The following is a 57,192-nucleotide window of genomic DNA, read 5'->3' as shown; positions in this document are numbered from 1 at the left end:
ACCGACCCGACCTCGACGGCGCTGTACCGGGTCACCGCCGGAGCGGACCCGGAGCTGCTCTCGCCCGCCGACGGCCTGCACAGCGGGGTCGCCGCAGGCGGCACCCTGGTGCGGCTCTCGCAGGACCTGACCTCCGCGCCGCACGCCGTGGTCGTCACCGCGGACGGGGAGCACCCGGTCCTCGGGCACGCCACGGACCCCGGCCTCGACCCTGACGCCACGTTGCACACCTTCGGCGACCGCGAGCTGCGCACCGCGGTGTTCCTGCCGTCCGGGCACGTCCCCGGCACCCCGCTGCCGGTTCTGCTCGACCCCTACGGCGGCCCGCACGCCCAGCGCGTCGTGCAGGCCCGCAACGCCCACCTGACCAGCCGCTGGTTCGCCGAGCAGGGGTTCGCCGTGCTCGTCGTCGACGGCAGCGGGTCGCCCGGGCGCGGGCCCGCGTTCGAGCGGGAGATCCACGGCGACCTCGCAGGCCCGGTGCTCGACGACCAGGTCGCCGCCCTGCAGGCCGCCGCCCGCGAGTACCCCGACCTGGACCTGACCCGGGTCGGCATCCGCGGCTGGTCGTTCGGCGGGTATCTGGCCGCGCTCGCGGTGCTGCGCCGCCCGGACGTGTTCCACGCCGGGATCGCCGGTGCCCCGGTCACCGACTGGGCGCTCTACGACACCCACTACACCGAGCGTTACCTGGGCCTTCCCGGCAGCGCGCCCTACACCCGCTCCTCGATCGTCGACGACGCCGCGCTGCCGCCGTCCGACGAGCGCCCGGTCCGGCCGCTGATGGTCGTGCACGGCCTCGCCGACGACAACGTCGTCGCCGCGCACACCCTGCGGCTGTCCTCGGCGCTGCTCGCCGCGGGCCGCCCGCACCGCGTCCTGCCGCTGTCCGGGGTCACGCACATGACCCCGCAGGAGGTCGTCGCGGAGAACCTGCTGCGGCTGCAGGTGGACTTCCTGCGGGAGTCCCTCGGCGTCTGACCCACTTGCGGCCGGCCACCGCGTGTGGCTCCCTGGTCACCGAGCGACGGCCCGCCGATGCCGGTGGGCCGTGACGGCGACGGAGCCGTGGGAGCCCCATGACGACACGCGACGGCGGGACGGCCGCTCCGGCCCGCCTGTGGATCTGCGAGCCCTGCGGTTTCGTGTACGACCCCGAGGAGGGCGACCCGGACGGCGGGATCGAGCCGGGCACCCCCTTCGAGGACATCCCGGACGACTGGATGTGCCCCATCTGCGGGGCCACCAAGTCCGACTTCCGCGAACTCGAGCCGGGTGAGGCGTTCCCGGGCGTGTGAGGACGGTGCGGTCCCATGGCCATGATCGGCAACTTCGAGCACTTCGTGACCCTCGCCGAGTCCCTGCAGTGGGACGAGACGGAGATCGACTTCTCCGCGGACCGGGCGGCGTGGCCGTCGCTGACCACGGCCGAGCACGAACGGATCCTCGGTCTGGTCGCCGGGTTCTGCGTCGCCGAGACCGCGGTCGCGACCCAGCTGGTCCCGTACCGGGAGGCGGCACCGGAGCCGTCGATGGAGGCCGCGTTCCGCGCCCAGGCCCGCGACGAGGCCCGGCACGCCCGGTTCTTCGAGCGCGTCGCCGCGGACGTGGCCGAGGTGCCCGGCGACACCACCGCCGAGCGGCTCGACGTGCTGCGCGAGCGCGTCCGCCCCGAGCTCGTCGAGCTGTTCGAGGAGCAGCTGCCCGACACCGCGCGGCGGCTGGCCGAGGACAGTTCCGGGCTGACCGCGGCCGTCGGGCTCTATCACATGATCATCGAGGGGGTCGTGCTGCTCGCGGGCCAGCACGCCATGCTCGACGCGCTGGAGAGCGCCTCGGTCGCGCTGCCCGGGCTGCGCAAGGGCATGGAGCTGGTGCTGCGCGACGAGCGCTGGCACATCGGGTTCGGCTCGCGGATCGTGCAGACCTCCGAGGTCGGCCAGGAGACCGCCGCGGAGCTGGTCGAGCAGGGCGAGAGCGCCGCGAAGATCTGGGGCGACCTGATCACCGCCGAGGCGATCGAGACCGCCGTGCGGCAGCACCGGCGCCGGCTCAAGGCGTCGGGCATCAAGTTCTGGTGACGCAAACTGACATCTGAACAGTCCGTCATACGTATTTCCCGACCGTCCGAAAAGCACGGACGGGACGCGCGCGGGTTTCGACGCACTGTCGAACACCCGGACGCATCCCATGCCTCTGACCTGCGGATCGATGCAACCCGACCTGCAACTCCGCCGTTCGGAGCATTTCGTGATCATGTGTCAAAAATGACCATGTTCCGCACCTTGACGCTGTGTTCACCGTGGTGTGAAAGTGATCACGTCTCCGCCGACAATCGTGCTCGGGAGGAATGTCAATGACGACGACCGAAGGGGATCGCGCGGCCGAACTGAACGCCGCCGGCCTGGACGGCCAGAACCGCACCGCCCTCGGGCGGCTGCTCAACACCGGAAGCATCGGCTACGCCGAGGAGGGCTCGGACGGCGTGCTGCGCGCCACCGTCCGGATCCCGGAGGACGAGCTCCGCTACGACCCCTCGATCCTGATCCTCCCGCACGGCGGCGCCATCGAGCTCACGCTGATCAACGACGACAAGAACACGCACTGCGCGGTGCTCCCGAGCAACGGCGACCCCAAGTTCATCTGGCTGGTCAACCACGCCAAGGGCACGGCCACCCTCGACCTCGACGGTCCCGGCACCTACTACTACGGCTCCGCCAGCGGCAACGACGAGGGCCGCGGCCTGACCGGCGCCATCGTCATCGGCGGCGAGGTACCCGACTCCGCGAAGCTCGACCGTCCACCGCAGCCGCGTCCGTGAGGAGCACCCGATGACCGACTACGTCGACGCGGGCGAGGCGATCCCGCACGCGCAGCTCAGCAACGTCAAGGGCGTCGCGCCCGCCACCACGAACGTCGACTACGACCGCATCCGGGCGGCGTCGTCGGAGCCGGAGAACTGGCTCACCTACTACGGCACCTACGACGGGCAGCGCTACAGCACCCTCGACCAGATCACCACCGACAACGTCCGGCGGCTCAGCCCCGCGTGGGTGTTCCAGGCCGGCGCGGTCGGGATGCAGTCCGGCGCGTCGACCTACTCGTTCGAGGCGTCGCCGATCGTCGTCGAGGGCGTCATGTACGTCTCCGGCCCGGACGGGCGCGCCTGGGCGATCGACGCGCGCACCGGCGAGGAGCTGTGGCGCTACAAGCACGCCTCGCCCTACGACGTCTCACTGTGCTGCGGCAACGTCAACCGGGGCCTCGCTGTCGGGCACGGCAAGGTCTACATGTACACGCTCAACGCGCACCTGATCGCGCTCGACGCGACGACCGGGGAGAAGGTGTGGGACGTCGTCAACGGCGACGTCCGCGCCGGGGAGAGCGGCTCGGTCGCCCCGCTGATCGTCAAGGACATGGTCATCTGCGGCAGCGCGGGCGGCGAGTTCGGCGTCCGCGGGCACCTCGACGCGTTCGACGCGCACTCCGGGGAGCGCCGCTGGCGCTGCTACACCGTCCCCAAGCCCGGCGAGCCCGGCTCGGAGACCTGGCCGGACGACGGCGAGGCCTGGCAGCGCGGCGGCGCGAACTGCTGGGTGACGCCGACCTACGACCCCGAGCTGGAGCTGCTCTACCAGGGCACCGGCAACCCGGCCCCGGACTTCGACGGTGCGGTGCGCCCGGGCGACAACCTCTACACCGACTCCACGATCGCGGTGGACGTGAACACCGGCGAGATCCGGTGGCACTACCAGTTCACCCCGCACGACCTGTGGGACTACGACTCCACGATGGAGAACATCCTGTTCGACGCGCCGGACGGGCGGAAGCTGCTCGCCCACGCGGACAAGAACGGCTACTTCTTCGTGCTCGACCGCACCGACGGCGCGCTGGTGCGCGTGTTCCCGTTCGTCGACCGGATCACCTGGGGCGAGATCTCCCCCGAGGGCAAGGTGACACCGAAGATCTATCCCGACGAGGAGGGCGTCCCCGTCCACTTCTGGCCCGGCCCGGCCGGCGGCAAGGAGTGGACGCACATGTCCTACAACCCGCAGACGGGACTGATCTACATCCCGGTGCAGGAGGTCGGGGCGACCGCGACCCGGCGGCGCCGCGAGTTCAAGGAGTCGATCCCGTACTGGGGTGCCGGCGTCGCGGTGGACATCGAGGACTTCTACGGCTTCGTCTCCGCCGTCGACCCGCTCACCGGCGAGGAGAAGTGGCGCTGGCGCAACGAGTACCCGATGTGCGCGTCGAACGTGACGACCGCGGGCGGCCTGGTCTTCCAGGGCACCCCGACCGGCGAGTTCGTCGCCCTCGACGCCTCCACCGGCGAGAAGCTGTGGTCGTTCCAGTGCGGATCCGGGCACCACTCGAGCCCGACCGTGTTCAGCGTCGACGGCCGCCAGTACATCGCCGTCCCGACCGGCTGGGGCGGCTGGATCGAGGGGTTCCTGCCCGGACTGCTCGGCGCCGCCGCCGGTGACGCGCTGTTCTGCTTCGCCCTGCCCGAGGACTGACCTGCCCCAGCACCGACAGGACCGACCGGCCGGTACCGCGACCGGGAAGGAGGTGATGGCCCGTGGAGACCACTCCGCAGTGGGAGGCGCCCGAGTTCGAGGAGATCGGCTGCGCGCCCGAGGTGACGATGTACATCGCACGCAGCGACGACTGAAAACCGGCGACGACTGAAAACCGGCGACGACTGAAAACCGGCACGAGCGGACGGGGCCGGGGACACGACGAGGTGTCCCCGGCCCCGCCGTCGGAAAGCCGTCGGAGAGCCGTCGGAAAGGGGGTGGCGGATGCGGGTACGAGTGCTGGGGTCCGCCGCGGGCGGCGGGTTCCCGCAGTGGAACTGCGGTTGCCCGGGCTGCCGGGCGGTACGCGACGGGAGCATGCCCGCCTCGCCGCGTACCCAGTCGTCGATCGCGGTGAGCCCGGACGGGGTCCGGTGGTGGCTGGTCAACGCCTCCCCCGACGTCCGCACCCAGCTCGCCGACACCCCTGCACTGCACCCTGCAGGAGACCGCAGAACCCCGATCGAGGGTGTGCTGCTCACCGACGCCGAGATCGACCACACCCTCGGGCTGGTGCTGCTGCGCGAGGGCGGCGGGGTCCACCTGCACGCCACCGCCACCACCGAACGCACCCTGCGCGACGGGACCGGGCTGCTCGACACGCTGGAACGGTTCTGCCCGGTGACCTGGACCGAGGTCGTCCCCGGGGAGTCCCGAGACCTGGGCGGACTGACCTACCGGGCGTTCGACGTGCCCACCGCCAAGCACGACCGGTTCGGGACCGGCGGCGACACCGGCCGCGTCGTCGGGTACCGGTTCACCGGCACCGGCACCGGCCGGAACACCGTGTACCTGCCCGGGGTGCAGGAGCTCACCCCCGCCGTGCTCGACGAGATCACCGGCGCCGACCTGTTGCTCGTCGACGGCACCACCTGGCACGACGACGAGCTGATCCGGCTCGGGCTCGCCGCGAAGACCGCCCGCGACATGGGGCACCTGCACGTCGGCGGCCCCGGCGGCAGCCTCGACGTCCTCACCCGGCTCGGGCTGCCACGGATCGTCTACGTCCACATCAACAACACCAACCCGATCCTGCTCGACGACTCCCCCGAGCGCGCCGAGGTCGAGGCGGCCGGCGTCGTCGTCGGCACCGACGGACTGGACCTGGAGGTCTGAGCGCATGACCGCCCTCGACGACCGCACCGGCGCCCCGCCCGACGAGCTGGTCGCCCGGCTGCGCGCGCACGCCCGGCAGTACCACTCCCAGCACCCGTTCCACCTGCGGATGAACCAGGGCGCGCTGACACCCGGCGAGATCCGCGGCTGGGTGGCGAACCGGTTCGCCTACCAGGAGGCGATCCCGGTCAAGGACGCCGCGATCCTGTCGAACTGCCCGGACGTCGCGGTCCGGCGACGCTGGATCCGCCGCATCCTGGACCACGACGGCACCGCCGCCGACGGGCCCACCTCCGGTGGGATCGAGGCGTGGCTGCGGCTGGGCGAGGCGTGCGGGCTGAGCCGCGCGGAGATCCTCGACCACCGCCACGTCCGGCCCGGGGTCCGGTTCGCCGTCGACGCCTACGTGACCTTCGCCCGGACCCGGCCGTGGGTGGAGGCCGTCGCGTCGTCGCTGACCGAGCTGTTCGCCCCGGACCTGATGGCCGAGCGGCTCGCCGCGTTCGAGCGCTACTACACCTGGATCGACCCGGACGGCCTGCAGTACTTCCGGAACCGGCTGGTCCAGGCCCCGCGCGACTCCGAGCACGCCCTGGAGATCGTCACCGCGCACTGCCGCACCCCCGAACAGCAGGACGCCGCCGAGGCCGCGCTGACCTTCAAGTGCGACGTGCTCTGGGCGATCCTGGACGCCACCGAGCACGCCCACCCGATCGACCCGGCCGACACTGCCCACCCCGCCGACGCTGCCCACGCGGACGACCGTGCGCACCCGTGAGGCCGTCGGCACCACCCGCCCCCGGCTCGGGCCACACGTGCGGATGCGGCCGGACCGGGCGTCCGGCGGGTGGGTGCTGCTGGGACCGGAGACCGTCGTCGTGCTGAACCGGACCGGGCACGCCGTGCTGGAGCGCTGCGACGGCGAGCGCACCGTCGACGACGTCGTCGCCGAGCTGGTCGCCCTGCACGGCGCCGACCCGGCGACCGTCGACGAGCAGGTCCGCGGCTACCTGACCCGGCTCGCCGCCCGGAACCTGGTGGCGCTCACATGAGCGCTCCCCGCCCGTTCGGGCTGCTCGCCGAGCTGACCTACCGCTGCCCGCTGGCGTGCGCGTACTGCTCGAACCCGATCGAGCTGGCCCGCTACGACGACGAGCTGGCCACCGCCGACTGGCAGCGGGTGTTCGCCGAGGCCGCGGACCTCGGCGTGCTGCAGTGCCACCTGTCCGGTGGCGAGCCGCTGCTCCGCCGCGACCTGCCCGAGCTGATCCGCACCGCCAGCGGGCTGGGGATGTACACCAACCTGGTGACCAGCGCGATCGGGCTGTCCCGGCCACGAGCGCTGGCGCTGCGTGCAGCCGGGCTGGACCACGTGCAGGTCAGCGTGCAGGCCGACGAGCCCGGCACGTCGGACCGGATCGCCGGGGTGCGCTCGTTCGAGCGGAAGATCGAGGCCTGCCGGCTGGTCCGCGAGCTCGGCTGGCCGCTGACGGTCAACGTCGTGCTGCACCGGCAGAACATCGACCGGATCGCCGAGATCGTCGCGCTCGTCGAGGAGCTGGCGGCCGACCGCGTCGAGCTGGCGAACACCCAGTACTACGGCTGGGCCTGGCGCAACCGGCAGGCGCTGCTGCCCTCGCGGGCGCAGCTCGACCACGCCGAGACCGTCGTCGCCGCGGCCCGGGAGCGGCTGGCGGGGCGGATGGAGATCGTGCACGTGCTGCCGGACTACTACGGCCGCTACCCGAAGCCGTGCATGGGCGGGTGGGCGCAGCGCCAGCTCACCGTCGCCCCCGACGGGCACGCCCTGCCCTGCCCGGCCGCGCAGACCCTGCCGCTGCCGCCGGCATCGGTGCGGGACGCCCCGCTGGACGAGATCTGGACGACGTCGCCGCTGTTCACCGCCTACCGCGGCACGGACTGGATGCAGGACCCGTGCCGCAGCTGCGAGCGCCGCGAGCTCGACCACGGCGGCTGCCGCTGCCAGGCGTTCCAGCTGACCGGGGACCCGGCCGCCACCGACCCGGTCTGCCACCTGTCCCCCGAGCACGGCCTCGTCGAGACCGCGGTGGCCGAGGCGAACCGGACCGGGGCGAACCGGCCGGTGGAGCTCGAGCTCGTGCCCCGGCCGCACCGGTAGCAGCCGGCCCGGTCGAGTTGCGCCGCGCTCAGTCGGAGTCGGCTGGCACGACCCCGAACACGGTGAAGCTCACGATCCAGTAGACGACGTAGGCGCCCAGCAGCACGGCGCCGTGCCAACGCCGCAGCCGCCCGGTCCACAACGCATACGTCGAGAACGCGATCATCACGACGAGTGCGGGCAGATGCCAGACGAACACGTCGGGCGTCACCTCGATGTCGCCGCCGGCGAGCACGATGATCCCGAGCTTGGCGGTCACCGAGAACACCACCGACCCGATGACGTTCCCGATCCCGATCAGCGGCGCCCCGCGCCGGGCCGGTTCCACGGTGAGGAAGATGTCCTCCAGCGTCAGCACCAGGGTGGCGATCGTCGCGCCGAACACCGTCCCGGACAGCTCGTAGTTCTCCAGGATCCCCTCGGTGCCCTCGGTCATCACCCAGGCACCCACCACCAGCCCCACCAGCGACAGCACGGCGAGCCCGAGCAGCGCCCATCCGGGCAGGTGCTGCTTCGAGGTGATCGTCATGTCCGCGGTGCGCGACGGGTCGCCGGACGCCGTGCCCCCGCCGCCCGCGTGCTGCAGGACCTCCTCGTCGCGGAACATCGCGACCGAGCGGCTGCGCTCGCGCACCGCGACGTAGGCCACGAACGCGACGAACAGCGCCACCAGCGCGATCGCCACCCCGGTCTCGATCTCCCCGACGAGCGCCAGGCCGACCAGCACCAGCGGCGAGAGCGCGAACAGCACCAGGTAGTCGCGCGGGACCTGCACCCGGCACGGCACCAGCAGCGCCGCCAGCGCCAGTACGACGCCGACCATCGAGATGACCGTGCCGAACACCACGCCGAGCGCGACGTCGTCGAGCCCCTCCAGGTTGAGCGCAACCCCGAACACGAGGTCGTCGAACTCGATCCCGGTGAAGATCACCGCGAGCAGGAACACCGAGATCGCGAGCCCCCGGGCGGCCCCGACCAGGTAGGTGATCAGCTTCTCGGCGCTGTAGATCAGCAGCGCGGCCCCCGCCGCGAAGATGAGGATCGACATCATCGGCGATCGGCGCCCTTCCCGCCGCGGCCGTCCGCGACGCCAGGAGATGTCACCCGTTCGTGGTCGTGACGCGACCGATCATCGCAAAGACGTGACCGTCACCACAGAGTTGATTTCCGGGCGCACGCGGCGCACCATGCCGAACCCCCGCACGGGATCCCGGCCGGCTCTGGCAGGGTCGGCCCCGACAGCCGACCGCGTCGGACCACCGGACACCGGAGCACCACCGTGACCGCACCGCAGAAGCCCACCGTCGAGATCGTCGACGGCCCGCTTCCCACCGACCTCGTCGTCGAGGACCTGATCGTCGGCGACGGCCCCGAGGCCAAGCCGGGCGACACCGTCGCCGTCAACTACGTCGGCGTCTCGCAGTCCACCGGGCGCGAGTTCGACAACTCCTACGACCGCGGCCAGCCGCTGCAGTTCGGCCTCGGTGCCGGACAGGTCATCTCCGGCTGGGACAACGGCGTCGCCGGGATGAAGGTCGGCGGCCGCCGCCGGCTCGTCATCCCGCCGCACCTGGGCTACGGCGCCCGCGGTGCCGGCGGCGTCATCGCGCCGAACGAGACCCTGGTGTTCGTCTGCGACCTGGTCGGCGTGAACTGACCTCGCTGGTCCTGATCTCCGACACCCACTTCCCGGCCCGGGGCGCCGCCTACTCCGGCGGTCTCCCCGGGCCGGTGTGGGACGCGGTCGACGCCGCCGACGTCGTCGTGCACGCCGGGGACTGGTGCACCGCCGACCTGCTCGACCGGGTCGAGGCCCGGTCGGCGCGGCTGCTGGCCTGCTGGGGCAACAACGACGGCGACGACCTGCGGGCCCGGCTGCCCGAGACCGCCCGGGCCACGATCGGCGGCGTCCGCGTCGCGGTCACCCACGAGACCGGGCCGAAGCAGGGCCGGGAGGCCCGCGCGCGGCGCGCCCACCCGGACACCGACCTGCTGATCTTCGGGCACTCGCACATCCCGTGGGACACCACGGACGACGGGCTGCGGCTGCTCAACCCCGGGTCGCCGACCGACCGCCGCCGGATGCCGACCTGCACCTTCATGACGCTGACGCTGCACGACGGCCGGATCGGCGACGTCGAGCTGCACCACCTGTAGCGGCGTCGCGGCCCGTAGCGGGGTCGGAGCGGTCAGTCCGCCTTCGGGGCGGCGACGCGGTGGTCGGCCTTCTCGTCCTCGGCGACGATCCGCGCGGCCTCGGCCTTGGTGCGGGCCAGCGGCGGCGCGCTGATCCCGCCGCCGTGCTCGGCCAGCTCCGGCTTCATCCGGACCGCGACCAGGCTGATGACCGTGGTCAGCGTGAGGATCCCGATGATGACCGCCAGCGACAGCCCGGTCCCGACCTCCGGGACCGGCACCGGCTGCCCGTCGTTGAGGAACGGCAGCTCGTTCTCGTGCAGCGCGTGCAGCGCCAGCTTGACGCCGATGAACGCCAGCAGGACGGCCAGGCCGTAGGACAGGAAGACGAGCTTGTCGAGCAGGCCGCCGAGCAGGAAGTAGAGCTGGCGCAGCCCCATCAGGGCGAACGCGTTCGCGGTGAACACCAGGTACGGGTGCTGGGTCAGGCCGAAGATCGCCGGGATCGAGTCCAGCGCGAACATGACGTCGGTGACGCCGATCGCGACCATCACGACGAGCATCGGGGTCAGCCAGCGCTTGCCGGCGATCTTCACGGTGGTCTTCGCGCCGTGGTAGTCGTCGGTCACCGGGAAGGCCTTGCGCAGCAGCTTCAGCGCGCGGCCCTCCTCCCACTCCTCGCCCTCGCCGGAGGAGGCCTGGCGCACCAGCGACACCGCGGTGTAGATCAGGAACGCGGCGAACAGGAAGAACACCCAGGTGAAGTGTTCGAGCACCGCGGCGCCGGCCGCGATGAAGACGCTCCGCATGATCAGCGCGATCACGACGCCGACCAGCAGCACCTTGTGCTGGTGGACCACCGGCACCTTGAACGACGACATGATGATCAGGAAGACGAACAGGTTGTCGACCGACAACGAGTACTCGGTGAGATAGCCGGCGACGAACTCACCGGCCGGCGTCGGGCCGGCGAAGAACCACAGCCCGACGGCGAACGCGGCGGCCAGCGCCACGTAGAACACGACCCAGCGGGTCACCTCGCCGAGGGTGACGGCGTGCGGCTTGTGGTCGTTCAGGAACAGATCCGCGCCGACGATGACGACGAATCCGGCGATCGTGAGCAACCAGACCCAGAAGGGCACGTTCACGGGGGTCCTCCAACCCAGGGCAGCGTTCACTGGCCCCGGGTCTCTCCCACCACTCCGCCCGGAACGGGCGTGGACGTGGCCGATGGTGCCGGGTCCGGCCGGGGACCGGGCCGATGCCCGTCCGCCGCCGCCACCGTGTTGACGACACCACCGCGAGCGGGATACTCCCCCAGCGGTACGCGAGCAGTGTGGACCCACGGACCGTTACGTGGCGAGCCCGCGTGACCGACGGCACCCGATCGGTCCCTTTCCTGCTCGTCCGTCCGTCGTAGCCCGATCGGGGCCCGGCCCGCGGATCAACGGTGATCCACTCCGGCCACGGGCGGCGGCGACCGGACCTGCGTAGCGTCGATCTCGTGCCCGTGCGCTCCCGGATCCGGACCGTCCCCCTGCTGGTGACGGCGGTCGTACTCGGCCTGCTCCCCGGAGCCGGGGTCGCCGCCGCGGACACCGGGTCCGACGGCGGCACGGTGCGGGTCGAGCAGGAGCAGGTCGCCGTCCCGGCGGCGCCCGGATCGCGCGAGCGCGTCGACCTGGACACGGCCCTCTACGTCCCGGCGGGCGCGACGGCGGCGTCCCCGGCACCCGCGGTGCTCGTCGCACACGGGTTCGGGGCGACGAAGGCGAGCGTCGACTCCGACGCACGCGAGCTCGCCGGGCGCGGCTACGTCGTGCAGACCTGGACCGCGCGCGGCTTCGGCGCCAGCGGCGGCGTGATCGGGCTCGACGACCCCGACCGCGAGGTCGCCGACGCGTCCCGGCTGCTCGACCGGCTCGCCACCCGCCCCGAGGTGCAGCGTGACGGACCGGGCGACCCGCGGGTCGGCGTCACCGGCGGGTCCTACGGCGGTGGGCTGTCCCTGCTGCTCGCCGGGTACGACCGCCGGGTCGACGCGATCGCCCCGGTGATCGCCTGGAACGACCTCGGCCAGGCGCTGTTCCCGAACGCGTCGGCCCCCGGGCCGGTGCCCGCCGACACACCGGCCCGCGGTGCCGCGTCCGGGGACGGAGTGTTCAAGAGCGGCTGGGCCGGGGTGTTCTTCGGCTCCGGCGGCCGGGTCACCGGCACCCCCGGCGGCGGTTTCGCCGGCGGGGGCGGCGGTCCCCGGCCCGGGTCACCGACCTGCGGCCGGTTCGACCCGCGGATCTGCGCCGCCTACGCCGACACGGCCACCACCGGCCGCGTCTCCCCCGAGCTCGCCGAGCTGCTGCGGCGGTCGTCGCCGTCGACGGTGACCGGCCGGATCACCGCGCCCACCCTGCTCGTACAGGGCGAGCAGGACACCCTGTTCGGCCTCGACCAGGCCGACGCCAACGCCCGCCAGATCGCCGCGCACGGCACCCCGGTGTCGGTGCTGTGGTTCGCAGGCGGGCACGACGGCGGCTCCCCCGACGACCGCGTCCGGGCCCGGATCGGCGACTGGTTCGACCAGCACCTGCGCGGGCTCCCGGCCGGAGACGGCCGCAGCGGCGCGCTCGCCGGGGCCGCGTTCTCCTACGAGGTGCGCTCCGGGGTGCGCACGCGCGGGGACACCCCGACCGGGCGCACGGTCGTCGCCGACGGATACCCGGGGCTGCCCGGCGCCCCCGAGCGCAGCACGCCGACGACGGGAGTCGCGCTGGGCGGGGCCCCGCAGCCGGTCGTGCACCCGCCGGGCGGGAACCCGGCGACGATCACCTCGCTGCCCGGCCTCGGGTCCGCACTCGGGTCCCTGGGTTCGCTGGGCTCGATCGGCGGGACGTCCGCCCCCGGCCAGACGGCGCGGTTCGTGTCCGATCCGCTGCCCGATGCGCTGCAGGTCGCGGGCTCACCGCGGGTCCGGATCGCGGTGTCACGGGTGCCCGGCCAGCCCGCACCCGCCGAGGCCGTGCTGTTCGGGTCGGTCACCGCACTCACCCCGGACGGGCGCAGCACCCTGCTCGGCAACGCCGTCGCCCCCGTCCGGGTGCCGGTGCCCGCCACCGGCGGCGCGGAGGTGACGGTCACGCTGCCCGGCGTCGTCGCGCCCGTCCCGGCCGGCAGCCGGCTCGCCGTGGGGTTCGCGACGACCGACCAGGGCTACGCGTCCGGTAACGGGGCCGCGGTGTGGCGGGTCGGGCTCGCAGGCGGCCGGGACACCGGTGGCGAGGTGACGGTGCCGCAGGTGCCCGGCAGCGACAGCTCGACGTCGTCGGTGCCGGTGTGGCCGCTGCTCGGGATCGCCGGGGTGCTCGCCGCCGCGCTGGTCGCGTGGCTGGTGGCGGCGGTGCTGCGCCGGCGGCGGACCGCGGCCGACGAGGCGCCCGGGCCGCTTCCGCAGCACGGTGACCCCCGCCCCGGTGGCACACCCGCAGCGGGCGGCGGTGCCGCAGCGGACGCGCCGCCGCTGGAGGTCGTGGGCCTCGCCAAGACCTACCGCAACGGCTTCCGGGCCGTCTCCGACGTGTCGTTCACCGTGCCGCGCGGCGCCGTGCTCGGGCTCCTCGGCCCGAACGGCGCCGGCAAGACCACTGTGCTGCGGATGCTGCTCGGGCTGATCGCGCCCACCGGTGGCGAGATGCGGGCGTTCGGCCGCCCGATCCGGCCCGGGGCTCCGGTGCTCTCCCGGATCGGCGCGTTCGTCGAGGGGCCGGGGTTCCTGCCGCACCTGTCCGGCGCGGACAACCTGCGGCTGTACTGGGAGGCCACCGGACGGCCCAGCGCGGACGCCCGGATGAACGAGGCGCTGGACATCGCCGGGCTCGGCGACTCGGTGCACCGCCGGGTCGGGACGTACTCCCAGGGCATGCGGCAGCGGCTGGCGATCGCCCAGGCGATGCTCGGCCTGCCGGAGCTGCTGATCCTCGACGAGCCGACCAACGGGCTCGACCCGCCGCAGATCCACGCGATGCGCGAGCTGCTGCGCCGCTATGCCTCCGGCGGGCGCACGGTGCTGGTGTCCTCGCACCTGCTGGCCGAAGTGGAGCAGACCTGCACCGACGTCGTCGTGGTGCACCGGGGGACGGTCGTCGCCGACGGCACCGTCGCCGAGCTGACCGCGGCAGGGGGCGGCTCGTCGTTCACCGTCGACGCGACCGGGCGGGCCTCGGACGTGCTGGCCGGGCTGGACGGGGTCACCGACGTCGTCACCGGGGACGAGCCGGGCGTCGTGCACGCCCACCTCGACGGGACGCCGCGGGAGACCGTCGTCGCCGCGCTGGTGCGGGCCGGGGTCGGGGTGAGCGCCGCCGGGCCACGCGGCCGGCTGGAGGACGCGTTCCTGCAGCTCGTCGGGCCGGAGGGACGGGACCTGTCGGCGGGGCCGCCGGAGTCGAACGGCGCCGTACCGGCGCAGGAGGGCACCCGATGAACCCGGCCGACGACGACACCGCCCGCCGGCTGTCCACCCGGCGGGGCCACATCGGGGCGCTCGGCACCGGCACCCCGCCGGAGCAGGTGAGCGGCGCCCGCACGCTGCCGCTGCGCACCGAGCTGGTCCGCCAGCTGCGCCGGCGACGCACCCAGGTGTCGTTCGCGCTGGTCGCGGCGCTGCCGTTGATCCTCGTGGCAGCGTTCTCGATCGGCGACGACGACGGCCCCGGCTCCGGCCCGAACCTGGTCGACCTCGCCTCGGACGGCGCCGCGAACTTCGCGGTGTTCGCGCTGTTCGCGTCGGCGAGCTTCCTGCTGGTCGTGCTGGTGGCGCTGTTCTTCGGCGACACGATCGCCTCCGAGGCGTCGTGGTCGTCGCTGCGCTATCTACTGGCGATCCCGGTGCCGCGGGCGCGGCTGTTGCGGCAGAAGGCGATCGTCGCGGCGCTGCTCACCGGAGCGGCGATCCTGCTGCTACCGGTGGTGTCGCTGCTGGTCGGCGCGCTCGCCTACGGCACCGGGGACCTCGTATCGCCGCTGGGCGAGTCGCTGCCGTTCGCGACGGCGGTCGGGCGGGTCCTGCTCGCCGCCGTCTACGTCGCGGTCCAGCTGACCTGGGTGGCGGGCCTGGCGCTGCTGCTGTCGGTGAGCACCGACGCCCCGCTCGGCGCGGTCGGCGGCGCGGTGATGGTGTCGATCGTCTCGCAGATCATCGACCAGATCGACGCGCTCGGTGACCTGCGGAACTTCCTGCCCACCCACTACGGCGACGCCTGGTCCGCGCTGCTGGCCACCGACGTCGACTGGTCCGACATGACCTACGGCGCCTTCGCCGCGGTCTGCTGGGCCGTCGGGTTCACCGCGCTCGCGGCCTGGCGGTTCACCCGCAAGGACATCACCAGCTGAGCCGGGCCGGTCAGACCATCACGACGCCGCCGTCGATCATGACCGACTGGCCGGTCATGTAGTCAGAGTCCGGGCCGGCGAGGTAGGAGACGAAGGCGGCGACGTCCTCGGCGGTCTGCACCCGACCCAGCGGGATGCCCGCGGCGTACTGCTTCAGGGTCTCGCCCTTCGCCGCGCCGCTGCGCTCCCCCATCTGCGCGTCGATGAGATCCCACATATCGGTGCCGACGATGCCGGGGCAGTAGGCGTTCACGGTGATCCGGTGCGGGGCGAGCTCCTTCGCCGCCGCCTGGGTGAGTGCCCGCACCGCGAACTTGGTCGCCGAGTAGTGGCCGAGCAGGTCGAAGCCCGCGTGCCCGGCGATCGAGGCAGCGTTGACGATCTTGCCGCCGGTCCCGCGGTCGATCATGGTCCGGGCGGCGGACTGCAGGCAGTACACGACGCCGAACACGTTGACGTCGAAGATCTTCCGCAGGTCATCGGGCGTGACCTCCAGCAGCGGCTTGACCTGGGCGATCCCGGCATTGGCGACCATGACGTCCAGACCGCCGAGGTCGTCCACGACCCGGCGGCACAGCTCGGTGACGGCTTCGGGGTCGGTGACATCGGCGTCGTAGGCCCGGGCCGTCCCGCCCGCGGCGGTGATCTCGTTCGCGACCGCCGCGACATCATCGGTGTTCACGTCGTCGACGGCTACCGCATGCCCGTCGCGCGCCAGCCGCAGTGCGATGCCGCGCCCGATTCCTCGTCCTGCACCCGTGACCACCGCGACACCCATGTCGGCTCCCTCGACGCCGTCCGGCGCGCAGCCATCCGGGATCCGGAACCGGCCGCGCTGCCGCCGGGGCCCTGTGCCCCGGACCGCGAGTGGAGCACCGCAGACGTGACCGCGGCCACCGTTGCAGCGCGGTTGCAGGTGGCGAGGGGGACGTCAGTGCTGCCGGAACATGATCCAACAGCTCCCACGTGCCCCTCACCGTGCGGTGGGAGGGCGTTCCTCCGGTGCGGGGCCCCGGTCAGCGGCGTAGCGCCGCCACCCCCGGCGCCGACGACGCCCGCACCAGCCGGCTCTCCCGCACCCCGCGCAGGTCCAGCTCCACCTCCGGCGCGATCCGGTACGGCCGGGCCAGCAGCAGCCCGCCGAGGCCGCGGCGCAGCCGGGACATCTCGGCGCGGACGGTGACCAGGTGGGCGCGGTCCCCGTAGAGCCCCTGCGACAGCGCCGCGGCGTCCAGGCCGGTGGCACCGGCACGGGCCAGCAGCACCAGCACCTCGGCGTGCCGGGTCGACAGCGGGTGCTCCCACCGGCTCGTCCCCTCCACGACGGCGCGCGGCGGACGCCCGTCGAGGTCCAGGCTCAGCCGCATCCGGGCGGCTCCGCGGGCCGGGCGCAGCAGCCAGCCACCGGGCACCGGCTCGGGCAGGCAGGGGCCGAGCCCGCGCACCGCGACCACCCGGTCGGCGACGGGTGCGGCGACCCGGTCGATGCCGGACAGGCCGGCCGCGGCGGCGACCCAGCCCTGGTCGTCGACGACCAGCCCCGGCCCGGACGAGCGCGCGAGCAGCGGCGCGCCGATGGTGCGCAGCACGTCCAGCCGTGCCTCGTGGGTGCGCCACAGGCCGGCCTCGGCGAGCCGGACCGCGGTGCCGACCAGTGCGACCGTCGTCGGGTGCACGGTCTCGGCGGGCCCGGACAGGTCGACGACGCCGAGGAGCTCCCCGGTGCGCGGGTCGTGCACCGGGCAGGCGGTACAGGTCCAGACGTGGTGGCTGCGGACGAAGTGCTCGGCGGAGAAGATCTGCACCGGGCCGTCCTCGGCGAGCGCGGTGCCGATCGCGTTCGTCCCCACCGACGACTCGGACCAGTCGGCGCCCTCGGTGAACCCGAGCGCGTCGGCGCGGTGCCGGACGGCGGTGGAGCCCTCCCGCCACAGCAGGACGCCGTCGGCGTCGGTGACGACCATGACGTGCCGGGCGTCCTCGGCGACCGAGGTCAGCGCGGAGCGCAGCTCGGGCAGCACCCCGGCCAGCGCGGAGCCGGTGCGGCGCCGTTCGACCTGGCCGGCGTCGAGCGGGCCGGGCGGGTGGACGTCGTCGGGGTTCACCCCCTGGGCGCGGACCCGGTCCCAGGAGCGGGCGACCAGTCCGCGGGCCTGCGCGGGCGCGGGGTCGCCGGAGAGCGCGGCGTCGTGGACGCGCGCGAGCATGCGGGCGTAGCGGCCCAGGTCGGTACCGGGCCGGACCGCGCAGATGCCGTCGGGCTGTCGGACGTCGATGTCCCCCACCTCCTCGACCCAGGCTAGGTCCGGGGTGTGGCGTGCGCCATGCCCACGGCCGCGGGGGCAGTCGATCAGACGATCGGCCGCGCGGCGCCGGTACGGCGGGCGTGACCGGGCCGGACCGCGACGGAGCCCGGCTCGGTCAGGCCGCCGTTCCGGGCCGGGAGGCGACGCAGGCCGCGGTGGCGTCAGGCGGACGGACGCGCCGTCTCCCCGGACGGCACGCGCAGCGCCTCCGGCGGCGCGGCCTCCGGACCGCCGGGACGACCGGGACCGCGGGTGACGAACCAGCAGCCCAGCGCCAGGGTCAGCGAGCACGGCAGCACATAGCTGGCCGCGAGCAGCTGCTCCCCCGGCGTCCACGCCATGACCACGCCCCACTGGTTCGGCATCCAGCGGAACGGCGCGAGGAAGAAGATGAACCCGAGCACGGCGCCGACGGTCAGCCACTGCCAGGAACGGTAGCGGGCGGCGTGCACACCGATCCCGCACAGCGCCGGGATGATCCACACCCAGTGGTGCGACCACGCCGTCGGCGTCGCGGCGAGGATGACGGCGGCGGTCGCCGACATCGCCAGCACCGGCTCGCTGCGCCGGATCACCGGCACGGCCAGGGCCAGCAGGATCGCGACGAGCACCAGCCAGGTCACCGACAGCCACGGCTCCGGGATGTCCATCCGGGCCAGCGACGCCTTGACCGTCTCGTTGGAGAAGAACGTCGAGCCGCTCACCCCGGCCGCGGGGCCGCCGACGAACCAGTACCGGTACGACGAGTCGAAGTCGACCAGGAACCCGATACCGGTGGCGACCGCACCGGTCACGACCGAGACGGCCGCCGAGCGCCGGTCCCGGCGCAGCAGGAAGAACAGCACGAACCCGCCGGGGGTCAGCTTGATCGCCGCGGCGATGCCGAGCAGCATGCCGCGCGGCCAGTAGGTGCGCGGCGCGAGCAGATCGACCAGCACCAGCGCCATCAGCACCATGTTGATCTGCCCGAACGCCATCGTCTGCGCCGCGGGCTCGATCAGCAGGGTCGCGGCCAGGGCGGGGACCAGCACGATCCCGGCGCCGCGCCAACCGCCGGCGGGCCACGCGACCCGCACCGACAGCGCGATACACACGGCCAGGGACAGCACGGTCGCGGCGAACTGCAGGCCGAACGCGATGCCGTAGGGCACGGTGGCCAGCGGAATCATCGTGATCGCCGCGAACACCGGGTAGATGAACGGCATCCCGGGCGGCCCGTACTGCGGGGTCGGCAGCGGGCCGTACATGTCCCCGCCCGCCAGCCACACCTGCACGCCGATCCGGTAGACGTCCAGGTCGAGGGCGTAGCCGTGCATCCGGTAGAACGACCAGAACCCCGAGATCAGCAGCAGCGGCACCGTCACCCACAGCGTGCGGCGGGCGGTCAGTGCCGACCGCACCCGCAGGACGTGGCCGTCGGCGACGGCGCGCGGTCCCGGGTCGGTGGTCGGACGGGTGACGGTCACGCGGGCTCCTCCGCTGGACGCCGCCGGGGACGCGGCAGGCCTGTCGTGACCGACGGGCCGGTGGGCGGGATCGAGCGACCACGGTAGCGGTCGGCCCCGCCCCTCCCGATCAGGACCCTCACCTCGCCACACCGCCCGCACCGCCGCCCCGGTGCGCGCCCGGCACCGGAGCCCCGTCGGGTGTCACTGCACCCCGGCCGCGTCCATACCGCGCAGCTCCTTCTTCAGATCGGAGATCTCGTCGCGCAGCCGCGCGGCCAGCTCGAACTGCAGGTCACGGGCGGCGGCGAGCATCTGGTCGTTCATCTGCTGGATGAGGTCGGCCAGCTCCGCACGCGGCATGCCCTTCGTGTCCTTGGCCGCCACCCCGGCACTGCCCGACGACGACCGCCCGGCCTCCCCCGCGGCGCGCTTGCCCCGCGAGGCGTTGCGGCCCGAGCCCTCGACCGGGACCGACTCGGTGTCCTCGGCCTCCCGGTAGACCTGGTCGAGGATGTCGGCGATCCGCTTGCGCAGCGGCTGTGGGTCGATGCCGTGCTCGGTGTTGTAGGCGATCTGCTTGGCCCGGCGCCGGTCGGTCTCGTCGATCGCGTACCGCATCGACTCGGTGATCGTGTCCGCGTACATGTGCACCTGGCCGGACACGTTGCGCGCCGCGCGCCCGATCGTCTGGATCAGCGAGGTCCCCGACCGCAGGAAGCCCTCCTTGTCCGCGTCGAGGATCGCGACCAGCGACACCTCGGGCAGGTCGAGGCCCTCGCGGAGCAGGTTGATACCGACCAGCACGTCGTACTCGCCGGAGCGGAGCTGGCGCAGCAGCTCCACCCGGCGCAGCGTGTCGACCTCGGAGTGCAGGTACCGGACCTTGATGCCCAGCTCGAGCAGGTAGTCGGTGAGGTCCTCGGCCATCTTCTTGGTCAGCGTGGTGACCAGGACCCGCTCGTCGCGCTCGGTGCGGTCGCGGATCTCGGCGACCAGGTCGTCGATCTGGCCCTTCGTCGGCTTCACGACGACCTCGGGGTCGACCAGGCCGGTCGGGCGGATGACCTGCTCGACGAACTCGCCGCCGGTGCGGTTGAGCTCGTAGGGCCCCGGGGTCGCGGACAGGTACACCGTCTGCCCGATCCGGTCGGCGAACTCCTCCCAGGTCAGCGGCCGGTTGTCCACCGCCGACGGCAGCCGGAACCCGTACTCGACGAGGTTGCGCTTGCGGGACATGTCGCCCTCGTACATGCCGCCGATCTGCGGCACCGTCACGTGCGACTCGTCGATGACCAGCAGGAAGTCGTCCGGGAAGTAGTCGATCAGCGTGGCCGGGGCGGTGCCGCCGGCACGCCCGTCGATGTGGCGCGAGTAGTTCTCGATGCCCGAGCAGAACCCGACCTGGCGGATCATCTCGATGTCGTACTGGGTGCGCATCCGCAGCCGCTGGGCCTCCAGCAGCTTGCCCTGGTTCTCCAGCTGTTCGAGGCGCTGCTCCAGCTCGGCCTCGATGTCGCGCACCGCGCGCTCCATCCGCTCCGGGCCCGCGACGTAGTGCGTCGCCGGGAAGATCCGGATCTCGTCGACCTGTTCCACCTCGTCGCCGGTGAGCGGGTTGAGGTGGTAGAGCGCCTCGATCTCGTCGCCGAAGAACTCGATCCGCAGCGCCAGCTCCTGGTACGCGGGGATGATCTCGACGGTGTCCCCGCGGACCCGGAACGTGCCACGGGTGAAGGACATGTCGTTGCGCGTGTACTGCACGTCGACCAGCAGGCGCAGCAGCCGGTCGCGGTCGATCTCCTCACCGACCTTCAGCGGCACCGACCGGTCCAGATACGACTGCGGCGTGCCCAGGCCGTAGATGCAGGACACCGAGGCGACCACGACGACGTCGCGCCGGGACAGCAGGTTCATCGTCGCCGAGTGCCGCAGCCGCTCGACGTCGTCGTTGATCGAGCTGTCCTTCTCGATGTAGGTGTCGGTCTGCGCGATGTAGGCCTCGGGCTGGTAGTAGTCGTAGTAGGAGACGAAGTACTCGACCGCGTTGTGCGGCAGCATCTCCCGCAGCTCGTTGGCCAGCTGGGCGGCGAGGGTCTTGTTCGGCGCCATCACCAGCGTCGGCCGCTGCTGCTGCTCGATCAGCCACGCCGTGGTCGCCGACTTGCCGGTACCGGTGGCGCCCATCAGCACGATGTCCTGCTCGCCGTTGCGCAGCCGCGAGTCCAGCTCCGCGATCGCGGTCGGCTGGTCACCGGCCGGTACGTGCTCGCTGACGACCTCGAAGCGCTTCTCGCTGCGCTCGACCTCGCCGACCGGACGGTGCTCGGAGTGCGCGAGCGGCGTGTCCGTCGGCGTGGTGCCGGCATCGGGGTGCGCGCGCTGATCCGCCGCGGAACCCGGGACCTCGGTCGCGAAAGCCATGCCCCCACAGTACGAGCACCCACCGACAGTTTCCCGCGGGCGCGTCCCTGCGCAGGGGGTGCACAGGCCCGCCGCGGCCCGGCACGATGCCCGCGTGCACCCTCCCAAGATCCAGGTCTTCGACCCCGCCGCGGGCGTGCAGGTCGACACGAAGGGCACCGAGCGGCCGGTCGAGACGCTGCGCGTGCAGGACTGGGGCCTCTACCTGTCCCGGCCGGTGATCGCCCGGCCGAACGCCTGGTGGATCGAGCTGTGGGTGGTGCCCGACCTGGGGGTCTGCCTGTCGGACTGGCGGTGGCGGCCCGGGCACGAGCGCGACCAGGACATGTACGTCGACGTCGCCGAGATCGTCCGCGACGGCGACCGGCTGCGGATGACCGACCTCTACCTGGACCTGGTGGTGCGGCGCGGGCGCGGCACCGAGGTGATCGACGTCGACGAGTACGTGGCCGCGGTCGCCCAGGGGCTGCTGGAGCCGCGCCTGGCCGAGTACGCCCTGACGGTCTCGCACGCGGCGCTGGCCGGGCTGACCGCGCACGACCACGACCCGGTGGCCTGGATGGCCGCGCACGGCGTCGACCTGGGGCCGCGGGCCGAGCCGGTCCCGCCGGACGACCTGCACGTGCCCGGCTGAGCACCGGGCCCGCGCGGCAGGCGCCGATCCGAGCGGGTCAGCGCGCGGTGTTCGACTCCCCGCCGGTCGACGGGGTGTCCGAGGGCGTCTCCGGCTCCGCCGAGCCGGTCGGCGAGGACGAGTGGCTGCTCGCCGGGGTCGTCGACTGCGTCGGTGGCTGTTCCGACGGCTGGGGGTCCTCGTTGCCCTCCCCGTCACCGGGCGGCGTCGTGGTCGCCGGCGGCTCCTCGCTCGACGGGGGGCCGGACGACGACGGCGGGTCGGTCGGCTGCGACGGCTCGGTCGGCTGCGACGGCTCCGACGGGTGCGTCGTGTGCGTCGGGTCGGTGGAGCCCTCGCCGTCGCCGTTGTGCCCCCCGGGGGCGCCGCCGGCCGGGGGCGGCGCGGACGGCGTCGGGCGGACCGGCGAGCCGGGCGCCGCGACCGGCTGGGGGGCCGGAGCGGGACCGGCCGCGGGGATCGGCGCAGGGGCGCCGGTGTCCGGCGAGGCCGGGCCCCCGGTGCCGGTCGTGCCGGTGTCCCGGGCGGCCGGGGACCCGGCGCCGGTCGTGCCGGTCGGGTCCGCGGTCCCGGTCGTCGTGCCGGGCGTCCCGGTGCCGGTGGCGGTCCCGCCCGTGGTGGTCGCCGGGGCCGCACCGGCGGAACCGGTGTCGATCCGCTGCGGGGCCTGCGGCTGCGTGGCGGGCGAGGCGATCGCGAACGGTGCGCCGACGAGCTCACCGGCCGGGGCGGCGGCGGTCGCGACGGCGGTCAGCCCGCCCAGCGCGCCGACGGTCAGCACGGCGGCGGTGGCCGCCGTCGTCGCGCGGCGCGCACCGGCTGCCCGCCCCACGACGTCGTCGACGGCGGGCAGCGGGACCGCTGCGGCCAGCACGTCGTCGAGCCGGTGGAACTCCCGGTCGATCTCCGTGAACGCTGTCATCGGTGCCGTCCCCCCTCGGTCGCGGAGCCCGGAGGCGGCCCGACGATCTCCTCGAGCACACCGGCCATCCCCTCGGTGACGATCTCCCGTCCCGCGGCGAGGCGGTGCTGCACGGTCTGCTCCGGGACACGCTCGAACTCCGCGATCGCCCCGAGCGGCAGCCCGGCCATGTGGTGCAGGACCACGGCCCGGCGGTCCTCCGGCTCGAGGCGTCCCAGCGCCTCCAGCAGGGCCCCCGTGCGCGGGTCGGTCTCGTGGGCGGCGGGCCCGCGGCGGCCACGCAGGCCGAGCGCGCGGGCCAGCCGACCCCGCTTCGAGCCGGTGACCGCCACCCGGCGGACCCAGCCCAGTGCAGCGTCCTCACGGCCCTCGGCGGGCCGGGAACGCAGGTCGCTCCAGCGACGCCAGGCGCGCGAGTAGGCGTCCTGGACGGCGTCGTGCGCGGCCTGCGGGTCGAGCGTGATCGCGTAGAGCTGGGCGACCAGGCGCGGGTAGTGCGTCTCGAGGTGGGCGCCGAAGTCGGCACGGGTCACGTCGTGCGGGGTGACCGGGTGCTGCTGCACCATCGCGCCGCTGATCGGGTCGCCGCCCGTGTCGTGGCCGCCGCCGGTCCAGGCGTCCGGGCCGGGCTCCGCGTACCGGGGCCCGCCGTATCCGGGCTGCTCCGGACGGAGGTATTGCGCGGCGGGCGCGGGGGCGTCGGTTCCACCGTCCGCCCCGTGTCGCTGCGCCACCGTGCTCAACCCCGTGTCCTCTCGTCGCCGTAGCCGGGCCGGGTCGTCGCGGGCCCGTCGCCCGCGCGCCCGGTGGTCCCACCGGTTGCCTCCTCGGCGGAACGCCCGAATCCGGCGCTCCTCCGCATGTCGACCAACGAGCGGGGGCCGTTACAGATGCGGGTGGATCGCGACGAGCGTTCGTCGCGGAGCGTGATCCCGGCGACGTCCGCTCACCGGATCGCCGCAGCTCGCCAGGTCGTCGTGCACTCCCGGTAACTACGCACGTCCGCCCCGTCGCCGGATCGGGTCACCACGGCCCGCTTCCGTGCGGCGTAGGCGTCACGCAGCTCCGGGTCGGTGCGCAGCCGGTCCCGGAGCTCGACGGCGGCGCGGGCGGCCGCGGCTCCCTGCTCCCGCACGACGACCACCGCGGGCCGTCCCGGGTCGGCGTTGCGGTGCACCCGGATCGTCCCGTCACCCGGCGCCGCGTCCGGGTCGGCGGGGAAGCCGGCCGCGGCCAGCGGCCCGGCGACCGCCTCGGCGTCGTCGGCCGATCCGACGAGCAGCTGCAGGTCCAGGACGTCGCGGGCGACGAGCCCCGGCACGGCGGTGCTGCCGATGTGGGTCACCTCCCGGCCGCGCTCCCCCGCGGCGGCCGCGACGCGTCCGGCCAGGCGCTGCGCCTGCTCCGTCCAGGTGTCGTCCGGCTCGGCCAGGTGCAGGGCCGGCGGCGGGGCCGGACGACCGCGGCGCAGGTTCTCCTCGAACGGCACCAGCCGCTCGTCCCACAGCGCGTCCACCCGCGCCCGGGTGCCGGCCTCGTCACCGGAGTTGTCCAGCAGCACGTCGGCGGCGGCGCGGCGCTGCGCATCGGTGGCCTGGGCGGCGATCCGGGCGCGCGCGTCCTCCTCGGCCATCCCGCGGGCGCCGACCAGGCGCCGGACGCGCTCCTCGGCGTCGGCGTCCACGACGACGACCAGCGGGAACGACGACGCCATCCCGCCCTCGACCAGCAGCGGGATGTCCTGGACGACGACCGCGTCGTCCGGTGCGGCGGCGATCAGCTCCGCCGACCGGTCCCGTACGAGCGGGTGGACGATGCCGTCGAGGGTGCGGCGGGCGGTGTCGTCGGCGAACACGATCCGGGCCAGCGCGGGCCGGTCCAGCTCACCGCCGGGGGTCAGTACGCCGTCACCGAACGCCTCGACGACCGCGGCGAGCCCGGCGCTGCCGGCGGCGACGACCTCACGGGCGATCAGATCGGAGTCGACCAGGACCGCGCCCCGCTCCACCAGCCGGCGCGCGACTGTCGACTTGCCCGCCCCGATTCCGCCGGTCAGCCCTGTCCGCAGCACCCGGTCACCGTAGCCGCCGGGCGACGACCGGCCCGGCGGGGCCGGGAGCGCCCGGGGCGGCCCCGGGCCTCCGGGACGACCGGACCGATCAGGTGGGCCCGGGGCCGGACGCCTCGGGGGCGCCTGCGCGCGGGGCGGACTCGCCGGACTGCACGGCACCGGACGTGGCCGGGGCCGCCGGAGCCGGTGCGGGGGCCGCCGGACGGCTGCCCGGTGGCTGGGTCGGCGTGAGCGCCGGGATGATCCGCTGCGCCAGGTCGGCGAGGGTCTGCCCCGCCGGCCGGGTCTGGCCCGGCGCCTCCGCCGGCAGCACGAAGGTCAGGGTGTCGACGCCGTAGACGGCGATCATCGTCGTCTCGTCGGGCCGCTCGATCAGCACCGCCGGGACGGCGCCGATCTTCAGGTCCTTCGACCCGGTGGCGTCACCGCGCTCGGCGTTCGCGTTGAGCTGCCACTGCGTCGACGCCGACTTCGCGGAGCCGTAGCGTCCGATGTTGAGTTCGAAGAGCACCGGCCCGGTGTTCTTCGCGCGGCCGGTCATCTGGTCCTGGCCGCCGGCCCGGTAGGTGCACGCGGTCCGCTCGGTGCGGTCCACCGAGGGCTCGGCGACGCCCCTCACCGTCTGCGACGACACCGAGCCGAGGGTCTGGCCGAACAGCGCACCGGCCGTCTCGGTCGGCAGCAGCTGGGCGCAGTCGTCCGGCAGCGCGATCTTCGGCGGCGCGGCGCCGGGCGCGGGCGCTCCGGGTGCGGCCGACGGGAAGGTCGGCACGGCGACCCCCTCGTCACCGGCTGCCCCGGCGCACCCGCTGAGGGCGCCGCCGAGGACGAGGAGACCGGCGAGCAGGGCAACCCGTCCCCGGCGGCCCTGCCGGGACGAATGCTGCGCCGGGACGTGGGCGTGCGGCGGGAACTGCAGAGACGCACCGGATGAGCTCCGGCGGGCGGGGCCGGCCATGTGTCGAATCTAGATGGCGACCCCGGATACAAGCACGCTCACCGGACGTGGCGTGGAGCAAAGGTGCCGAAACGTGATCTGTACGCGGCGCGTTCGTTCCGACACGCCGAGCGACGATTCGAGGCGTTCACCCGGCCGTGGCCACGCCGTGACCGGGTTCCGGACTCCGCCGCACCAGAGGCGTAGGTCCCGCCACGCCCCCGTGCGGGCGGGCTGCGAACAGCAGCGGGCCCCGGTGACCACGAGGGTCACCGGGGCCCGGTGCGGACGTGCTACCCGGTCACGTGGACCGGTGGAGGCTGATCAGGCCCCGCCGGAGAGCTTCTCGCGCAGGGCGGCGAGCTGCTCGTCGCTGGCCAGCGAGCCACCGCTCTCGGCCGGCGCACCCGCCGGCGCGGTGTTGCCGCCACCGGTGGACGCGGCACGCTCCTCGCCGCCACCCGACGAGTAGTTGGCCGGCGCGACGTCGTCGCCACCCTCCGCCTCGGCCTCGGCGGCCTTGCGGATCTGGGCCATGTGCTGCTCGTAGCGGGCGTGCGCCTCGGCGTACTGCTTCTCCCAGGCCGCGCGGGCCTCGTCGAAGCCTTCCTTCCAGTCGCCGGTGTCGACGTCGAAGCCCTCGGGGTAGATGTAGTTCCCCTGGTCGTCGTACTCGGCGGCCATGCCGTAGCGGGTCGGGTCGAACTCGGTGTCGACCGTCATGCCCTCGTTGGCCTGCTTGAGCGACAGCGAGATGCGGCGACGGTCGAGGTCGATGTCGATGACCTTGACCATGCAGTCGTCGCCCACCTGGACGACCTGCTCGGGCACCTCGACGTGGCGCTCGGCCAGCTCGGAGATGTGGACCAGGCCCTCGATGCCCTCCTCGACGCGGACGAACGCGCCGAACGGGACGAGCTTGGTGACCTTGCCCGGGACGATCTGGCCGATCGCGTGGGTCCGGGCGTACAGGCGCCACGGGTCCTCCTGCGTCGCCTTCAGCGACAGGGAGACGCGCTCGCGGTCCAGGTCGACGTCGAGAACCTCGACGGTGACCTCCTGGCCGACCTCGACGACCTCGCTCGGGTGGTCGATGTGCTTCCAGGACAGCTCGGAGACGTGCACCAGGCCGTCGACACCGCCCAGGTCGACGAACGCACCGAAGTTGACCACCGAGGACACGACGCCCTTGCGGACCTGACCGCGCTGCAGCTGGTTGAGGAACTCGCTGCGGACCTCGGACTGGGTCTGCTCCAGCCAGGCGCGGCGGGACAGGACCACGTTGTTGCGGTTCTTGTCCAGCTCGATGATCTTGGCCTCGATCTTGCGGCCCACGTAGGGCTGCAGGTCGCGGACGCGACGCATCTCGACCAGCGACGCCGGGAGGAAGCCCCGGAGGCCGATGTCCAGGATGAGGCCGCCCTTGACGACCTCGATGACCGTGCCCTCGACGGGCTCGTCGGCCTCCTTGAGGGCCTCGATCGTGCCCCAGGCGCGCTCGTACTGCGCGCGCTTCTTGGACAGGATCAGACGGCCTTCCTTGTCCTCCTTCTGGAGAACCAGGGCCTCGACGAACTCGCCGACCTCGACGACCTCCGCGGGGTCGACGTCGTGCTTGATCGACAGCTCACGCGAGGGGATGACGCCCTCGGTCTTGTAGCCGATGTCGAGCAGGACCTCGTCGCGGTCGACCTTGACGATGGTGCCCTCGACGATGTCGCCATCGTTGAAGTACTTGATCGTCTGGTCGATGGCGGCGAGGAAGTCCTCCTCCGACCCGATGTCGTTGATCGCGACCTGGGTCGGGGCGGTGGAGAACTGGGTGGTGTCGGTGGACATGTAGTGGGGTGCTCCGATGGATGTACTGGCTTCGTCGTACCGGCGCCCGCTGCTGCAGCAACGCTCACCGGATCTGGTTCGGTGTAGCTGTGACCTCGCGCGCGTCGCGCGGCGGCCACCCGTGTGGCTTCGATTCCCCGTGGCCGGGCACGGTCGGAACGGTCACGGCGCGCAGCCGTGGAGCTCCTCGGTGCGACGGGCGGTCGCGAACCGGCGCTGGAGTGGCGCCGGGCGGTTGTCCGCCACGTTGACCACGGTAACGACGGGGATGCTACGCGGCCCCGGAACAGCGGGGCAATGCGGGTCCGCTGAGCGGCGGGACCACCCGCGCTGCGACGATCGGGTGGTCATGACCGCACCTGATCACAGTGCCGGCCCCGGTGCCCGCGCGGAGACGGTCGTCGGCACCGCGGGGGTCGCGCGGCGCGCCGTCGGCAGCGCCGAGTCCGAGGCCGCGGGCCGCCGCTGGTGGGACGCCGACGCCGAGGACTACCTGGCCGAGCACGGCGCCGACATCGGTGACGCCGAGTTCGTCTGGTGCCCCGAGCGGCTGCACGAGGGCGACGCCCGGCTGCTCGGCCCGCCCGGGTCGCTCACCGGCAAGCGGGTACTGGAGGTCGGAGCCGGCTCCGCGCCGTGCTCCCGCTGGCTGGCCCGGGAGGGCGCGCACCCGGTGGCGCTCGACGTCTCCGGCGGGATGCTGCGCCACGCGGCCGCGCTGAACGCCTCGACCGGGATCGACGTCCCGCTGATCCAGGCGGGCGCGGAGCACCTGCCCTTCGCCGACGGCTCCTTCGACCTGGCCTGCTCCGCGTTCGGCGCGATCCCGTTCGTGGCCGACCCGCGGCGGGCGATGCGCGAGGTGCACCGGGTGCTGCGCCCGGGCGGGCGCTGGGTGTTCGCGGTGAACCACCCGATCCGCTGGGCGTTCCCCGACGACCCGGGCCCGGCCGGGCTGACGGTCAACCAGTCCTACTTCGACCGGACCCCGTACCTGGAGGTCGACGACGCCGGGCGGGCCACCTACGTCGAGCACCACCGCACGCTGGGCGACCGGATCCGCGACGTCGTCGCCGCCGGGCTGGTGCTGGAGGACCTCGTCGAGCCGGAGTGGCCGGAGACCCACGACGGGGTCTGGGGCCAGTGGTCGCGGCTGCGCGGCGAGCTGATGCCCGGCACGGCGATCTTCGTGACCCGGCGGTCCTCGTGACCCCGCGCCCGTCCTGATCCTCCGGCGGCCCCGACCCGGCGGCTCCCGCCCGCGCGGAGCCGGGCCACCGGGTCACGGCAGGCAGGCCTAGGGCTTCCCCGGCCTCAGACCTCGACGACCTCGCCGGTCTCCAGGTCGTAGCGCGCCCCGACGACCCGCAGTCGCCCGGAGCACACCGCCCCCGCCAGCGACGGGCTCGCGGTCAGCTGGGCGACCACCCGGCGGACGTTGGCGTCCACCCCGGCGGCGACGTCGGCGTTCGGGTCGGCGTTGGCCTCGGCCCCGCCGCCCTCGCAGACCGGGACGATGTCGGCGACCAGCGAGCCCAGGGTCGACGGCGTCGGTGCGGCCCCGCCGGAGGCCACCGACACCGCGGCCTTCACCGCACCGCAGCGGGAGTGCCCGAGCACCACCAGCAGCGGGATGCCCAGCGGACCGGCACCGAAGGCCAGCGAGCCGAGCACGGCGTCGTCGACGGCCTGGCCGGCGGTGCGGACGACGAACAGGTCACCGAGACCCTGGTCGAACACCAGCTCCGCCGGCACCCGGGAGTCCGAGCAGGACAGCACCATCGCGACGGGCTCCTGCCCGTCGACCAGCGAGGCACGGACATCGGTGGAGCGGTGCGGGCCCTCGGTCTCCCCGCGCGCCCAGCGGCCGTTGCCCTTCTGCAGCAGGGTCCAGGCCTCGTCGGCGGTGGGACGTGCGTCGTCGTTCTGGGCCATGTCTTCCGATGCCTCCACAGATCGGTCGGTCTCTCATCCACGATCATGCATAAGCCGTGAATCCGGGCAAGCCGGACCGCCGTCGTGGTCGCCGACGTCACCGACGGTACCGGCGGACGGGCTACGCTCCGGGCCGTGCCGATCGACGCCAGCCAGCTCCCCCAGGCCCCGCCCGAGTACGCCGCCGAGCAGCTCGGCGACCGCATGGGGATGGAGATCCTCTCCGCCACTCCGGACGCCGTCGTCGGCCGGATCCCGGTGGCCGGGAACCGTCAGCCCTACGGCCTGCTGCACGGCGGCGCGAGCGGTGTGCTCGCCGAGACCCTCGGCTCGATGCTCTCCGCGCTGCACGTCATGCCGGGCAAGCTGCCGGTCGGCCTCGAGCTCGGCTGCACCCACCACCGCTCCGCGACAAGCGGGTACGTCACCGGCACCGCCCGCCCGGTGCACGTCGGCCGGACCACCTCCACCAGCGAGATCGTCCTCGTCGACGACGAGGGACGCCGGGTCTGCACCGCCAAGCTCACCTGCGTGCACCGTGACCTTCCTTCCCAGGAGGGCGATCTTCCTTCCCAGGAGGGCGACCGTCCTTCCCAGGAGGGCGACCGTCCTTCCCAGGAGGGCGACCGTCCGCCGCAAGAGGGCTGAGCGGGTCCACGCGGTCCGGTTGCGCACCGCACCGGCTTCCTCCGGCGCGTGTGCCTTCCTCCGGCGCGTGTGACGGCCCGGCCGAGGGAGGCTCCGGTACGTTCGCCGCGTCCTTTCCCTTCCGGCCGCGGCCCGAGCGACCGCGGCACAGGCGAGACCGGCTCCCGGGAGCGGTCCGGGCAGGAGGCTCGACAGGTGTTCGGATCCCGGTTGTTCGGATCCCGGCCGAGAGGCCTTGCGGGACAGCAGCGCACCACGACGCCACTGGTAGGTGGCCTGGTCGGCGGCACGGCCCTCGCGCTGCTCCTGACCGGCTGTGTCGGGACGTCGGACGGCGACGAGGCTCCCCCGCCGGATGCGCACCGGCCGGACATCCCGTCGGTGACCGCGGTTCCGGCCCCCGACGGCGCCGCGAACGCGGCCGGCAACGGGCAGGCGAGCTGCCCGGCGACGACGCTGGCCTTCGCCGGCGCGCTCACCGGCGGCAACGCCCGGCCGGGCATCGTCAACGGCGCGCAGCTCGCCGTCGACCAGCACAACCGGGCGAACCCGAACTGCCAGGTGCAGCTCAAGCGGTTCGACACCGGCGGCACCGCGGAGAAGGCGCCGGAGGTGGTCACCCGGCTCATCACCGACAGCAGCGTGCTCGGCGCCGTCGGGCTGCCGCTGTCGGCCGAGTCGAAGGCGACCGGCGCGATCTTCGAGGAGGGCGGTCTGACCCACCTCACGCCCTCGGCCACCGATCCGGTGCTGACCAGGAACAACTGGTCCACGTTCTTCCGGGTCCCGGCCGGCGACGCCGTGCAGGGGCCGGCCGCCGCGACGTTCATGACCGGCAGGCTCGGCGCGCGGAAGGTCTGCGTCGTCCAGGACGACTCCGGCTACGCGAACGGTCTCGCCGGGGCCGTCTCGAAGGCGCTCGGCCCGGCCGGCGCGAACTGCCGGAACAAGGTCACCGCCGGGCAGAAGGACTTCTCCCCGGTGATCTCGAAGGTCGTCGCGGCCAAGCCGGACGTCGTCCTCTACGCCGGCTACGGGCCGGACGGCGCCCGGTTCGACAAGCAGCTGACCGCCAAGGGCTTCCGCGGCCAGTTCGTGGGGTCCGACGCGGTACTGGACGACGCGTTCGTCCGGGCCGCCGGCACGGCCGCGGACAACGCGTTCTTCACCTGCGCCTGCGCCCCGGGCGCACTGCTGCCCGGGTTCGCCGACGCCTACAAGGGCATCGCCGGCGGCGCCGAGCCCCCCGCCTACTCGGCCGAGGCCTACGACGCGGCGACGGTCCTGCTCAAGGCGATCGACGCCGGAGCCCGCGACCGCGGCGCGGTGAAGGAGTTCGTGCGCGGCTACCGCGGCCCCGGGTACTCCCGCGAGCTCGGGTGGGACCCGGCAGGCGACCCGGTCACCAGAACCGTCCACGGCTACAAGGTGGAGAAGGGCCGGATCGCCTACGTGGGCCCCATCGGCTGACCACGGCCACGAGCCGCCCCGTCCACGACGAAGGCCCCGCCGCGATGCGGCGGGGCCTTCGTGTGGTGGTGGTGCGGCGCTCGGGACGCTGCGGTGCCTCGCTCGCTCAGGAGGAGGTCTTGGCCGGGGCCAGACCGTCGACGACGGCGTCGGCCACGGCCTTCATGGTCGTGCGGCGGTCCATGGCGGTGCGCTGGATCCAGCGGAACGCCTCGGGCTCGCTCATCTTCTGGTGGGTCATCAGCAGGCCCTTGGCGCGGTCGACGACCTTGCGGGTCTCGAACCGCTCGTTGAGCTCGGCGACCTCGTCCTCGAGGGCCTTCTTCTCGGCGAACCGGGAGACGGCGAGCTCGATGGCCGGGACCAGCTCGTGCCGGGCGAACGGCTTGACCAGGTAGGCCATGGCACCGGCGTCGCGGGCGCGCTCGATGAGGTCGCGCTGGCTGAACGCGGTCAGCATGACGACCGGGGCGATCTTCTCCTCGACGATCACCGACGCGGCCTCGATGCCGTCCTTCTTGGGCATCTTGACGTCCATGATGACCAGGTCGGGCTTCAGCTCGCGGGCCTGGCTGATCGCGGTCTCGCCGTCGCCGGCCTCACCGGCGATCTGGTAGCCCTCCTCGGAGAGCATCTCGGCGAGGTCCATGCGGATCAGCGCCTCGTCCTCGACGACCAGCACCCGCCACCCGGGCTGCGGGCCGTCCTCGGCCGGCGTCTCTGCGGGAACGTTGTCGGTCACCGGGGATCTCCTTCGAACAAACTGGTGAATGACCCGAGAACCAACGATACCGCCGCCGTCGACCTGCAGCCGAACCACTTCGGCATTTCGTGTGCGGAAACACGACCATCGAGGAGGCGGATGACACGATCGAGATCGCCGTTCAACGGAACGGGGTCACGATTTCGGGCCGATCGCGGCGTCCAGGGCCGCGACCGCGGACCGCCGGGCCACCGACAGCGACCGCGGCCCGTTGCGCCGGTGCTCGATGCCGAGCAGGTCCAGGGCGGCCTCGGCGAGCCGGAAGATGTCCTCCGAAGCGTTGGAGAGGAACCAGCGCGGGTAGCTGTACTCGCGGATCGTGCCGTCCGGGCGGCGGGCGCGGACCCGGTTGGTGGCACGGCAGCCGTCGGAATGGAAGAGACCGCGCAGGAACGCACCGGGATCGGCGTCGACGAGGGACTGCTGCCAGGGCTCCAGCGTGATGGAGCGCGTGTGTTTCATCCCGGGGCCGTGCTGCGGGAACAGGCAGATCCAGTGTTTCGAGTAGCTCTTCACCTCGGTGCACCCCGGGCGTTGCACCCGGCAGACCGCATCAGCGAGGACCGACCGCATCGCGGCCTCGACGTCGTCGAGGATTCCGGGCCAGGCGTCGTCGCCGAACACCGACAGCGACTGCACCGCACGGCGCCCGATCACGATGTGGCCGTCTCCCAGATACATACCCAGCAGGTACGGATAGCCCGGTGGCGCATCCGTTCCGAGGCAGCGGAAACAGCGGGCGGCCCGTTCCGGATCCGTGGTACGACGGTCGCCGAGTTTCCAGTGCTGGACGGTGGACCTCGGGATCCTCATCACGAGTGCCACATCGGTGACGGTGTTCCCCGCACGGAGAAGGGCGAGCGCGCGGTCGACGGTCTGCTTCGGATACATGAGCAAATCGTGCACCCGACCACCGACAGGAATGACCGGAAAGTGCCCCCGGTGGGACTCGAACCCACACTTTATGGATTTTGAATCCATTGCCTGCTGCCAATTGGGCTACGGGGGCGTACTGCATTCAGACTATTCGATTATGCACCCCGGAGTAATCGAGGTGGTCCTACCCTAGCGGGCCGCCGGACCCCCGGGGAATCGGGGCCGCATCGTTTCACACACCGGGACCCCAGCAGACGAAGCGGCTCCGCACCGAGCCGTCGCCGAGCACGTGCAGCACCCCTCCCGGCGGCACGGTCGCCGGGTCGGAGGTGCCGGGCTGCCCGGGCCACGCGGTCGCCGGGGCGACCGACGGGGCGAGCACGAGCGGGTGGCCGGCGAAGGTCGTCGTCAGCGGGGTGTGCTGGTGCCCGCAGACGACGACGGTGTCGTCGGCGCGGGTGGCGAGCACCCGTTCCAGGGGCCCGGGGTCGAACACACCCATGGTGTCGAGCACCGGGTGCCCGGTGCGGACCGGCGGGTGGTGCAGCGCGACGAGCAGCGGCGCGGGGTCGCGGGCGGCGTCGGCGAGCAGGTCCAGCCCGGCCGCGGACACGGCACCGTGGTGGTGCCCGGGCACCAGCGTGTCGAGCAGCACCAGCGTCGCACCGTCGAGCTGCAGCACCCGGTCGGAGGCCTCACCGAACGCAGCGGCCAGCGCCGCGCGGTCGTCGTGGTTGCCGGGGACCAGGTGTGCATCGAGGCCGTCGAGCAGGTCCGCGGCCGCCGCGTACTGGTCGGGGGTGCCGTCGTCGGCGACGTCCCCGGTCACCAGTACGACGTCCGGCGCCGGGTCCAGCGCCCGCACCCCGGCCACCGTCCGCTCGGCGCGGGGCCGCCATCCGGGCAGCCCGCTGTGCAGATCCGAGAGCTGCAGGACGGTGGGCATCGGGCCGGCTCAGTGCTTGGGGCCGCTCCCGCCGCGGAACTTCTTCAGCATCTCCTGCGCCTTGGCCCGGTTCTTCGGGTCCGAGGCGTAGCGCTTGGCCTGCTCGGTCATCTTCTGACCCTGCGGGCTGCGCAGGAACTGCTGGATCTTCTGGATCAGGCCGGGCACGGTGTCTCCCCTGGTGTCGTCGTTCGGCGGGCCGTCACCGTACCGACCGGCCGGAACGTGCGGGCGGCGGAAACGCCGCTCACGCCCGTTCGAGCAGCGCCGCGGCCTCCATGTGGTGGGTCATCGGGAACGCGTCGAACGCCCGCAGTGCCCCCACCCGGTAGCCGTGCTCGGCGAACAGCCCGAGGTCGCGGCCGAGCGCGGCCGGGTCGCAGGCCACGTGCACGACGCGGTGGGGCGCGCGGGCGGCGAGGTCGCGCACCGCGGCACGGCCGAGACCGGTCCGCGGCGGGTCGGTGACGACGACGTCGGGGTCCGGGCGCAGCCGGGCGATCTCCCGTTCGGCGCGGCCCTGCACGAACTCCACCTGGGGCAGGTCGGCCAGCGCGGCGCGGCCGTCGGACACCGCCGACGGCGAGGACTCCACGACCAGCACCCGCCCGCCGGGACCGACCTGGCGGGCCAGCACCGACCCGAGCAGCCCGACGCCGCCGTAGAGATCCCAGGCGACGCCGCAGGCCGGGGCGTCGGCCCAGTCGGCGACCACTCCGGCCAGGGTGTCCCCCAGCGCCGGGTGGACCTGCCAGAACGTGCCGGGTGAGAGGTCCCAGGTGCGGCCCGCGGCGTGCCCGGTGGTGGGCGCGTCGACCCGGGCGACGCCGTCTCCGGTCACCGCCACGTCGACGTCGGCGCCCGGCCGGAACCGTTGCGCCAGAACGGGTTCGAGCGCGTCGCCGGGAACCAGCGGGCAGTCGGCGATCTCGCAGACGTCGTGGCTGCGGTGCGCGCGCAGGCCGGGGACCCCGGCGTCGTCGACGGCGAGGCGGACCCGGGTCCGCCAGCCGAGCGGGCCGCCGGGCAGCTCCTCCACCACGACGTCGCCGAACGGCACCCGGGAGAGCTCCGCGGCCTTCCCGGCGAGCCGCTCCAGCTGCTCACGCAGCACCGCGGTCTTGAGGTCGCGCTGCGCGGACGGCGTGGCGTGCTGGAAGTCGCAGCCCCCGCAGCCGCCGGGACCCGCCCACACGCACGGCGGCTCGACCCGGTCCGGTGAGGGCTCCAGCACGGTGACGGTGTCGGCGCGGCAGAAACCGCCCCCGCCGTCCTCGGTGACGACCGCGTGCACGCGTTCCCCGGGCAGCGCGTGCCGAACGAACACGACGCGGCCGGCGCCGGGCCCGGCGGGGCGGCCGTCGTCGCCTGCGCGGGCGACGCAGTGGCCACCGTGCGCGACCGGTCCGACGACGAGCTCGAGCATCCGGTCGGTCCACCCGGACTGCGGATCGGCGGCGTCCGGGCGGCGCCCGCTCATCGGGGGCCCGTGCCCGGCCCGCCGGTGCCGACGGTGCCGCGCCCGGAGCCGTCGGTGCGGCGGGTCTCGCGGCGGTCGGCCGGGTCCGGCTTGTCCGGGGCCGGGGCTCCGGGGCCGCCGGGGGCGGTGTCCGCGGTCGGGTAGCCGCGCCGGGACGCGCCGGGCGCGTCGAGCGGGGACAGCGCCCGTGTCCGCGACGACGACGGCAGCTGCCACGGCACGCTGGTGACCATGACTCCGGGCTGGAACAGCAGCCGGGTCTTGAGCCGCAGCGCGCTCTGGTTGTGCAGCACCTGCTCCCACCAGTGCCCGACGACGTACTCGGGGATGTAGACGGTGACCACGTTGCGCGGGGAGTCGGTGCGGATCCGCTTGACGTAGTCCAGGACCGGCCGGGTCACCTCCCGGTACGGCGACTCGATGACCTTGAGCGGCACCGGGATCCCGCGGGTGTGCCACAGGTCGACGAGCTTCTTGGTCTCGGAGTCGTCGACGTTGACCGTGACGGCCTCGAGGATGTCCGGGCGGGTGGCGCGGGCGTAGGCCAGCGCCCGCAGGGTCGGCTTGTGCAGCGTCGAGACCAGGACGACGGCGTGGTTGCGCGAGGGCAGGACGTCGTCGGACTCGTCGGCGACCAGCGCGGCGGCGACCCGGTCGTAGTGCTTCTGGATCATCAGCATGAGCACGAAGAACACGGACATCGCCACGATTGCGATCCAGGCGCCGAGGGCGAACTTGGTGATCAGCACGGTGACCAGGACGAGCCCGGTCATGATCGTGCCGAAGCCGTTGATCGCCTGGCTGCGGCGGATCCGGCGGCGCTCGGCGGTCTCCGGTCCCAGCTCCAGCTCCCGGTTCCAGTGCCGCACCATCCCGGCTTGCGACAGCGTGAACGACACGAACACGCCGACGGTGTAAAGCGGAATGAGCCTGGTGACCTCGGCCTGGAACCCGACGACGAGCAGCACCGCGAACACCGACAGCGCGAGGATGCCGTTGGAGAACGCGAGCCGGTCGCCGCGGGTGTGCAGCTGGCGCGGCAGGTAGCGGTCCTGGGACAGGATCGAGCCGAGCACCGGGAAGCCGTTGAACGCGGTGTTGGCCGCGAGCACCAGGATCAGCGCCGTCATGACGATGACGAAGAAGAAGCCGGGCCGGAAGTCGGCGAACACCGCGTCGGCGAGCTGGGCGATCATCGTCTGCTGCTGGTAGCCGGGCGGGGCGTCCGGGAACTGCCGCACCGGGTCCTCGGCGATCTTGGCGCCGGTGGTGATGGCCAGCGCGATCAGGCCCAGGAACATGGCGATCGAGGTGGCGCCGAGCAGCAGCAGCGTCGTCGCCGCGTTCTTCGACTTGGGCTTGCGGAACGCCGGGACCCCGTTGGAGATCGCCTCGACACCGGTCAGCGCCGCGGCCCCCTGGGTGAACGAGCGCAGCACCAGCAGGACCAGCGCGAGTCCGGTGAACTCGTTGCCCTCGGCCACCAGGTGCAGGTTCGCGCTGGCGGCGCGGACGTCGTCGCCGAGGATCAGGATCCGGGTGAAACCCCAGATGATCATTGCGGCGACGCCGAACACGAAGGCGTACACCGGGATCGCGAACGCGGCACCGGACTCGCGCAGGCCACGCAGGTTGATCGCGGTGAGGATCACGATCGCCGAGACGCAGAACAGCACCTTGTGCTCGCCGACGACCGGGACCAGCGCCCCGATGTTCGCCGCGGCCGAGGAGATCGACACGGCGACGGTGAGCGTGTAGTCGACCAGCAGTGCGCTGGCGACGGTCAGCCCGGCGGTGCGGCCGAGGTTGACCGTGGTCACCTCGTAGTCGCCCCCGCCGGAGGGGTAGGCGTGCACGTTCTGCCGGTAGCTGGCGACCACCGTGAGCATCACGATCACGACGGCGAGGCCGATCCACGGCGAGAGCGCGTAGGACGCGACGCCGGCGACCGAGAGCGTCAGGAAGATCTCCTCCGGGGCGTAGGCGACCGACGACATGGCGTCGGAGGCGAACACCGGAAGGGCGATCCGCTTCGGGAGCAGCGTGCTGGTCAGGCGGTCGCTGCGTTGCGGTCGTCCGACGACGAGCCGCTTCAGAGCGACGGCGAGCTTGGACACGGTGCGCAAGCCTAAGCCCCGGCCCCGGAACCGACGCGATAGCGTGCCCGATCGACAGCGAGTGACCGCCGGAAGGACCTGCTGAAGCCATGCACGTCGTGATCATGGGGTGTGGCCGGGTGGGCGCATCCCTGGCCGCCGGCCTCGAGCGGCTGGGCCACGAGGTCGCGGTCATCGACCGTGACCCGCAGGCCTTCCGCAGGCTCGGCCCGGACTTCCGGGGACGCCAGGTCGTCGGGTTCGGCTTCCACCGGGCGGTCCTCGACGAGGCCGGCCTGGAGAACGCCGACGCGTTCGCCGCCGTCTCCTCCGGCGACAACTCGAACATCATCGCCGCGCGGGTGGCGCGGGAGAGCTACGGCGTCGGCAAGGTCGTCGCCCGGATCTACGACGCGAAGCGGGCCGCGGTCTACGAGCGGCTCGGCATCCCGACCGTCGCGACCGTGCCGTGGACCACCGACCGGCTGCTGCGCATGCTGCTGCCCGACGGCGTCGCGACCGCGTGGCGGGAGCCGACCGGCACCGTGGCGGTGCTGCCGCTGCCGCTGAACGAGGAGTGGGTCGGGCACTCGATCCGCAGCCTGGAGCGGCAGACGCGGTCGCGGGTGGCGTTCATCGTGCGGTTCGGGCACGGCGTCCTGCCCGACGAGGGCACCACCGTGCAGGCCGAGGACACCGTCTACGTGTCGGCGATCTCGGGCACGGTCAGCGACGTGACGGCGGCCGCCGCGGCGGCGCCGGAGGAGGACTGATGCGGGTCGCGATCGCCGGGGCGGGTGCGGTCGGCCGCTCCATCGCTCTCGAGCTCGTCGAGTCCGAGCACCGGGTGATGCTCATCGAGCGCGACCTCGCCCAGATCGACCCGGGCGCGGTGCCCGAGGCCGAGTGGGTCAACGCCGACGCCTGCGAGCTGGCTTCCCTGGAGGAGGCCGGCATCGAGGGCTGCGACGTCGTGATCGCCGCGACCGGCGACGACAAGGTCAACCTCGTGGTGTCGCTGCTGGCGAAGACCGAGTTCGGGGTGCGACGCGTGGTGGCCCGGGTGAACGACCCGCGCAACGAGTGGCTGTTCAGCGAGAACTGGGGTGTCGACGTCGCGGTGTCGACGCCGCGGCTGCTGGCGGCGCTGGTCGAGGAGGCCGTGGCCGTCGGCGACCTGGTGCGGCTGCTGACGCTGCGCCAGGGGCAGGCGAACCTGGTCGAGGTGACGCTGCCGGAGGCGACGCCGCTGGCCGGGCGCCCGGTGCGGACCCTGGAACTGCCGCCGGACTCGGCGCTGGTGACCATCCTGCGCGGCGGCCGGGTGATCGTCCCGCAGCCCGACGACGCGCTGGAGCCGGGCGACGAGCTGCTGTTCGTGGCGACCGCGGCGGTCGAGGAGGAGATCCGCGCGGCCCTCATGTGAGGCCGGTGCCGGTGAGGCCGGTGCTCGTGCGGGCCGGGGCGCGGCCGCTGCTCAGTGCGCGGCGGGGCGCCGGTTCTCCGCGCGGCGCACGATCAGCACGGTCGCCAGGATCGCGACGGCCATCAGTGGGTAGCCCATGATCAGCCGGGTCACGCCCAGCCAGGTCTCGGCGTCGGCGAGGTAGAGCGCCCCCTGCACGATCACCCGGGCCACGAAGATCACGCCCCAGATCAGGGTGGCGAGGCCGTAGGCGCGTAACAGGACGGGGTCGCGGCGCCACTCCATGCCGCGGGAGTTGACCGCGTGCCAGATCACCCCGGCCAGTGGCCACCGGACCGCGACCGAGACCAGGGCGGCGATGCCGAGCGCGGCGCTGTAGAGCAGCCCGGGAAGGTAGAAGCCGCGGGCCTCGCCGGTCTGGCGAGCGACGAGTGCGCACACACCGACGCCGAGCAGCCCGGAGATCGCGGGCATGATCGGGTCGCGGCGCACCAGGCGCCAGGCCAGCACCAGGACACCGGCGCCGATCGCGGCCCACAGCGCCGTCGTCAGGTCGGTGGCCACGTTGACCACGACGAACACCAGCACCGGGATCGTCGAGGCGACGATCCCCGGCAGCCCGCCCATCTGCTCGAGCATCGTCGGCATCCGCTCCGGCGCCGGGGCGCCGGGCTCCGGTGACGGCGCCGCTCCCCCACCGGTCCCGGGCTCGACGCGCGGGATGCGGGTGGTGGGCGGGTCCTCGGCGGCGGCGGTGTGCCGGCCCTGCGGGGTGTCGTGTCGGGGGTCGTGCACGCGGGTCCGTTCTCTCGGAGTGACTGGCTCCGAGGCTACTGGGCCTGGCAGATCTCGTAGTACGGGTTGTAGAGCACCTTGCGCCCGTCGCGCAGCGAGACGCGGCCACGGACACGCATGGTGCGGCCGGCCTCGATGCCGGGGATCCGGCGGCGGCCCATCCAGACCAGGGTGACGCCGTCGGTGCCGTCGAACAGCTCGGCCTTCAGGCTGGCGTCGGCGTTCTGCGGGCACAGCTCGACGCTGCGGATCCGCCCGAGCATGGTCACTTCCTCGCCGCACGCACAGTCGCGGGCCGGGCGGGCCCCGGTCTCCTCGACGTCCTCGGCCAGATCGCGGGCGTCGAGCTCGTCGACGTCGCTGGTGAGTTTGCGGAGCATCCGGCGGAACGCGCCGCCATCGTCGCTGCCCATGTCTCTCCTCGACCCGCGCGGGCGCCGGACCGTCCGGCGTGCCCGCACTCGTGTGGCGACCCGACGGTCGTCGTGGTACCGCACGTCAGCGTAACGCGGCCGGGGCCCGGATTGTGCCCGTGGCCGGGGGATGTACGGGGTGAGCCGAGCCTCCGGGGCGCGCCGGGCGGTCGTCGTGGGACGGCCGGTGGTCCGCCGCCGCGCGCCACCGCCGACGTCCGGACGAACCGGACAGCCGCGGCGTGACGAGCGTGACCCTCGACCGGGTGCGCTGCCCGGGGTGTCTCCCCCGGACCCCGCAACCCGGGCAGGGCGGCCGGTGGAGCTCAGGGGCGGCGGTGGCGGCCCAGGTCGCCCTGGGCGTCCTCCGCGGTTCCGAGCGCGCCGGCGCCCGTGGTTCCCGTCCCGGTCGTTCCCGGGTTCGTGCCGGTGCTCGCGGCGGAGCGGTGGGAACCGCCGCCGGTCGCGGACGGCGAGCGGTGTGCGCCGGCTCCCTCGGGGGCGCGCCGGCGGCCGCCGCGGCGACCACCCTGCTCGTTCCCGGCTCCGGTCCCGGTCGTGCCGGACTGCGCGGTGTTCGAGGCCGCCGTGCCGGGCTGCGCGGTGCCGGACTGCGCGGTGCCGTCGCCGACCGCGCTCAGGGTGCGGCCGGCTCGGGCCCGGGAGCCGCTGCGCGGGGCGTCGCCGGACGCGGCCGCCGCCAGCAGGTCCGCGACCGAGGACCCGGAACCGGTGCCGTGGCGCCCGGCCCCGCGGGTGGCGGCGATCTCGGCGGAGAGCCAGTCGTCCTCGTCCGGTGTGACCGTGTCCGCGGACGCCGTGTCCGCAGGCGTCGTGTCGGCGACCGCCCGGTCGCCGGTCTCGTCGGCCGACAGGTCGCTGTTCTCCGTCGCGCCGTTCTCTGTCGCCGGAGTCTCCGTCGCGTTGTTCTCCGTCGCGGGGATCCCGGTGCCGGAGGTCCCCTCGGCGAGGGGCGCGGCGGGGCTGTCGGCAGCCGGTTCCTCCGCGGCGTCGCCGTGGTGCGCGATCCCGTTCTGCACGGCTCGGTTCTGCACGGCTCCGTTCTGCACGACGCCGTTCCACCGGGTCCCGTTCTGCCGAGTCCCGTTCTGCCGAGTCCCGATCTGCCGAGTCCCGTTCTGCCGGGTCCCGTTCTGCCGGGTCCCGTTCTGCCGGGCGCCGTTGCGGGCCGCGCCGCCGGAGTGGTCGTCCGCCAGAGCGGCCGTGCCGTCGAACGCGGCACCGTTGCGCACCGCGTCCGCCGGGGTCGTGTCGAACGCCGCACCGTTGCGGACGGCGTCGGCGGGGGTCGTCGGGTCGGCGGCCGCACCGTCGCGGGTGGCGTCCGCACGACGACGACCGTTGCGCCGCACCGGTGTGGCGTCGGTGTCGGCGCCGAACAGGGCGTCGGTGTCGGCGCCGGACCGGGCAGCGGGATCCGCGCCGGACCCGGTGCCGGGGTCCGCCTCGGACGGGGTGCCGTCGTCCGCACCGGTCTCGGCGGGTTCCGGCCGGGCACGGCGTCCCCGGCGCGGCCGCCCGGTGGGCGTCTCCTCCTGCCCGGACACGTGGGGCCCGCCTGCCTGCTCCGCCGGGCGGGCCTCCGCGGCATCGGGCTCCGGCGCGATCGGGTCGAACAACGGGTCCGGGTCCGGGGTCCGGTCGAGAGTCGCCTCCATCAGCGGGACATCGTCGAGCGGGATGTCCCCGATCCCCGGCAGCTGCCCGCCACCGGAGGCCTCCGTGTCCCGCGGGCCGGCGTGCCGGCCGCCGGTGGCCCCGTCGACGTCGTCGGAGATTCCGCCGCCGGGAGCGGCGTGCGCGCCCCGACGACCGCCGACGGCGGTGTCGGTCTCGGTGCCGCCGAGGGCGTCCGCGGCCCGGCGACGACGACCACCGGCCGGCGTCGGCGAGGCCGACGAGGCCGCGTCGGCCCCGGCCGCCGGACGCTCCGGGGTCAGCCCGGCGAGACCCGCGAGCATGTCCGGCCCGGACAGCGCGAGCACCGCCGGGTCCCGGCGCGGCGGCGCCGGCGGCTGGGCCGGCGCCTGCGGCTCGGACGGGACCTGCGGCTCGACCTGTGCCTGCGCACCGGCCGGAGCCTGCGGCTCGACCGGCGGCTGCGGCGCGGACGCTGCCGCGGCGGGGGCGCCCGGACGGGAGTCCCGTCGGGGCGCGGGAGCGGCGGCAGGCGCGGGCGGACCCCACGCGGCCGCGGTGTCCTCGGCACCCGGGGCCGCGGCGACGTCCGGGGCCGGGTGCTGCCCGCTGTCCCGGCTGTGCCGGCGCTGCGGCCTCGCCGGACGGCCGGGCCCGGCCGCGTGCCGGGTACGGCGCCCGGCGGCGGGCACGGCAGTGGTCGCCTCGCCGGCGGCGGGGACGTCGCCGGTCCCGGGGGCATCGGCGGACCCCTCGCCGGGCTGGGGGCGGAGCAGCGCAGTGCGCTCGGCCGGGGCGGCCGGGCGGGCACCGGCGGACGCCGCAGGTGCCTCCGGACCGGGCTGCGGCACCGGGCCAGGGCCTGCCGCGGGCTGCCCACCGGGCTGCGCGGCCGGAGCCGGGGATGGCGTGGGGCCGGCCGGCGGAGCCGCGGGACCGGGGCCGGCCGCAGGTGCGGCGGGCCCGGTCCGGGCGGCGGCCGGTGCGGATCGCGGTCCGGGCCGGTCCGGGCGGGCCGCGGGCAGTGCGGTCGTACGGGCGGCCGTCGTCCGGGCGGCAGGCGCCTCGGGCTGCGGGCGTGCGGGAGCGTCGTCGGGGGCATCGGCGGGCAGGTCGGGCACTGCACGCAGCGGTCGCGGCCGGCCGCCACCCGGCCGGGCCGGCGGCGCGGGTCGGCCGGCGGCCGGCGCGGCGGTCCCCGGGGCGGGCGCCTCGGCGCCGTCGGACTCGGCCGACTGGGGCACCGACACCGTGATCCGCGCCTGTTCGGACGCGGCGACGTCGGGCTGCTGCTCGCGCAGCCGCTCGGGCAGGTCCAGGGGCAGCACCGTCCGCGGTGGGTACGGGTCCTTGCCCCGCACGACGATGATCCCGCGCAGCACCCGGCGCAGCTCGACGTCGAGCGCCTCGACGGTCTCCAGTGACGCCGTCGCGACGCCGTAGACCATCCAGCGCGGGCCGTCGCAGCCGACGAACACCGACGCCGCATTCTCCGTGCTCGCGTGCAGCTCACGACCCCAGTCGCCGCGGGCGTTGCGGACCCGCGCGCCGCCGTTGCGCAGCGAGGTCTCGATCTCCGCGGCGAGGTCGCCCCAGAGTCCCGACGACCGCGGCGCGGCCAGCGCGCTCACCGCGATCCGGCCCTCGGGCAGGATCAGGTGCACCGCCTGCGGCCGCTCGTCGCCCCCGGAGGGCTCGAGCTTCAGCTCGGCGCCGTAGGGCACCGGTACCTGGATCGAGCCCAGGTCGACGCGGGCCAGCGCGTCGGTCATCGACGGGTCCAGCTCCTCGACGTCCGCGGGGCCGAGCGGTCGCCCGCCGGAGCCGGGCGGCGGGACCGACAGCGGGGCGTCGCCGAGGCCGTAGTCGTCGTCGTCGAGGTCCTCGTCGCCCGACGACGGCGCCTCGGTGCGCACGGCGGCCCGGACGGCCTGGGTCGCGCCGGTCTTCGCCGGCCGGCGGGCGCCCCCACCGCGGGGTACCTCACCGGAGCGGGCCGGGGCACCGGAGCGCGCGGTGGCGGTGGGCCGGGACGCCGGAGCGGGCGCAGCCGGGGCCGGGGCGTAGCCGTCGTCGGCGGCGGCGTAGTCCAGCTCGTCGTCGAACTCGTAGTCCTCGTAGTCGCCGGCGTGGCTCAGCAGCGGCGGCTCGGTGGCGTCCCAGCGACCGTCGGAGGACACGCGGCCGTCGCGGTCACGGGCCGGCGGCGCACCCGCTGCCTGCGGGGCACCACCCTGCCGACCGGGGCTGCGGGATCCCTTGCGCGCCATGCCGTTCCTCTCGCTGCCGGGCTGCTCGGCCCCGTCGCCGGGCTCCTCGCCGTCGTAGCCGGGGTATCCGGGGTAGCTGCCGCTCCCCTGGTCCTCGACGTCGTCTTCGCGGCGGATGTCGAACATCCGCCCCTTCGTGCGTCCGGGCATCAGCGACCACCTCCGTGCTCGAGCGCGGCGTTCCCGCCGGTCGAACCGTGACCACCCGTGCCGCGCTCGGAGCTCGGCAGGGCGGGGACCTCGACGAAGCGGGCCGTCTCCACCCGCTGGACAACCAGCTGTGCGATCCGGTCCCCGCGGGACAGCGTGATCGGGTCCGACCGGTCGGTGTTGACCAGACAGACCTTGATCTCCCCGCGGTACCCGGCGTCGACGGTGCCGGGTGCGTTGACGATCGACAGCCCGCAGCGTGCCGCCAGGCCGGAGCGCGGGTGGACGAACCCCGCGTATCCGGCCGGGAGGGCGATCGCGACCCCGGTCCCGACCAGCGCGCGCTCACCGGGCGCCAGGACGAGATCGGTGGTCGTCACCAGGTCGGCTCCCGCATCGCCGGGGCGGGCGTAGGCGGGGGCGGGCACGTCGGGATCGAGCCGGGACAGCAGCACGTCGACGGACGGTGCGACCAGCGGATCCTGCGGGGGAGCGGGCACGGGACCGGGCACGGCGGGCGACGCTACCCTGAGAACCGTGAGTGACCGTCAGCCGGAGAACGACTCTGCGACGTCCGGCCCCACTGCGTTCGACGAGCGGTTGTCGGTCCCGGTGTGGTGGTACCTGCCCACCGCCGGGATCGGTGTGCTGCTCGCCGCCGAGATCCACATGGGCTACCCGGGGGTCCGCTCGTGGATCGGCTACGTCGTGCTGATCCCGCTGTGCCTGCTCGTGACGTGGTGGTGGGGGCGCAGCCGGGTCACCGTCGGGGACGGGCGGCTGACGGCCGACGAGCGGTCGATTCCGCTGTCGTCGGTCGGCGAGACCGACACCGTGGCGCGCGCGGACAAGCGGGAGGCGATGGGCCCGGATCTGGACCCGGCCGCGTACGTCCTGCACCGGGCCTGGGTGGGCCCGCTGGTGCGGGTCGAGGTCACCGACCCGTCGGTGCCCGAGCCGTACTGGGTGGTGAGCACCCGGCGCCCCGAGCAGCTGCGTGCGGCGATCGCCGCGCAGGCGGCCGGGGTGCGCTGACAGGCCGCCGACGGGGCGCTGCCGGGGCGACGACGGGTCCGGACACACGACGACCCCCGGCGGTTCGCCGGGGGTCGCGAGTGTTCGTCGAGCCGTGTGGTCAGGCCGCGCAGTCGCGGCAGATGAACTGCCCGTTCTTCGCGCTCGCCAGCCGGCTCCGGTGGTGCACCAGGAAGCAGCTGGCACAGGTGAACTCGTCCGCCTGCTTCGGCAGGACGTTCACCGTCAGCTCCTCGCCGGACAGGTCCGCACCGGGGAGCTCGTAGCTCTCCGCGGTGTCGGTCTCCTCGACGTCGACGACCGCGGACTGCGCCTCGTTACGCCGCTGCTTGAGCTCGTCGAGCGAGTCCTCGGCCATCTCGTCGGCCTCGTTGCGACGCGGGGCGTCGTAATCGGTCGCCATGGATCCACCCTTGCCATTCACAGTTGTGCCGCTCGCCCCTCGGCCGGCGGGCGGCAGTTCTTCGCTTCGGTCAATCGTCGCGTGCGGCAGGAGAACGCCGCGGCGACCAGGTTTGTGCCCCGGGACGGAGTGATGCCGGTCTCATGCCCGGATGCGCGAGCGGCCATCCGTCGGATGGATCCCGGCTGCGCGCGGTCGACGCTCACTCCGCCTCCAGCGGGCGCGAAGGGTAACCCAGCGCGGACGGTCTGTGGAGGGCGGTCCCCCGGTCGCAGGAGCGGGCACGGCGGCGGGTGTCGCACGTACCGCCGGTGGGCGCCCCCGGCTAGGGTCGCCCGTCGTGACGACGAGTGCCCGCACGCCCACTCCCGGCGCCGATCCCGGGGCCGTCGGTACCTGGCTCGCCGGGGTTCTGGACGACGAGCGGTGGGCGCGCTGCGAGCTCTCCCCGCTGGGTGCGGGCCGCTCGAACCTCACCTACCGGGTGCTCTCCCCCGCCGGGTCGGTCGTGCTGCGCCGCCCGCCGGTGGGCTCGGTCGCCGAGACCGCGCACGACATGGCCCGCGAGCAGCGGGTCATCGCCGCGCTGGCCGGCACCGACGTGCCCGTCCCGGCCGTGCTGGCCGGCCACGACGGCGGGACCGGCGGCCCCACCGGCTCCCCCGCGTTCGTCATGGAGCTCGTCGACGGCGTCGTCCCGGTCGACGCGCTGCCCGAGGGCTGGGCGACCACCCCCGCGGAGCGGTCCCGGCTCGGCTACGCGCTGGTCGACGTGCTGGCCGCGCTGCACGCGGTCGACCCGGAGGCGGTCGGCCTGGGTGACTTCGGCCGCCCCGAGGGGTTCACCGAGCGGCAGATCCGCCGCTGGCGCAGGCAGTGGGACGCCGCGCGCACCGACTCGAACTCCGACTCCGACTCCGACTCCGACTCGAACTCCGGCTCCGCCTCCGCCTCCGACTCGAACTCCGGCTCCGCCTCCGGAGACGGTTCCGGTGCGGCCGGTGCCGTGGACGCCGCCACCGAGGCCGAGGTGACCCGCCTCGCCGACCGGCTGGCACAGCAGCTGCCCACCACCCAGCGGCACACGATCGTCCACGGGGACTACCGCATCGACAACTGCGTGTTCGACGCCGAGGACCCGGGCACGATCCGCGCCGTCCTCGACTGGGAGATGTCGACGCTCGGGGACCCGCTGACCGATCTCGGGCTGCTGCTCGTCTACTGGCGTCAGGCCGGCGACGACGCGGTGTGGCGGGACGCCCAGCGCCTGCCGTCGCCGACCGGCCTGCCCGGTTTCCCGACCCGCGCCGAGCTGGTGGCGGCCTACGCGGACCGCACCGGGCTCGACGTCGCCGAGCTGCCCTGGTACGTCGCGTTCGGCACCTTCAAACTGGCCGTGGTGCTCGCCGGGATCCTGTTCCGGGTCCGGGCCGGTGCGGTACCGGCCGAGATGGCCGAGGGCCTGGACGGGGCGGTCGGACCGCTCGTCGCTCTGGGTCATCACGTTCTGGACGGGGGCTCCTTCTGATGCCGCGCACGACCACCCGCGACCGGGCCCGCGGCCCGCGGCCCTACGAGCGGCGCCGGAAGCTGCCGATCGCCCTGACCGCGGTGCTGCTGGCCGCACTCGCCACCGTGACCTGGGTGATGGTGTTCTCGACGGCGTCGGAGGGCACCGCCTCCAACGAGTGCCCCGCCCCGACGGCGGGCAAGGTCGCCGGGCGCGAGGTGAGCTACGGCTCCCTGGACTCCGTGCCCCCGGCCGGGGTGCGCGACGTCCGCTTCCAGGTGCTCAACGCCGGCGGCCAGCGCGGCGAGGGCAACCTGGTGTCCGCGCAGCTCAAGGACCTGCAGTTCGCCGAGGCGGGCACGCCCGGCAACGACCCGGCCTACCCGGACGGGAAGCTGGAGTGCGCCGGTCAGCTGCGGTTCGGTCCCTCGGGTGCTGCCGCGGCGTCCACGCTGTCGCTGGCACTGCCCTGCATGGAGCTGATCCGCGACGAGCGGCAGTCGTCGGCCGTCGACGTCGTCGTCGGGTCGGGGTTCACCGACGTCGCCCCCGGGCGGGCATCGCGCGACGTGCTCGACCAGCTCTCCGCCGGTGCCGGGGACAACGGCGGCGCCAAGGCCGACCCGGGTCTGGTCTCGCAGGCGCGCAAGAACATCTGCTCGTCCTGAGCGCAGGGCCGGGCCCGCACGAGGCCCGGCCCCGCCCGTTCCGGCCCGCTCCCCCCGGCCCGGCACTCACACCCGCCCGGCCCCGATCACACCTCTCCGGCGCCGCTGCGCAGTGCCAGCGCGGCCAGCTCGGCCGCGACGCCCGGGGCCGCGGCGAACGACACGTCCCCGCCCAGCCCCGCGCCGTCGGTACCGAGGCCCTGCGGCCCGCCGGCGATGTGCACGACCGCACCCGCCTCGCTCGCGACCAGCGCCCCGGCCGCCCAGTCCCACCAGTTGCACCCGTGCTCGAGGTAGCCGTCGAGCCACCCGGCGCCGATCGCGCACAGGTCCAGCGCGGCCGACCCGGCGCGGCGGATGTCGCGCACCTCGGGCAGCAGCGCAGCCACCATCCGCGACTGCCGGGCGCGGCGCTCGGCCCGGTAGGAGAACCCGGTGCCGAGCAGGGACTGCCCGAGCTCGGTGGCGAGCGAGGCCCGCAGCGGCACGCCGTCGCAGGTCGCCCCCTGGCCCAGCGCGGCGCTCCACATCCGGCCCGACGCGGGCTCGGCGACCGCCCCGGCCACCGAGTGTCCGTTGTCGACCGCGGCGATGGAGATCGCGTACCAGGGCAGGCCGTAGAGGTAGTTCACCGTGCCGTCGATCGGGTCGACGACCCAGCGGGCGCCTTCGGCGTCGCCGGAGCCCTCCTCGCCGTAGACCGGCTCACCGGGGCGCAACTCGGCCAGCCGGGTGCGCACGAACCGCTCCACCGACGCATCGGACGCGGTCACGACGTCGGTGGGCGAGCTCTTGGTGCTCACCGCGTCCGGCTCGGCCTCCGCGGACCGCGGCGCCGGCAGGGAACGCAGGTGCTCGGCGGCCTCGGCGGCGACCTGCTCGGCGACGGCCCGCAGGACGGCCGGATCGGTGCCGCCACCTGCGACGTCGCGGGTGGATCCGGTGCCGGATCCCGGGTGCTCGGCGTGGGTGCTCACGGTCCCATCCGACCACGTTTCCGTGCCGGGGGACGCGCGGGTCGCCGTGAGGTGCGTCCTGCGCGGCGGACCGCCGTTACAATGGAACGCGTACCCAGCCTCCGGGACGCGCGGCGACCACCAATGACGTCGGCGACCGAGGTGGTGCCAGGACAGGACATCCGGCCGGACCGCGGCCCCGTCGAGACGACGGGTGCGCTGCTCTCCGTCCGAGTAACACTCCAGCGCACGTAGCGAGAGGGCCCAGGTGGCAGCCGCAGACTCCGCAGCACGCAGCGACTCGACCGTCGAGGAGACGTCGGGTACCGCATCACGCAGCCGCCGCACGGCCGGTGCCGGCACCACCGCGTCGACCGACGCCAAGCCGCGCACCCGCCGGACCACGGCCGCGAAGACCGCCGCGGGTGGCACGAAGACCGCCGCGGCGAAGGCGGCCCCGAAGACCGGCCCGAAGAAGGCCGCGCCGAAGAAGGCGTCGACCAAGAAGGCCGGCGACGAGGCCGACGCCGAGGACGGCGAGGTCGAGATCGAGGACGGCGACCTGGTCGAGGAGGGCGCCGACGACATCGAGGCCGACCTCGCCGAGGCCGCGAAGGAGGAGGACGTCCCCGCCGTCGAGGAGGCGGAGGACGACGACTCCGACGAGGACACCAACACCGGCAAGAACCGGGTCGCCCCGACCACCCGGTCCTCGCAGCAGAAGTCGGCCGACTTCGTCTGGGACGAGGAGGAGTCGGAGGCGCTGCGCCAGGCCCGCAAGGACGCCGAGCTCACCGCCTCGGCCGACTCGGTCCGCGCGTACCTCAAGCAGATCGGCAAGGTCGCGCTGCTCAACGCCGAGGAGGAGGTCGAGCTCGCCAAGCGCATCGAGGCCGGCCTCTACGGCGCGGAGCGGCTGCGCAAGGCGTTCGAGGCCAGCGAGAAGGTCTCCCCGCAGATGCGCCGCGACCTGCGCTGGATCGTCCGCGACGGTGAGCGCGCCAAGAACCACCTGCTCGAGGCGAACCTGCGGCTCGTGGTGTCGCTGGCCAAGCGCTACACCGGCCGCGGCATGGCGTTCCTGGACCTGATCCAGGAGGGCAACCTCGGCCTGATCCGCGCGGTCGAGAAGTTCGACTACACCAAGGGCTACAAGTTCTCCACGTACGCGACGTGGTGGATCCGGCAGGCGATCACCCGCGCGATGGCCGACCAGGCCCGCACCATCCGTATCCCGGTGCACATGGTCGAGGTCATCAACAAGCTCGGCCGCATCCAGCGCGAGCTGCTCCAGGACCTGGGCCGCGAGCCCACCCCGGAGGAGCTGGCCAAGGAGATGGACATCACCCCGGAGAAGGTGCTGGAGATCCAGCAGTACGCCCGGGAGCCCATCTCGCTGGACCAGACCATCGGCGACGAGGGCGACTCGCAGCTCGGTGACTTCATCGAGGACTCCGAGGCCGTGGTGGCCGTGGACGCGGTGTCGTTCACGCTGCTGCAGGACCAGCTGCAGTCGGTGCTGGCGACGCTGTCCGAGCGCGAGGCCGGCGTCGTCCGGCTGCGCTTCGGCCTGACCGACGGCCAGCCGCGCACCCTCGACGAGATCGGCCAGGTCTACGGCGTGACCCGCGAGCGGATCCGCCAGATCGAGTCGAAGACGATGTCGAAGCTGCGGCACCCGTCGCGCTCGCAGGTGCTGCGCGACTACCTGGACTGAGCGTCGGTGCCTACTAGGGTTCTGACCTGCGGAAACACGTGCAGGCAACCAGTACCCTAGTAGGCACAGCGCTCCCAGTCCAGATATCCCTGCGTCCGGGATGCCCGGTTCGCGGGGGTAGGATGCCCCGGTGCCCACCCCGCTCGACTCCTCCGACCTCCGCACCCTGCTGGTGTCCTGGAACACGTCGCTGAAGGCTGAACGCAAGTCTCCGGAGACGATCCGTTCGTACGCGTTCGGTGTCGAGCGGTTCCTCCGGTGGTGCGAGGAACGCGACCTCTCCCCCGATCTCACCCGGTCCCGCGTCCGCACGTGGACCGAGGATCTGCTCAGTGACGGCGTGTCCGCTGCCACCGCTCGCACGCGGCAGCTCGCGATCCGCCGGTTCTCCGCGTGGCTCGCGGAGGAGGACGAGATCCCGACCGACGAACTGGTGGGGATCAAACCGATCAAGCTTGACCAGAAGATCACCCCTGCGCTGACCGACGACGAGGTGAGCGCGCTGGTCCGTGCGTGCCGGGGAACCCGCATGCAGGACTACCGCGACACTGCGCTGGTGCGCCTCATGGTCGATACCGGCATCCGCGCGGGTGAGTGTGCGAATCTGCGGCTGTCCGACGTCCGCATCCCCGACGAGACCGTGATCGTCCGCGGCGGGAAGGGCGGGAAGGACCGTGTGATGTACCTCCCCGCGGAGACGCAGCGCGCGCTTGACCGCTACCTGCGCAAGGGACGTCGGGGACATGTCCGCGAGGGTTCCGACGCGCTGTGGGTCGGTGAGAGAGGGAAGACGTTCTCCTATGACTCGCTGCACAAGACGCTGCGCAAGCGCGCGGACGCTGCGGGTCTGGTCGACTTTCACCCGCACGTGCTGCGTCACACGTTCGCGACGAACTGGTTGACCGACGGTGGGTCCGAGGGGTCGCTGATGGCGCTCGCGGGGTGGACGCGTCGCGAGATGCTCGACAGGTACACCCGGTCGACAGCGTCCGCGCGGGCGATGGACGAAGCGCGACGACTGCGCGACGGGTGACCACTCCCCTACCGTGTCCCCCGGAGCGAGTGTGTGCAGGTGATCGAGAAGCGCTGCACCGGGTGCGACCGCGCGCTCCCGCTCGATCGGTTCACCCGTGACTCCCGGTCGGCACGTCGCGGTGGGCGGTCGCCGGTCGCGGTGCCGCGGATGCGAGCACTCATACCGTGAGGCGACCCGCGAGCGCCGTGCGGAGTACCAGCGCGGCTACTACCGGGAGCATCGCGACCGGCTCCTACGGAACCAGCGCGCGGGCGGAACCGCGACTCAGTAGCCCGACGCGCGTCCCTCGCGGCTGTGACGAGTTCCGGCGAACCCCATCACCCCGCGGTTGCGCTCGACGTCGTACAGAGGCTCTCAGTCCCGATATATCGGCAACTGTGGTGTCGGTAAACCACCGACACCCGCCGCGCGGGTACGTTTCCGCAGATGTGTTCGTGGGTGAGGAACCGCGGGGTTCGAGGTGTCGGTCGTGCGTAGGTCCGGGGTTCGAGGTGTCCCGGATTCCGCGGGGTTTGGGTACCGGCTACGCGCGGTTCCGATCGAACGTCGAGCGAGTGTCGGGACGACCGGTCGCGGGTCCCCGGTCTGCCTTGTGAAGTCGTTCAGGCGCCCGGTCGAGCGAGTGCCGCGGGTGCGGTGCGACGCGGATACTCACTGTGTTATATAACGCAACACAATAATCGGTTGCACGCAATTCATATTTGACAAACGCACCGTGCACCCTGTATTATAGAATCGTGGCATTAATGTGCCCCGGTGACTCGGTTGCGCGCAACCAATGCTTGACAAATCGCGCGAAACCCGGTATAATGTTCCCATGATCATCCGACTTAGGGTGGTCGCGTGCGGGCTACCAACCCGCGCGTTTCTTATCTAACTCTGATTGAATGCGAGAACCCACCAATGCACGTTTCTTACCCGTCCCCCGGTCTCATCCGCGGGCGCATCACGTTCGACGTGCTGATCACCTCCTGGCACCAATAGGATCAGCGTTCCCAGCATCCTCGCTACGGCGGTATCCCGTCGCGTGACGCGTGGTGGCACCTGGTGCTCGCCGACATGAGCGCCTATGCGGAGCGCACCATGCGCGCTCAGTGCGTGCGTGGGTCGAGCGGTGACGACATGGTCGCCGCGGTTCTGCTGACCCTGGTCGAGCGCGTGTGTGGGGCGACCAGCATCCGCTACGTGCACACCGCGCGGGCGCGCTGGTCGCCACCCACCTAGGTCGACGAGTTCCGGCGACTCATGCACACCAGCGTGAAACGGCGTTGCTTGGATCTCGGAGAGAAGGCGACCCGGTCGCCGGAGGTCCCGTACCCGTGGGAGCACGACGACGACGGCGACACCGATTGCGGGCATCCGGCGACCCGCGACACGTGCTCCGACGGGGTCGAGTTCGACGCGCTCGCCGCACTGCTCCGCGAGCAACTCACCACCGCGGAAGCGGAGCTTCTCGAACTCCTGTATCTCGGGCACACGGTCGCGGAGATTGCGGGGGTTCTGGGGATCACAGCGGCGACCGCGCGGAAGCGGGTGTCGCGGATGCGCGGGAAACTGGTGTCACACTTTCCCGCTGCGTCCCGTTGAAGAGGTTAGCGGGTCGAGCGGTGGGAGTGGTGTCCCACTGCACCGGGGTGGCGCGGGATCTGGTGGGTGCTCGCGTCACCCCGATCAACACCGACATTCAATCCATCCACTATCGCGCGGGTATCGCATGGGGTCGGGTAGCACTACACGCTACCTAGCATCCGGATCACAAACTAGAAGGTATCTGAATCCATGGTCGAATAGTTCCTTACGTGCGGGTCAACCGCGCTCGTTCTTGTCAATGCGTACCTAATCGGACGCATACTCATACGGAAGAAGAATCCCGCATGTCCTCCTTCACCGACCTCATCCCCGACGACATCCACGGAATCGAGATTTCCAGTGGACGTTACCTCATCGTCGACGGTGGGACGGTGACCGTGGACGATCGCGACTTCGTTCACTTCACGTCCCGCGGTCGTCGGGTGTCGGTGAACCTGGACGCGATCCGGGTGATTAACGAGCGCACGCTCCCCCGCGACAGCGACCGCGGGTGAAAAGGTCGCGGGTGCCCTGAATCGCAGTGGCTCAGCGCTAACCGCGCAGCGGTGCTCGCCGTCCGGGGCACCCGCGAGCCGATTAACACAGTAACTATCTTACCTGAAGGAATTGACGATGGTCGAAACTCTCGACGGACCCATCTCCGCGTTAGCAGCGCTCGGACCCCGACCGCAATGGGGCACCCCCGAGGCATCGGTGTATGACTCGAAGCTGAACAGTATCACTGACCTGTACCAGCGCGTCGAGCGACTGACACACGGGGACTACCCGGAGTTCTGGTACCGGTCGCTCGATATCGCGAAGGTCAAGTACGGTGTGCGGTTGACCTTTTTCGACGTCGAGTGTCCGACATGCGGTTAGGGTCCCGACCAACCGTGCATCTACTACGGGCGCCTTTCGTCGAGGTTCCACCGAACGCGAGGAGACGCGTTCAAAGAATGGAACGCCCGCGCGTGGAGCCACATTAGCCGCGATGACGACCGGATCGCGGACCGCCTAGAACGCGGCGACACCGTCGAGTGGACGATCGGACCGACGACCCTGTCCGGTCGGATCGAACGCGACCTCGAAATCGGAGTCCTGGTGCGCAGCGGTACCGGCTGGACGATCGCACGGCGACCTAGTCGCGCACCGCGTCGTTGACCGCGTCGAACACAAAACCACCCGCGATTTAGCGGGTTTCAACCGGTAGGTGCGCGTCCTCGTCCGCGCGCATCGTGTCCCGGGAGCGGCTGACCCCCGCTCCCGGGCGCCGGGTAGCAATACGGGTCAGGACGAGACAAATAACGCTGATTAGGACGGATAGAAACCATGATCAACACGACACGTCAGACATACTCGCACCGTGCCGCGAACCCTGTCACCGCAGCGCGAGACGGGGGTGCTGTCCGATGACCGACACGATTCTGTTCGACACCTCTCAAGTGGTCATCGCGTGGACCGACCCGGACGACTTCATCCGGCAAACCACCGACCTGATCCAGGGAAACAAGATCCCCGGCGTGTACGTCCACAATGGAACCCTAGTCGAGGTCGCGCGGGTCCAGGGACTCACCGGCGACGAGGGTCGTCGAGTGGTCCCGCTCAGCGCAGCATCGCTCCGCCGACTGATCGCGGAGCACGTGGTTGCCGAGAAGCGCTCCATGACCCGCGACGGAGAGAAACTGTCCCCCGGGCAGCCAACCGGCGGAGCGCATGAGTCGGTTATCAGCGGCAACGACTGGTCCGGGACGCATCAACTCGTCGGGATCAACGCAGTCCCGGTGATCATGGACGACGGGTCGGTGAAGCTGGAACGCGGGTGGTCGAGCGACACCCGACGCTACTACCACCCGACCCGCGGGGTACCCGCGCTGACCAGCGTCGAGGACGCCCGCGGGTTTCTGCTCGACGAGGTCACCCGGGATCTGCCGTTCGCGAGCGACGCGGACCGCGCGAACTATCTAGCACTGCTGTTCACCCCCCTGGTCCGCGAGTACCTAACCCGCGACGGGTCGGCGATGCACGTACCCGGAGCGCTGATCAACGCGGCGGAGGCGGGAACCGGCAAGTCCCTCGCGGCGGACCTCATCGGAGCGTCATACGGCAGCACCAAGCGACCGTGGTCGGCGAGCGAGGAGGAGATCCGCAAGACGGTCCCCGCCGCGCTCAGCGACCCGAACCCGGTGGTCATCGTCGACAACCTGAAGCGCGGAACCACACTCGCCAGTAGTGCCGTAGAAAACATGCTGACGTCCAACGTGTACACCGACCGGGTCCTCGGACGCACCGATTCGATCGCGGTGGAAAACCGGAAGCTGTGGCTCTTCACCGGCAACAACGTCACAGCGGAAACCGAGATGGCAGCACGGTTGGTACCGGTACGACTCGACGCAAAAAGCGCAGACCCTGCGGGACGACCGCAATCAGGATTCGCGATCCCCAACCTAGACACCTGGATCACGAACCCGGACAACCAGACGCGACTGTTGTCCGCGCTGGTCACCCTGGTGTCCGCGTGGGTGGTCGACGGACACCCACGCGACGGGCTCAACTGGCGCTCTTTTTCCACGTGGGCGTCCGCGATGGGTGGATTCCTAGACTGGTTGGGCGTCCCGGGGTTCCTGGACAACCGGAAGACGTTCGAGGAGACCAGCGGGGAAACCGAGGAACTCGACGACGTGCTCACCGCGTGGGACGCGTGCTTCGGCGACCAGAAACTCAACGTGCGCCGGTTCCGCGACGTGCTCACCAGTGACACGCACTCCGACTCGCTCCGAACGCTACGCGACAACTTCCGGGCGCGGGACGGCAGCGTGCAATCAGAAACCGCGGTCGGGAGGTGGCTCCGCGCGCAGGTCGGACGCGTCAGCGCGAGCGGACTACAACTCCGGAACCCGAACGACGCGAAGGGCAACCCGCGGCTCTGGTGCGTCTCGCGGGTATGAGCCCCGCGAGTTCCACGGGGTTTCCACGGGGTTCCACGGGGTTTCCACGGGGTTCCACGGGGTTTCCACGGGGTTTCCACGGGGTTTCCACGGGGTTGAAGATCATCCGAAACAGGGTCTGACCTGCGAAAACGCGGGATTTCCACGGGGTCCACAGGGTTTTAGGGACCCCCGGAGCTCTAAGGAAAAACACCCTCAAAAGACACCCCGTGCAGCCGCGGGGGTGAGAAAACCCCGTGGACCCCGTGGACCCCGTGGAACCTCCGCGTTTTCGCAGGTCAGAAGCTTACGCGGGTCGCGCGACCCCGTGGAAACCCCGTGGAATCTCCACGGGGTCCACAGGGTTGGGTCACCGCGACCCTTTAATTCCAGGAGACATGATGACTTTCCGCACGCGCTACATGATCGCGGTCGGCACGTACGCCGACCGCGGGTTTACACTCATGCCGGTAGCCGGTAAATCGGTACCGCCGATCGGCGTCACCGGCAGC

General features: G+C 72.9%; 53 protein-coding genes, 1 tRNA gene and 1 pseudogene (2 of these 55 only partly in view). 30 read left to right on the top strand and 25 right to left on the bottom strand.

Annotated features, from left to right (window positions below):
* The 10 genes from ACLE50_RS14965 to pqqE form a co-directional block, all read left to right on the top strand.
* Positions 1-981: the 3' end of a prolyl oligopeptidase family serine peptidase gene (locus tag ACLE50_RS14965; protein ID WP_410944142.1), read on the top strand. It extends 1,122 nt beyond the left edge of the window; the window shows 981 of its 2,103 coding nt (coding positions 1,123-2,103); the start codon falls outside the window, past its left edge; its stop codon occupies positions 979-981.
* Positions 982-1,079: 98 nt separating this feature from the next.
* Complete coding sequence (locus ACLE50_RS14960; RefSeq protein ID WP_410944141.1) at positions 1,080-1,298, top strand: rubredoxin; 219 nt, start codon at positions 1,080-1,082, stop codon at positions 1,296-1,298.
* A 15-nt stretch (positions 1,299-1,313) separates the two neighbouring features.
* Positions 1,314-2,081, top strand: a complete 768-nt coding sequence (locus tag ACLE50_RS14955) for a ribonucleotide-diphosphate reductase subunit beta (protein WP_410944140.1) — start codon at positions 1,314-1,316, stop codon at positions 2,079-2,081.
* 275 nt (positions 2,082-2,356) lie between these two features.
* The gene (locus tag ACLE50_RS14950) at positions 2,357-2,821 is read left to right on the top strand and encodes an MSMEG_3727 family PQQ-associated protein (protein WP_410944139.1); all 465 of its coding nucleotides are present in this window, start codon (positions 2,357-2,359) and stop codon (positions 2,819-2,821) included.
* 10 nt (positions 2,822-2,831) lie between these two features.
* Complete coding sequence (locus ACLE50_RS14945) at positions 2,832-4,520, top strand: PQQ-dependent dehydrogenase, methanol/ethanol family (protein WP_410944138.1); 1,689 nt, start codon at positions 2,832-2,834, stop codon at positions 4,518-4,520.
* Positions 4,521-4,582: 62 nt separating this feature from the next.
* A complete protein-coding gene (gene pqqA / locus ACLE50_RS14940) occupies positions 4,583-4,675 on the top strand; it encodes a pyrroloquinoline quinone precursor peptide PqqA (protein ID WP_410944137.1) in 93 nt (30 codons plus the stop codon).
* 130 nt (positions 4,676-4,805) lie between these two features.
* Positions 4,806-5,696, top strand: coding sequence for a pyrroloquinoline quinone biosynthesis protein PqqB (gene pqqB, locus ACLE50_RS14935; RefSeq protein WP_410944136.1), 891 nt, complete (start codon positions 4,806-4,808; stop codon positions 5,694-5,696).
* A 4-nt stretch (positions 5,697-5,700) separates the two neighbouring features.
* Positions 5,701-6,474, top strand: coding sequence for a pyrroloquinoline-quinone synthase PqqC (gene pqqC / locus ACLE50_RS14930; protein WP_410944135.1), 774 nt, complete (start codon positions 5,701-5,703; stop codon positions 6,472-6,474).
* Positions 6,461-6,748, top strand: coding sequence for a pyrroloquinoline quinone biosynthesis peptide chaperone PqqD (gene pqqD, locus ACLE50_RS14925; RefSeq protein ID WP_410944134.1), 288 nt, complete (start codon positions 6,461-6,463; stop codon positions 6,746-6,748). Before pqqC ends, pqqD begins: the two co-directional genes overlap by 14 nt.
* Positions 6,745-7,836 carry a pyrroloquinoline quinone biosynthesis protein PqqE gene (gene pqqE / locus ACLE50_RS14920; protein ID WP_410944133.1) on the top strand — a complete coding sequence of 364 codons (1,092 nt, stop codon included), beginning with the start codon at positions 6,745-6,747 and terminating at the stop codon, positions 7,834-7,836. Before pqqD ends, pqqE begins: the two co-directional genes overlap by 4 nt.
* Positions 7,837-7,864: 28 nt before the next feature.
* Here the strand turns inward: pqqE and ACLE50_RS14915 are convergent, their stop codons facing one another.
* The gene (locus ACLE50_RS14915; RefSeq protein ID WP_410944132.1) at positions 7,865-8,887 is read right to left on the bottom strand and encodes a sodium:calcium antiporter; all 1,023 of its coding nucleotides are present in this window, start codon (positions 8,885-8,887) and stop codon (positions 7,865-7,867) included.
* 228 nt (positions 8,888-9,115) lie between these two features.
* Between ACLE50_RS14915 and ACLE50_RS14910 the strand changes: the two genes are divergently transcribed.
* Together ACLE50_RS14910 and ACLE50_RS14905 are read left to right on the top strand one after the other, a co-directional pair.
* Positions 9,116-9,493: an FKBP-type peptidyl-prolyl cis-trans isomerase gene (locus tag ACLE50_RS14910; RefSeq protein ID WP_410944131.1), complete on the top strand. Its 378-nt coding sequence runs from the start codon at positions 9,116-9,118 to the stop codon at positions 9,491-9,493.
* Positions 9,490-9,993: a metallophosphoesterase family protein gene (locus tag ACLE50_RS14905; protein WP_410944176.1), complete on the top strand. Its 504-nt coding sequence runs from the start codon at positions 9,490-9,492 to the stop codon at positions 9,991-9,993. Before ACLE50_RS14910 ends, ACLE50_RS14905 begins: the two co-directional genes overlap by 4 nt.
* A gap of 32 nt (positions 9,994-10,025) precedes the next feature.
* On the opposite strand, the gene ACLE50_RS14900 is transcribed toward ACLE50_RS14905, so the two are convergent.
* Positions 10,026-11,120 carry a TerC family protein gene (locus ACLE50_RS14900; RefSeq protein ID WP_410944130.1) on the bottom strand — a complete coding sequence of 365 codons (1,095 nt, stop codon included), beginning with the start codon at positions 11,118-11,120 and terminating at the stop codon, positions 10,026-10,028.
* 356 nt (positions 11,121-11,476) lie between these two features.
* Here ACLE50_RS14900 and ACLE50_RS14895 point away from each other — a divergent pair, with 356 nt between their 5' ends.
* A complete protein-coding gene (locus ACLE50_RS14895) occupies positions 11,477-14,449 on the top strand; it encodes an ATP-binding cassette domain-containing protein (RefSeq protein ID WP_410944129.1) in 2,973 nt (990 codons plus the stop codon).
* Entirely contained in the window at positions 14,446-15,357 is a 912-nt protein-coding gene (locus ACLE50_RS14890) for an ABC transporter permease (RefSeq protein ID WP_410944128.1), read from the top strand. Before ACLE50_RS14895 ends, ACLE50_RS14890 begins: the two co-directional genes overlap by 4 nt.
* Before the next feature lie 10 nt (positions 15,358-15,367).
* On the opposite strand, the gene ACLE50_RS14885 is transcribed toward ACLE50_RS14890, so the two are convergent.
* The 4 genes from ACLE50_RS14885 to uvrB form a co-directional block, all read right to left on the bottom strand.
* On the bottom strand, positions 15,368-16,135 hold the full coding sequence (locus ACLE50_RS14885) for an acetoin reductase (protein WP_410944127.1): 768 nt from the start codon (positions 16,133-16,135) through the stop codon (positions 15,368-15,370).
* 238 nt (positions 16,136-16,373) lie between these two features.
* Entirely contained in the window at positions 16,374-17,564 is a 1,191-nt protein-coding gene (locus ACLE50_RS14880) for a GAF domain-containing protein (RefSeq protein ID WP_410944175.1), read from the bottom strand.
* Between the two features lie 260 nt (positions 17,565-17,824).
* Positions 17,825-19,129, bottom strand: a complete 1,305-nt coding sequence (locus ACLE50_RS14875; RefSeq protein ID WP_410944126.1) for a glycosyltransferase family 87 protein — start codon at positions 19,127-19,129, stop codon at positions 17,825-17,827.
* 183 nt (positions 19,130-19,312) lie between these two features.
* Positions 19,313-21,532: an excinuclease ABC subunit UvrB gene (gene uvrB / locus ACLE50_RS14870; RefSeq protein WP_410944125.1), complete on the bottom strand. Its 2,220-nt coding sequence runs from the start codon at positions 21,530-21,532 to the stop codon at positions 19,313-19,315.
* Positions 21,533-21,626: 94 nt separating this feature from the next.
* Between uvrB and ACLE50_RS14865 the strand changes: the two genes are divergently transcribed.
* Positions 21,627-22,166 (top strand): DUF402 domain-containing protein, encoded by a 540-nt coding sequence (locus ACLE50_RS14865; RefSeq protein WP_410944124.1) that lies wholly within the window; start codon positions 21,627-21,629, stop codon positions 22,164-22,166.
* A gap of 37 nt (positions 22,167-22,203) precedes the next feature.
* Here the strand turns inward: ACLE50_RS14865 and ACLE50_RS14860 are convergent, their stop codons facing one another.
* The 5 genes from ACLE50_RS14860 to rpsA form a co-directional block, all read right to left on the bottom strand.
* Positions 22,204-23,088 (bottom strand): hypothetical protein, encoded by an 885-nt coding sequence (locus ACLE50_RS14860; protein WP_410944123.1) that lies wholly within the window; start codon positions 23,086-23,088, stop codon positions 22,204-22,206.
* A complete protein-coding gene (locus tag ACLE50_RS14855; RefSeq protein ID WP_410944122.1) occupies positions 23,085-23,822 on the bottom strand; it encodes an RNA polymerase sigma factor in 738 nt (245 codons plus the stop codon). The genes ACLE50_RS14860 and ACLE50_RS14855 overlap by 4 nt, the downstream gene beginning before the upstream one ends.
* A 212-nt stretch (positions 23,823-24,034) precedes the next feature.
* The gene (gene coaE, locus ACLE50_RS14850) at positions 24,035-25,159 is read right to left on the bottom strand and encodes a dephospho-CoA kinase (RefSeq protein WP_410944121.1); all 1,125 of its coding nucleotides are present in this window, start codon (positions 25,157-25,159) and stop codon (positions 24,035-24,037) included.
* 88 nt (positions 25,160-25,247) lie between these two features.
* Positions 25,248-25,931 (bottom strand): hypothetical protein, encoded by a 684-nt coding sequence (locus tag ACLE50_RS14845; protein ID WP_410944120.1) that lies wholly within the window; start codon positions 25,929-25,931, stop codon positions 25,248-25,250.
* Positions 25,932-26,420: 489 nt separating this feature from the next.
* Positions 26,421-27,935 carry a 30S ribosomal protein S1 gene (gene rpsA, locus ACLE50_RS14840; protein ID WP_410944119.1) on the bottom strand — a complete coding sequence of 505 codons (1,515 nt, stop codon included), beginning with the start codon at positions 27,933-27,935 and terminating at the stop codon, positions 26,421-26,423.
* 349 nt (positions 27,936-28,284) lie between these two features.
* Between rpsA and ACLE50_RS14835 the strand changes: the two genes are divergently transcribed.
* Positions 28,285-29,145 (top strand): class I SAM-dependent methyltransferase, encoded by an 861-nt coding sequence (locus tag ACLE50_RS14835; RefSeq protein WP_410944118.1) that lies wholly within the window; start codon positions 28,285-28,287, stop codon positions 29,143-29,145.
* 104 nt (positions 29,146-29,249) lie between these two features.
* Here ACLE50_RS14835 and ACLE50_RS14830 read toward each other — a convergent pair whose 3' ends face one another.
* Complete coding sequence (locus tag ACLE50_RS14830) at positions 29,250-29,870, bottom strand: carbonic anhydrase (protein WP_410944117.1); 621 nt, start codon at positions 29,868-29,870, stop codon at positions 29,250-29,252.
* A gap of 135 nt (positions 29,871-30,005) precedes the next feature.
* Here ACLE50_RS14830 and ACLE50_RS14825 point away from each other — a divergent pair, with 135 nt between their 5' ends.
* Together ACLE50_RS14825 and ACLE50_RS14820 are read left to right on the top strand one after the other, a co-directional pair.
* On the top strand, positions 30,006-30,518 hold the full coding sequence (locus tag ACLE50_RS14825; RefSeq protein WP_410944116.1) for a hotdog fold thioesterase: 513 nt from the start codon (positions 30,006-30,008) through the stop codon (positions 30,516-30,518).
* Between the two features lie 381 nt (positions 30,519-30,899).
* The gene (locus ACLE50_RS14820; RefSeq protein WP_410944115.1) at positions 30,900-31,988 is read left to right on the top strand and encodes a branched-chain amino acid ABC transporter substrate-binding protein; all 1,089 of its coding nucleotides are present in this window, start codon (positions 30,900-30,902) and stop codon (positions 31,986-31,988) included.
* 106 nt (positions 31,989-32,094) lie between these two features.
* On the opposite strand, the gene ACLE50_RS14815 is transcribed toward ACLE50_RS14820, so the two are convergent.
* The 7 genes from ACLE50_RS14815 to ACLE50_RS14785 all read right to left on the bottom strand — a co-directional run bounded on the left by ACLE50_RS14815 (position 32,095) and on the right by ACLE50_RS14785 (position 38,170).
* A complete protein-coding gene (locus tag ACLE50_RS14815; protein WP_410944114.1) occupies positions 32,095-32,730 on the bottom strand; it encodes an ANTAR domain-containing response regulator in 636 nt (211 codons plus the stop codon).
* Positions 32,731-32,886: 156 nt separating this feature from the next.
* Positions 32,887-33,432 (bottom strand): hypothetical protein, encoded by a 546-nt coding sequence (locus ACLE50_RS14810; RefSeq protein WP_410944113.1) that lies wholly within the window; start codon positions 33,430-33,432, stop codon positions 32,887-32,889.
* A gap of 253 nt (positions 33,433-33,685) precedes the next feature.
* Positions 33,686-33,760: transfer RNA gene (locus tag ACLE50_RS14805), tRNA-Leu, on the bottom strand.
* A gap of 99 nt (positions 33,761-33,859) precedes the next feature.
* Positions 33,860-34,573: a metallophosphoesterase gene (locus ACLE50_RS14800; RefSeq protein WP_410944112.1), complete on the bottom strand. Its 714-nt coding sequence runs from the start codon at positions 34,571-34,573 to the stop codon at positions 33,860-33,862.
* Between the two features lie 9 nt (positions 34,574-34,582).
* Entirely contained in the window at positions 34,583-34,741 is a 159-nt protein-coding gene (locus ACLE50_RS14795) for a hypothetical protein (RefSeq protein ID WP_410944111.1), read from the bottom strand.
* 79 nt (positions 34,742-34,820) lie between these two features.
* Positions 34,821-36,053 (bottom strand): class I SAM-dependent RNA methyltransferase, encoded by a 1,233-nt coding sequence (locus tag ACLE50_RS14790; RefSeq protein ID WP_410944110.1) that lies wholly within the window; start codon positions 36,051-36,053, stop codon positions 34,821-34,823.
* On the bottom strand, positions 36,050-38,170 hold the full coding sequence (locus ACLE50_RS14785) for an APC family permease (protein ID WP_410944109.1): 2,121 nt from the start codon (positions 38,168-38,170) through the stop codon (positions 36,050-36,052). Before ACLE50_RS14785 ends, ACLE50_RS14790 begins: the two co-directional genes overlap by 4 nt.
* Positions 38,171-38,259: 89 nt before the next feature.
* On the opposite strand from ACLE50_RS14785, the gene ACLE50_RS14780 reads away from it, so the two are divergent.
* Complete coding sequence (locus ACLE50_RS14780) at positions 38,260-38,922, top strand: potassium channel family protein (protein WP_410944108.1); 663 nt, start codon at positions 38,260-38,262, stop codon at positions 38,920-38,922.
* Positions 38,922-39,575 (top strand): potassium channel family protein, encoded by a 654-nt coding sequence (locus ACLE50_RS14775; protein WP_410944107.1) that lies wholly within the window; start codon positions 38,922-38,924, stop codon positions 39,573-39,575. The genes ACLE50_RS14780 and ACLE50_RS14775 overlap by 1 nt, the downstream gene beginning before the upstream one ends.
* Before the next feature lie 51 nt (positions 39,576-39,626).
* Here the strand turns inward: ACLE50_RS14775 and ACLE50_RS14770 are convergent, their stop codons facing one another.
* The 4 genes from ACLE50_RS14770 to dut all read right to left on the bottom strand — a co-directional run bounded on the left by ACLE50_RS14770 (position 39,627) and on the right by dut (position 45,374).
* Positions 39,627-40,370, bottom strand: a complete 744-nt coding sequence (locus ACLE50_RS14770; RefSeq protein ID WP_410944106.1) for a DUF3159 domain-containing protein — start codon at positions 40,368-40,370, stop codon at positions 39,627-39,629.
* A gap of 35 nt (positions 40,371-40,405) precedes the next feature.
* A complete protein-coding gene (locus ACLE50_RS14765; protein ID WP_410944105.1) occupies positions 40,406-40,783 on the bottom strand; it encodes an OB-fold nucleic acid binding domain-containing protein in 378 nt (125 codons plus the stop codon).
* A gap of 326 nt (positions 40,784-41,109) precedes the next feature.
* Entirely contained in the window at positions 41,110-44,862 is a 3,753-nt protein-coding gene (locus ACLE50_RS14760) for a DUF3710 domain-containing protein (RefSeq protein WP_410944104.1), read from the bottom strand.
* A complete protein-coding gene (gene dut / locus ACLE50_RS14755) occupies positions 44,862-45,374 on the bottom strand; it encodes a dUTP diphosphatase (protein ID WP_410944103.1) in 513 nt (170 codons plus the stop codon). Before dut ends, ACLE50_RS14760 begins: the two co-directional genes overlap by 1 nt.
* A 25-nt stretch (positions 45,375-45,399) precedes the next feature.
* On the opposite strand from dut, the gene ACLE50_RS14750 reads away from it, so the two are divergent.
* Positions 45,400-45,897: a DUF3093 domain-containing protein gene (locus tag ACLE50_RS14750; RefSeq protein ID WP_410944102.1), complete on the top strand. Its 498-nt coding sequence runs from the start codon at positions 45,400-45,402 to the stop codon at positions 45,895-45,897.
* A gap of 100 nt (positions 45,898-45,997) precedes the next feature.
* On the opposite strand, the gene ACLE50_RS14745 is transcribed toward ACLE50_RS14750, so the two are convergent.
* Positions 45,998-46,300, bottom strand: coding sequence for a DUF4193 domain-containing protein (locus tag ACLE50_RS14745; protein WP_410944101.1), 303 nt, complete (start codon positions 46,298-46,300; stop codon positions 45,998-46,000).
* 340 nt (positions 46,301-46,640) lie between these two features.
* Between ACLE50_RS14745 and ACLE50_RS14740 the strand changes: the two genes are divergently transcribed.
* Together ACLE50_RS14740 and cei are read left to right on the top strand one after the other, a co-directional pair.
* Entirely contained in the window at positions 46,641-47,828 is a 1,188-nt protein-coding gene (locus tag ACLE50_RS14740) for a phosphotransferase family protein (RefSeq protein WP_410944100.1), read from the top strand.
* Positions 47,828-48,478 carry an envelope integrity protein Cei gene (cei, locus tag ACLE50_RS14735; RefSeq protein ID WP_410944099.1) on the top strand — a complete coding sequence of 217 codons (651 nt, stop codon included), beginning with the start codon at positions 47,828-47,830 and terminating at the stop codon, positions 48,476-48,478. Before ACLE50_RS14740 ends, cei begins: the two co-directional genes overlap by 1 nt.
* A gap of 86 nt (positions 48,479-48,564) precedes the next feature.
* On the opposite strand, the gene ACLE50_RS14730 is transcribed toward cei, so the two are convergent.
* Entirely contained in the window at positions 48,565-49,455 is an 891-nt protein-coding gene (locus ACLE50_RS14730; protein ID WP_458788554.1) for an inositol monophosphatase family protein, read from the bottom strand.
* A 229-nt stretch (positions 49,456-49,684) separates the two neighbouring features.
* Here ACLE50_RS14730 and ACLE50_RS14725 point away from each other — a divergent pair.
* The 7 genes and pseudogenes from ACLE50_RS14725 to ACLE50_RS14695 all read left to right on the top strand — a co-directional run.
* A pseudogene (locus tag ACLE50_RS14725) lies at positions 49,685-51,151 on the top strand (RNA polymerase sigma factor); the annotation flags it as partial.
* A 130-nt stretch (positions 51,152-51,281) separates the two neighbouring features.
* Entirely contained in the window at positions 51,282-52,184 is a 903-nt protein-coding gene (locus ACLE50_RS14720; RefSeq protein ID WP_410944098.1) for a tyrosine-type recombinase/integrase, read from the top strand.
* Between the two features lie 1,062 nt (positions 52,185-53,246).
* Entirely contained in the window at positions 53,247-53,411 is a 165-nt protein-coding gene (locus ACLE50_RS14715; RefSeq protein WP_410944097.1) for a hypothetical protein, read from the top strand.
* 21 nt (positions 53,412-53,432) lie between these two features.
* Positions 53,433-53,774, top strand: coding sequence for a sigma factor-like helix-turn-helix DNA-binding protein (locus ACLE50_RS14710; protein ID WP_410944096.1), 342 nt, complete (start codon positions 53,433-53,435; stop codon positions 53,772-53,774).
* Between the two features lie 287 nt (positions 53,775-54,061).
* Positions 54,062-54,271 (top strand): hypothetical protein, encoded by a 210-nt coding sequence (locus ACLE50_RS14705; RefSeq protein WP_410944095.1) that lies wholly within the window; start codon positions 54,062-54,064, stop codon positions 54,269-54,271.
* An 894-nt stretch (positions 54,272-55,165) separates the two neighbouring features.
* A complete protein-coding gene (locus tag ACLE50_RS14700) occupies positions 55,166-56,701 on the top strand; it encodes a hypothetical protein (RefSeq protein ID WP_410944094.1) in 1,536 nt (511 codons plus the stop codon).
* Between the two features lie 377 nt (positions 56,702-57,078).
* Positions 57,079-57,192, top strand: the 5' end (the start) of a protein-coding gene (locus ACLE50_RS14695; protein WP_410944093.1) for a bifunctional DNA primase/polymerase. Its footprint extends 930 nt past the window's final position; the window shows 114 of its 1,044 coding nt (coding positions 1-114); the start codon lies at positions 57,079-57,081; the stop codon falls past the right edge of the window.

The sequence above is a fragment of the Pseudonocardia phyllosphaerae genome (genome assembly GCF_046546475.1).
Taxonomy (GTDB): Bacteria; Actinomycetota; Actinomycetes; order Mycobacteriales; family Pseudonocardiaceae; genus Pseudonocardia; species Pseudonocardia phyllosphaerae.
This window is presented reverse-complemented; position numbering and strand designations above follow the sequence as displayed.

Excerpts from the sequence above, each read along its gene's own strand:
- ACLE50_RS14960 (WP_410944141.1), top strand. The coding sequence starts at position 1,080 with ATGACGACACGCGACGGCGGGACGGCCGCTCCGGCCCGCCTGTGGATC.
- ACLE50_RS14955 (WP_410944140.1), top strand. The coding sequence starts at position 1,314 with ATGGCCATGATCGGCAACTTCGAGCACTTCGTGACCCTCGCCGAGTCC.
- ACLE50_RS14950 (WP_410944139.1), top strand. The coding sequence starts at position 2,357 with ATGACGACGACCGAAGGGGATCGCGCGGCCGAACTGAACGCCGCCGGC.
- ACLE50_RS14945 (WP_410944138.1), top strand. The coding sequence starts at position 2,832 with ATGACCGACTACGTCGACGCGGGCGAGGCGATCCCGCACGCGCAGCTC.
- pqqB (WP_410944136.1), top strand. The coding sequence starts at position 4,806 with ATGCGGGTACGAGTGCTGGGGTCCGCCGCGGGCGGCGGGTTCCCGCAG.
- pqqC (WP_410944135.1), top strand. The coding sequence starts at position 5,701 with ATGACCGCCCTCGACGACCGCACCGGCGCCCCGCCCGACGAGCTGGTC.
- pqqE (WP_410944133.1), top strand. The coding sequence starts at position 6,745 with ATGAGCGCTCCCCGCCCGTTCGGGCTGCTCGCCGAGCTGACCTACCGC.
- ACLE50_RS14915 (WP_410944132.1), bottom strand. The coding sequence starts at position 8,887 with ATGATGTCGATCCTCATCTTCGCGGCGGGGGCCGCGCTGCTGATCTAC.
- ACLE50_RS14890 (WP_410944128.1), top strand. The coding sequence starts at position 14,446 with ATGAACCCGGCCGACGACGACACCGCCCGCCGGCTGTCCACCCGGCGG.
- ACLE50_RS14885 (WP_410944127.1), bottom strand. The coding sequence starts at position 16,135 with ATGGGTGTCGCGGTGGTCACGGGTGCAGGACGAGGAATCGGGCGCGGC.
- ACLE50_RS14880 (WP_410944175.1), bottom strand. The coding sequence starts at position 17,564 with ATGCTCGCGCGCGTCCACGACGCCGCGCTCTCCGGCGACCCCGCGCCC.
- uvrB (WP_410944125.1), bottom strand. The coding sequence starts at position 21,532 with ATGGCTTTCGCGACCGAGGTCCCGGGTTCCGCGGCGGATCAGCGCGCG.
- ACLE50_RS14860 (WP_410944123.1), bottom strand. The coding sequence starts at position 23,088 with ATGACAGCGTTCACGGAGATCGACCGGGAGTTCCACCGGCTCGACGAC.
- rpsA (WP_410944119.1), bottom strand. The coding sequence starts at position 27,935 with ATGTCCACCGACACCACCCAGTTCTCCACCGCCCCGACCCAGGTCGCG.
- ACLE50_RS14835 (WP_410944118.1), top strand. The coding sequence starts at position 28,285 with ATGACCGCACCTGATCACAGTGCCGGCCCCGGTGCCCGCGCGGAGACG.
- ACLE50_RS14830 (WP_410944117.1), bottom strand. The coding sequence starts at position 29,870 with ATGGCCCAGAACGACGACGCACGTCCCACCGCCGACGAGGCCTGGACC.
- ACLE50_RS14810 (WP_410944113.1), bottom strand. The coding sequence starts at position 33,432 with ATGTATCTGGGAGACGGCCACATCGTGATCGGGCGCCGTGCGGTGCAG.
- ACLE50_RS14800 (WP_410944112.1), bottom strand. The coding sequence starts at position 34,573 with ATGCCCACCGTCCTGCAGCTCTCGGATCTGCACAGCGGGCTGCCCGGA.
- ACLE50_RS14790 (WP_410944110.1), bottom strand. The coding sequence starts at position 36,053 with ATGAGCGGGCGCCGCCCGGACGCCGCCGATCCGCAGTCCGGGTGGACC.
- ACLE50_RS14780 (WP_410944108.1), top strand. The coding sequence starts at position 38,260 with ATGCACGTCGTGATCATGGGGTGTGGCCGGGTGGGCGCATCCCTGGCC.
- ACLE50_RS14775 (WP_410944107.1), top strand. The coding sequence starts at position 38,922 with ATGCGGGTCGCGATCGCCGGGGCGGGTGCGGTCGGCCGCTCCATCGCT.
- ACLE50_RS14765 (WP_410944105.1), bottom strand. The coding sequence starts at position 40,783 with ATGGGCAGCGACGATGGCGGCGCGTTCCGCCGGATGCTCCGCAAACTC.
- ACLE50_RS14760 (WP_410944104.1), bottom strand. The coding sequence starts at position 44,862 with ATGCCCGGACGCACGAAGGGGCGGATGTTCGACATCCGCCGCGAAGAC.
- ACLE50_RS14745 (WP_410944101.1), bottom strand. The coding sequence starts at position 46,300 with ATGGCGACCGATTACGACGCCCCGCGTCGCAACGAGGCCGACGAGATG.
- cei (WP_410944099.1), top strand. The coding sequence starts at position 47,828 with ATGCCGCGCACGACCACCCGCGACCGGGCCCGCGGCCCGCGGCCCTAC.
- ACLE50_RS14715 (WP_410944097.1), top strand. The coding sequence starts at position 53,247 with ATGAGCGCCTATGCGGAGCGCACCATGCGCGCTCAGTGCGTGCGTGGG.
- ACLE50_RS14710 (WP_410944096.1), top strand. The coding sequence starts at position 53,433 with ATGCACACCAGCGTGAAACGGCGTTGCTTGGATCTCGGAGAGAAGGCG.
- ACLE50_RS14705 (WP_410944095.1), top strand. The coding sequence starts at position 54,062 with ATGTCCTCCTTCACCGACCTCATCCCCGACGACATCCACGGAATCGAG.
- ACLE50_RS14700 (WP_410944094.1), top strand. The coding sequence starts at position 55,166 with ATGACCGACACGATTCTGTTCGACACCTCTCAAGTGGTCATCGCGTGG.